General features: G+C 54.3%; 53 protein-coding genes (2 of these 53 running past the window's edge). 27 read left to right on the forward strand and 26 right to left on the reverse strand.

Annotated elements, in window-relative coordinates:
* Positions 1-106, reverse strand: the beginning of a protein-coding gene (locus tag ACT3RP_RS03870) for an ABC transporter substrate-binding protein (protein ID WP_483393281.1). Its footprint begins 1,088 nt before the window's first position; the window shows 106 of its 1,194 coding nt (coding positions 1-106); its start codon is at positions 104-106; its stop codon lies beyond the left edge, outside the window.
* A 450-nt stretch (positions 107-556) separates the two neighbouring features.
* Here ACT3RP_RS03870 and zigA point away from each other — a divergent pair, with 450 nt between their 5' ends.
* Entirely contained in the window at positions 557-1,783 is a 1,227-nt protein-coding gene (gene zigA, locus ACT3RP_RS03875) for a zinc metallochaperone GTPase ZigA (protein ID WP_483393282.1), read from the forward strand.
* Positions 1,784-1,852: 69 nt separating this feature from the next.
* Here zigA and ACT3RP_RS03880 read toward each other — a convergent pair whose 3' ends face one another.
* From ACT3RP_RS03880 to ACT3RP_RS03905, 6 genes are all read right to left on the reverse strand, one after another.
* Positions 1,853-3,166, reverse strand: a complete 1,314-nt coding sequence (locus ACT3RP_RS03880; protein WP_483393283.1) for a TRAP transporter large permease — start codon at positions 3,164-3,166, stop codon at positions 1,853-1,855.
* The gene (locus ACT3RP_RS03885; protein WP_096282109.1) at positions 3,166-3,672 is read right to left on the reverse strand and encodes a TRAP transporter small permease; all 507 of its coding nucleotides are present in this window, start codon (positions 3,670-3,672) and stop codon (positions 3,166-3,168) included. Before ACT3RP_RS03885 ends, ACT3RP_RS03880 begins: the two co-directional genes overlap by 1 nt.
* A 65-nt stretch (positions 3,673-3,737) precedes the next feature.
* Positions 3,738-4,736, reverse strand: a complete 999-nt coding sequence (gene dctP, locus ACT3RP_RS03890) for a TRAP transporter substrate-binding protein DctP (protein WP_483393284.1) — start codon at positions 4,734-4,736, stop codon at positions 3,738-3,740.
* A gap of 233 nt (positions 4,737-4,969) precedes the next feature.
* A complete protein-coding gene (leuD, locus tag ACT3RP_RS03895) occupies positions 4,970-5,608 on the reverse strand; it encodes a 3-isopropylmalate dehydratase small subunit (protein WP_483393285.1) in 639 nt (212 codons plus the stop codon).
* Entirely contained in the window at positions 5,608-7,047 is a 1,440-nt protein-coding gene (gene leuC / locus ACT3RP_RS03900; protein WP_483393286.1) for a 3-isopropylmalate dehydratase large subunit, read from the reverse strand. The genes leuD and leuC overlap by 1 nt, the downstream gene beginning before the upstream one ends.
* Before the next feature lie 144 nt (positions 7,048-7,191).
* Entirely contained in the window at positions 7,192-7,998 is an 807-nt protein-coding gene (locus tag ACT3RP_RS03905; protein WP_441683902.1) for a GntR family transcriptional regulator, read from the reverse strand.
* 226 nt (positions 7,999-8,224) lie between these two features.
* On the opposite strand from ACT3RP_RS03905, the gene ACT3RP_RS03910 reads away from it, so the two are divergent.
* Genes ACT3RP_RS03910 through ACT3RP_RS03930 form a run of 5 tightly spaced genes read left to right on the forward strand, consistent with a single transcriptional unit; the run spans position 8,225 to position 13,191 of the window.
* Positions 8,225-9,142: an isocitrate lyase/PEP mutase family protein gene (locus ACT3RP_RS03910; protein ID WP_483393287.1), complete on the forward strand. Its 918-nt coding sequence runs from the start codon at positions 8,225-8,227 to the stop codon at positions 9,140-9,142.
* A gap of 26 nt (positions 9,143-9,168) precedes the next feature.
* Positions 9,169-9,837, forward strand: coding sequence for an isochorismatase family protein (locus ACT3RP_RS03915; RefSeq protein WP_096282115.1), 669 nt, complete (start codon positions 9,169-9,171; stop codon positions 9,835-9,837).
* A 12-nt stretch (positions 9,838-9,849) separates the two neighbouring features.
* Positions 9,850-10,803, forward strand: coding sequence for a polysaccharide deacetylase family protein (locus ACT3RP_RS03920; RefSeq protein ID WP_483393288.1), 954 nt, complete (start codon positions 9,850-9,852; stop codon positions 10,801-10,803).
* Positions 10,804-10,807: 4 nt separating this feature from the next.
* Positions 10,808-11,770, forward strand: coding sequence for a polysaccharide deacetylase family protein (locus tag ACT3RP_RS03925; protein WP_483393289.1), 963 nt, complete (start codon positions 10,808-10,810; stop codon positions 11,768-11,770).
* Entirely contained in the window at positions 11,770-13,191 is a 1,422-nt protein-coding gene (locus tag ACT3RP_RS03930; RefSeq protein WP_483393290.1) for an FAD-dependent oxidoreductase, read from the forward strand. Before ACT3RP_RS03925 ends, ACT3RP_RS03930 begins: the two co-directional genes overlap by 1 nt.
* A 101-nt stretch (positions 13,192-13,292) precedes the next feature.
* On the opposite strand, the gene ACT3RP_RS03935 is transcribed toward ACT3RP_RS03930, so the two are convergent.
* Complete coding sequence (locus ACT3RP_RS03935; protein WP_483393291.1) at positions 13,293-14,216, reverse strand: LysR substrate-binding domain-containing protein; 924 nt, start codon at positions 14,214-14,216, stop codon at positions 13,293-13,295.
* A 153-nt stretch (positions 14,217-14,369) separates the two neighbouring features.
* Here ACT3RP_RS03935 and ACT3RP_RS03940 point away from each other — a divergent pair, with 153 nt between their 5' ends.
* Together ACT3RP_RS03940 and ACT3RP_RS03945 are read left to right on the forward strand one after the other, a co-directional pair.
* A complete protein-coding gene (locus ACT3RP_RS03940; RefSeq protein WP_483393292.1) occupies positions 14,370-15,551 on the forward strand; it encodes a M20 aminoacylase family protein in 1,182 nt (393 codons plus the stop codon).
* 71 nt (positions 15,552-15,622) lie between these two features.
* Complete coding sequence (locus ACT3RP_RS03945) at positions 15,623-17,137, forward strand: AbgT family transporter (RefSeq protein ID WP_483393293.1); 1,515 nt, start codon at positions 15,623-15,625, stop codon at positions 17,135-17,137.
* A gap of 7 nt (positions 17,138-17,144) precedes the next feature.
* On the opposite strand, the gene ACT3RP_RS03950 is transcribed toward ACT3RP_RS03945, so the two are convergent.
* The 3 genes from ACT3RP_RS03950 to ACT3RP_RS03960 all read right to left on the reverse strand — a co-directional run bounded on the left by ACT3RP_RS03950 (position 17,145) and on the right by ACT3RP_RS03960 (position 21,139).
* On the reverse strand, positions 17,145-19,160 hold the full coding sequence (locus ACT3RP_RS03950; RefSeq protein WP_483393294.1) for a RecQ family ATP-dependent DNA helicase: 2,016 nt from the start codon (positions 19,158-19,160) through the stop codon (positions 17,145-17,147).
* A gap of 116 nt (positions 19,161-19,276) precedes the next feature.
* Complete coding sequence (locus ACT3RP_RS03955) at positions 19,277-20,185, reverse strand: MBL fold metallo-hydrolase (protein ID WP_483393295.1); 909 nt, start codon at positions 20,183-20,185, stop codon at positions 19,277-19,279.
* Positions 20,186-20,467: 282 nt separating this feature from the next.
* Positions 20,468-21,139, reverse strand: a complete 672-nt coding sequence (locus ACT3RP_RS03960; protein WP_483393296.1) for a GntR family transcriptional regulator — start codon at positions 21,137-21,139, stop codon at positions 20,468-20,470.
* Positions 21,140-21,298: 159 nt separating this feature from the next.
* Here ACT3RP_RS03960 and ACT3RP_RS03965 point away from each other — a divergent pair, with 159 nt between their 5' ends.
* From ACT3RP_RS03965 to ACT3RP_RS03985, 5 genes are read left to right on the forward strand one after another with little or no spacing between them, the layout of a single operon-like run.
* Positions 21,299-22,294 (forward strand): hydroxyacid dehydrogenase, encoded by a 996-nt coding sequence (locus ACT3RP_RS03965; RefSeq protein ID WP_483393297.1) that lies wholly within the window; start codon positions 21,299-21,301, stop codon positions 22,292-22,294.
* A gap of 2 nt (positions 22,295-22,296) precedes the next feature.
* Positions 22,297-22,977 (forward strand): RraA family protein, encoded by a 681-nt coding sequence (locus tag ACT3RP_RS03970; protein WP_483393298.1) that lies wholly within the window; start codon positions 22,297-22,299, stop codon positions 22,975-22,977.
* Positions 22,978-23,022: 45 nt separating this feature from the next.
* Positions 23,023-23,994 carry a Bug family tripartite tricarboxylate transporter substrate binding protein gene (locus ACT3RP_RS03975; RefSeq protein ID WP_483393299.1) on the forward strand — a complete coding sequence of 324 codons (972 nt, stop codon included), beginning with the start codon at positions 23,023-23,025 and terminating at the stop codon, positions 23,992-23,994.
* Between the two features lie 4 nt (positions 23,995-23,998).
* Positions 23,999-24,439, forward strand: a complete 441-nt coding sequence (locus ACT3RP_RS03980; protein ID WP_483393300.1) for a tripartite tricarboxylate transporter TctB family protein — start codon at positions 23,999-24,001, stop codon at positions 24,437-24,439.
* Positions 24,440-24,451: 12 nt separating this feature from the next.
* Positions 24,452-25,957: a tripartite tricarboxylate transporter permease gene (locus tag ACT3RP_RS03985; protein WP_483393301.1), complete on the forward strand. Its 1,506-nt coding sequence runs from the start codon at positions 24,452-24,454 to the stop codon at positions 25,955-25,957.
* Positions 25,958-26,084: 127 nt separating this feature from the next.
* On the opposite strand, the gene ACT3RP_RS03990 is transcribed toward ACT3RP_RS03985, so the two are convergent.
* From ACT3RP_RS03990 to ACT3RP_RS04000, 3 genes are read right to left on the reverse strand one after another with little or no spacing between them, the layout of a single operon-like run.
* Positions 26,085-26,303, reverse strand: coding sequence for a DUF1653 domain-containing protein (locus ACT3RP_RS03990; RefSeq protein ID WP_483393302.1), 219 nt, complete (start codon positions 26,301-26,303; stop codon positions 26,085-26,087).
* The gene (gene tcdA, locus ACT3RP_RS03995) at positions 26,300-27,139 is read right to left on the reverse strand and encodes a tRNA cyclic N6-threonylcarbamoyladenosine(37) synthase TcdA (RefSeq protein WP_483393359.1); all 840 of its coding nucleotides are present in this window, start codon (positions 27,137-27,139) and stop codon (positions 26,300-26,302) included. Before tcdA ends, ACT3RP_RS03990 begins: the two co-directional genes overlap by 4 nt.
* 11 nt (positions 27,140-27,150) lie before the next feature.
* The gene (locus ACT3RP_RS04000; protein ID WP_096282123.1) at positions 27,151-27,924 is read right to left on the reverse strand and encodes a pseudouridine synthase; all 774 of its coding nucleotides are present in this window, start codon (positions 27,922-27,924) and stop codon (positions 27,151-27,153) included.
* 406 nt (positions 27,925-28,330) lie between these two features.
* Here ACT3RP_RS04000 and sodC point away from each other — a divergent pair, with 406 nt between their 5' ends.
* From sodC to ACT3RP_RS04030, 6 genes are all read left to right on the forward strand, one after another.
* Entirely contained in the window at positions 28,331-28,867 is a 537-nt protein-coding gene (gene sodC, locus ACT3RP_RS04005; protein WP_441683920.1) for a superoxide dismutase [Cu-Zn] SodC, read from the forward strand.
* Between the two features lie 212 nt (positions 28,868-29,079).
* Positions 29,080-30,549, forward strand: coding sequence for a carbon starvation CstA family protein (locus ACT3RP_RS04010; protein WP_096282125.1), 1,470 nt, complete (start codon positions 29,080-29,082; stop codon positions 30,547-30,549).
* Positions 30,550-30,747: 198 nt separating this feature from the next.
* Entirely contained in the window at positions 30,748-31,578 is an 831-nt protein-coding gene (locus tag ACT3RP_RS04015; RefSeq protein WP_483393303.1) for an ATP-binding cassette domain-containing protein, read from the forward strand.
* A complete protein-coding gene (locus ACT3RP_RS04020) occupies positions 31,579-32,472 on the forward strand; it encodes an ABC transporter ATP-binding protein (RefSeq protein WP_483393304.1) in 894 nt (297 codons plus the stop codon).
* 122 nt (positions 32,473-32,594) lie between these two features.
* Entirely contained in the window at positions 32,595-34,109 is a 1,515-nt protein-coding gene (locus ACT3RP_RS04025; protein WP_483393305.1) for an ABC transporter substrate-binding protein, read from the forward strand.
* A gap of 13 nt (positions 34,110-34,122) precedes the next feature.
* The gene (locus ACT3RP_RS04030) at positions 34,123-35,886 is read left to right on the forward strand and encodes an ABC transporter permease subunit (protein WP_483393306.1); all 1,764 of its coding nucleotides are present in this window, start codon (positions 34,123-34,125) and stop codon (positions 35,884-35,886) included.
* Positions 35,887-36,100: 214 nt separating this feature from the next.
* Here ACT3RP_RS04030 and ACT3RP_RS04035 read toward each other — a convergent pair whose 3' ends face one another.
* From ACT3RP_RS04035 to lptF, 10 genes are all read right to left on the reverse strand, one after another.
* Positions 36,101-37,048 carry a 2-hydroxyacid dehydrogenase gene (locus tag ACT3RP_RS04035; protein ID WP_483393307.1) on the reverse strand — a complete coding sequence of 316 codons (948 nt, stop codon included), beginning with the start codon at positions 37,046-37,048 and terminating at the stop codon, positions 36,101-36,103.
* A gap of 60 nt (positions 37,049-37,108) precedes the next feature.
* Positions 37,109-37,804 carry a GntR family transcriptional regulator gene (locus tag ACT3RP_RS04040; protein ID WP_483393308.1) on the reverse strand — a complete coding sequence of 232 codons (696 nt, stop codon included), beginning with the start codon at positions 37,802-37,804 and terminating at the stop codon, positions 37,109-37,111.
* Positions 37,801-39,294 carry a tripartite tricarboxylate transporter permease gene (locus ACT3RP_RS04045; protein WP_483393309.1) on the reverse strand — a complete coding sequence of 498 codons (1,494 nt, stop codon included), beginning with the start codon at positions 39,292-39,294 and terminating at the stop codon, positions 37,801-37,803. The genes ACT3RP_RS04040 and ACT3RP_RS04045 overlap by 4 nt, the downstream gene beginning before the upstream one ends.
* On the reverse strand, positions 39,288-39,779 hold the full coding sequence (locus ACT3RP_RS04050; protein ID WP_096282132.1) for a tripartite tricarboxylate transporter TctB family protein: 492 nt from the start codon (positions 39,777-39,779) through the stop codon (positions 39,288-39,290). The genes ACT3RP_RS04045 and ACT3RP_RS04050 overlap by 7 nt, the downstream gene beginning before the upstream one ends.
* Before the next feature lie 74 nt (positions 39,780-39,853).
* Complete coding sequence (locus tag ACT3RP_RS04055) at positions 39,854-40,828, reverse strand: Bug family tripartite tricarboxylate transporter substrate binding protein (protein WP_096282133.1); 975 nt, start codon at positions 40,826-40,828, stop codon at positions 39,854-39,856.
* A 394-nt stretch (positions 40,829-41,222) separates the two neighbouring features.
* Positions 41,223-41,705, reverse strand: coding sequence for a bacterioferritin (bfr, locus tag ACT3RP_RS04060; protein WP_096282134.1), 483 nt, complete (start codon positions 41,703-41,705; stop codon positions 41,223-41,225).
* A gap of 204 nt (positions 41,706-41,909) precedes the next feature.
* The gene (locus ACT3RP_RS04065; RefSeq protein ID WP_096282135.1) at positions 41,910-42,116 is read right to left on the reverse strand and encodes a (2Fe-2S)-binding protein; all 207 of its coding nucleotides are present in this window, start codon (positions 42,114-42,116) and stop codon (positions 41,910-41,912) included.
* Between the two features lie 192 nt (positions 42,117-42,308).
* The gene (locus tag ACT3RP_RS04070; RefSeq protein WP_096282136.1) at positions 42,309-42,782 is read right to left on the reverse strand and encodes an RDD family protein; all 474 of its coding nucleotides are present in this window, start codon (positions 42,780-42,782) and stop codon (positions 42,309-42,311) included.
* A 4-nt stretch (positions 42,783-42,786) separates the two neighbouring features.
* Positions 42,787-43,851, reverse strand: coding sequence for an LPS export ABC transporter permease LptG (lptG, locus tag ACT3RP_RS04075; protein WP_096282437.1), 1,065 nt, complete (start codon positions 43,849-43,851; stop codon positions 42,787-42,789).
* 11 nt (positions 43,852-43,862) lie between these two features.
* A complete protein-coding gene (lptF, locus tag ACT3RP_RS04080; protein WP_096282137.1) occupies positions 43,863-44,942 on the reverse strand; it encodes an LPS export ABC transporter permease LptF in 1,080 nt (359 codons plus the stop codon).
* A gap of 146 nt (positions 44,943-45,088) precedes the next feature.
* Between lptF and ACT3RP_RS04085 the strand changes: the two genes are divergently transcribed.
* The 3 genes from ACT3RP_RS04085 to ACT3RP_RS04095 all read left to right on the forward strand — a co-directional run bounded on the left by ACT3RP_RS04085 (position 45,089) and on the right by ACT3RP_RS04095 (position 48,418).
* Complete coding sequence (locus ACT3RP_RS04085; RefSeq protein ID WP_483393310.1) at positions 45,089-46,609, forward strand: leucyl aminopeptidase; 1,521 nt, start codon at positions 45,089-45,091, stop codon at positions 46,607-46,609.
* A 161-nt stretch (positions 46,610-46,770) separates the two neighbouring features.
* Positions 46,771-47,898 (forward strand): branched-chain amino acid aminotransferase, encoded by a 1,128-nt coding sequence (locus tag ACT3RP_RS04090; RefSeq protein WP_483393311.1) that lies wholly within the window; start codon positions 46,771-46,773, stop codon positions 47,896-47,898.
* 88 nt (positions 47,899-47,986) lie between these two features.
* Complete coding sequence (locus ACT3RP_RS04095; RefSeq protein ID WP_096282140.1) at positions 47,987-48,418, forward strand: DNA polymerase III subunit chi; 432 nt, start codon at positions 47,987-47,989, stop codon at positions 48,416-48,418.
* An 87-nt stretch (positions 48,419-48,505) separates the two neighbouring features.
* On the opposite strand, the gene ACT3RP_RS04100 is transcribed toward ACT3RP_RS04095, so the two are convergent.
* Positions 48,506-48,961, reverse strand: a complete 456-nt coding sequence (locus ACT3RP_RS04100; RefSeq protein WP_483393312.1) for a Spy/CpxP family protein refolding chaperone — start codon at positions 48,959-48,961, stop codon at positions 48,506-48,508.
* A gap of 170 nt (positions 48,962-49,131) precedes the next feature.
* On the opposite strand from ACT3RP_RS04100, the gene ACT3RP_RS04105 reads away from it, so the two are divergent.
* Both ACT3RP_RS04105 and ACT3RP_RS04110 read left to right on the forward strand, forming a co-directional pair.
* Positions 49,132-50,292 carry an MFS transporter gene (locus tag ACT3RP_RS04105; RefSeq protein ID WP_483393313.1) on the forward strand — a complete coding sequence of 387 codons (1,161 nt, stop codon included), beginning with the start codon at positions 49,132-49,134 and terminating at the stop codon, positions 50,290-50,292.
* A gap of 61 nt (positions 50,293-50,353) precedes the next feature.
* A complete protein-coding gene (locus tag ACT3RP_RS04110) occupies positions 50,354-53,200 on the forward strand; it encodes a valine--tRNA ligase (protein ID WP_096282143.1) in 2,847 nt (948 codons plus the stop codon).
* 114 nt (positions 53,201-53,314) lie between these two features.
* On the opposite strand, the gene ACT3RP_RS04115 is transcribed toward ACT3RP_RS04110, so the two are convergent.
* Entirely contained in the window at positions 53,315-54,625 is a 1,311-nt protein-coding gene (locus tag ACT3RP_RS04115; protein ID WP_441683941.1) for a serine hydrolase domain-containing protein, read from the reverse strand.
* A gap of 135 nt (positions 54,626-54,760) precedes the next feature.
* On the opposite strand from ACT3RP_RS04115, the gene ACT3RP_RS04120 reads away from it, so the two are divergent.
* The 3 genes in view from ACT3RP_RS04120 to ACT3RP_RS04130 are tightly spaced (at most 56 nt apart) and all read left to right on the forward strand, a layout consistent with a single transcriptional unit that may run on beyond the window.
* Complete coding sequence (locus ACT3RP_RS04120) at positions 54,761-55,804, forward strand: aminoglycoside phosphotransferase family protein (protein WP_483393314.1); 1,044 nt, start codon at positions 54,761-54,763, stop codon at positions 55,802-55,804.
* Positions 55,805-55,860: 56 nt separating this feature from the next.
* Complete coding sequence (locus ACT3RP_RS04125) at positions 55,861-57,078, forward strand: ABC transporter substrate-binding protein (RefSeq protein WP_483393315.1); 1,218 nt, start codon at positions 55,861-55,863, stop codon at positions 57,076-57,078.
* Positions 57,079-57,081: 3 nt separating this feature from the next.
* Positions 57,082-57,478 carry the 5' end (the start) of an ABC transporter permease gene (locus ACT3RP_RS04130; protein WP_483393316.1) on the forward strand. The gene runs 1,283 nt beyond the window's last position, so only the first 397 of its 1,680 coding nucleotides appear in the window; its start codon is at positions 57,082-57,084; its stop codon lies off the right edge, out of view.

Here is a 57,478-nt window from a genome sequence, read left to right on the forward strand (position 1 = left end):
TAATCCTTAACTCATTTGCCGATGCTGGCGTCATTACTAATGCCGTAGTTACCCACATGACGACCAGTATGTGCTTCAAGTATTTATTCTGCATTCCCCAGTGCATACCCGCCCCCTTACAACAGCCGCTATCTATTTAATTGTTATAAGGCATCATATTGACCCCTACTGACTTTTTAATAAACAGCTATGGAACTTTGTTTGGGCTTAACCACATCGCCTCATTAAACAGATGCTTACTTTTTTAATCGCTCTCTATATTGGATTGCCGATCGCCAGGAATGGCAATACAACAACGTATGAACGCAATACATTGAGTAATGAAGGCAATGGACTACAAGCGTTAGGAAATACTTACACCAAACGTTAACTGCCTCTAAATCCAGGCAGAGTAATGCACTGCCCCAATGGCTAGAGCCTACCTCACGGTGTTAATTGCGGCAGTAGTACAGTTTCAATATCACCATCTTTAGAAATGAGAATGTGACGTCGATGACATCATGAATTTATTGTTATATTATCACATAACATAAACACGTTTAGAGGTGATCTAGCAATGGCTGCGTTCTCCCCCTTACCCGTCACCGTGCTCTCCGGCTTTCTGGGCGCTGGTAAAACCACCGTGCTCAACCATATTTTGGCCAACCGTGAAGGCCGCCGCGTGGCGGTGATCGTCAACGATATGAGCGAGGTGAATATCGATGCGGCCTTAGTGCGCGGCGGCCCTGGTGAATCAACGTTAGATGGTGAGGTCGCGCTTAACCGTTCAGAAGAGCGCTTGGTAGAAATGAGCAACGGCTGCATTTGCTGCACTCTTCGCGAAGATCTTCTTGAAGAAGTCAGCCAGCTGGCAAGGGAAGGCAGATTTGATTACCTAGTCATCGAGTCAACCGGTGTTTCCGAGCCGCTGCCCGTGGCGGAAACCTTTACTTTTGAAGATGAAAGCGGCCAGAGCCTTTCCCATGTTGCGCGGCTGGATACGCTGGTCACCGTGGTCGATGGCGCTAATTTCCTTGAGCAGTATCGCGAAGCGCAAAGCCTGGCTGACGCTGGCGAAAGCCTGGGCGAAGAAGACGAGCGCAACGTCGCGGACTTACTCGTCGATCAAATCGAGTTCTGCGATGTGCTGCTGATCAGCAAGACCGACCTGATTAGCGATCGAGAGCTGGAAGCCTTAAAGGCCATACTACGTTCGTTAAACCCTGATGCCGAGCTAGTGCCCATCACGCAAGGCAGCGTAGCGCTCGACAAAGTTCTCAACACCGGAAAATTCAACTTTGAGCGCGCTCAGCGGGCACCCGGCTGGCTAAAAGAAATGCGCGGCGAGCACGTGCCTGAAACCGAAGAATACGGGATTGGCAGCTTTGCCTATCACGCCCGCCGCCCTTTCCATCCTCAGAAATTCCACGACCTGCTCAACCAAGGGTGGTTCGGCAAAGGGCTATTACGCTCGAAAGGCTTTTTCTGGCTAGCCACCCGCCCTCAGGCCGCAGGTCAGTGGAGCCAGGCAGGCGGCATCGCTCACCACGGCCCCGCCGGCATGTTTTGGAAAGCCATACCGGAAGCCAACTGGCCGGAAGATCCTGAAACGCGGCACTTCATTATGGAAAAGTGGCAGGAGCCGTTTGGCGATATGCGCCAGGAGCTAGTATTTATCGGCCAGAATCTGAATCAAACCCAAATGCGTGAAGCGCTGGATGCCTGTCTACTAAGCGAGGCCGAACTGCTGCAAGGCATGGCGGCATGGAAGCAGCTGCCCGATCCTTTTCCCGCCTGGGAGTAAGTCACTGTCGTCAGATAGGCATAAAAAAGAGAGGCCGACGCCTCTCTTTTTTCATTAACCGTAACGCCGTTACTGCAGCATGCTGGGCAACCAGGTCGCCAGGCTGGGGAACACAATCAGCAAGGCCACTAGCAGCATCGAACACAGGATGTAAGGAATAGCGGCCGAGTAAATCTCACTCATGGTTGTGCCGGGAGGTGCCACCCCTTTCATAACAAACAGCAGCAGTCCTAAAGGCGGCGTTGAGAAGCTGATTTCCAGTGCCAGCAGGACAATGATCCCGAACCACACCAGATCAAATCCTAACGCCTGTGCTAATGGGAAGAAGATCGGCACCGTTAGCATCATGATGGAAATCTGCTCCATAAACGTGCCCAGCACCAGCAGCACCGCAAACATTGCCAACAGCATCAATATCGGTGACAGGTCAAAACCGGTTGCCCAGCCTATCAACCCGCCGGAAGCGCCGGAAAAGCCCAGCAGCTGGCTAAAGGTAGCCGAGCCAAACACGATTAAATAAGCCATCAGCGTGACCTTCAGCGCGCCGGTCACCGAAAGCTTAAACGCCTCCCAGGTCATGCAGCGGAAGATAAACGCCAAAATAATCACACCCAACGCGCCAAAGGCGGCGGCCTCTGAGGGCGTGGCAAAACCGATCAACATCAACGCCACAATGATGACCATAACGCTAAGCATGGGCAAAATATCGGTAACGATAAGACGGAGTTTAGCTTTAAGCGAAACCGGTTCCAGCTCATAGGCCGGTGCAGCTTCTGGGTCCAGCTTGGTTTGGATAAAGATGGTGGCGATATAAAACCCCGCCAGCGTCAGTCCCGGCAGAATGCCGGCAATCAGCAGCGCGCCAATATCCACTTTCGCTAGCGTCGCCAGCAGCACCGCCAGCGCAGAGGGCGGAATAATAATCGCCAGGCCGCCGGTGCCAAGGATGGGGCCAATCGCCATTTTCTTCTTATAGCCGCGCCGCTCCATTTCGGGCACCAGCAGCGACCCCATCAGCGCAGTGGAGCCCATCGAAGAGCCGCTCAGCGTGGAAAATGCCGTTCCACCCACCACCGTCACATAAGACAAACGCCCGGGCAGCTTACCCATTAGCTGGTCAACGGCATTGAACATCTTCATACCCAGCCCGGTGCGAAAAAATAGCTCCCCCATCAACAGGAACAGCGGAATAGGCACCAGATTAAAGCTGGAAAGCGCGCCAAAACCGTTGTTGAGCATCTGCAAAATGCCGGTTTGGCCGCCCATAAAGTGCCACGCACCAATCACGTTGGCGGCCAAAAACGCTAGGGCGATAGGGGTGCCAATCGCCATAAAGATAAGAATCAGCGAGAGCAGAAACGCGAGCGCAAAGTACCATTCCATTATTCTTTAATCCCCGCTTCGCCGCTGTGAAGAATTTCATGGCCCACTACAAAGCGGCCAAACTCGATCGCCATTAAGGTAAAGCTGATCGGAAACACAATGGTCAGCATCCATTTCGGCACAAAGAAGGCCCGCACGTCATAGTCGGTGCGTTCAATATTGAGCAGTAATAAATCCAACCCTTTCCACGCCAGTACGCCACACACCACGACACACAGCAGCGACACGCCTCGGCTAAGAATATTAAGCACGGGCAGCGGCAGCACAGAGGTCAGCAGCTCAATATGTACGTGCCCTTTTTGGCGCACCAGCCAGGGCGCACCCAGCAGGGTGAGATAAAACATGGCGTATTCGGTGGAAAGGAAAAACCACGCCGAGGGCTGCAGGCCCAAATTTCGAATAACCACCGAGAGCACCACTGCCACCATCAGCCAGACCAGCATGATAGCGGCCAGCAAAGCCATGCCATTAAGTAGCAGCAAGTAGCCGCGTTGTGCGTAGCGCATAAGAGACCCTGAAAAAGAATCACACAAAAGGGGCGCTTGATCGCTCAACGCCCCCCTTTACGTTTTTATAAGTCGTTAAACTTCTCGATCAGCTCGTCATAGTGCCCAAGACCAGAAGGATGACGCTCCATCTGACGACGCATACGCTCCCACGTCGATTCACGGGCAGCCTCTGAAAAGCGCTGTGCGGCCTCACCTTCTAGCGTCACGACCTGCATGCCGTCTGCTTCAAGCTTAGCCTGCTGCTCTTGGGCTAAGTCGGCCAGCTTCTCGGCGCTTTCGCGCTCATGCTCAATGGCAACTTCCTGAAGGATTTGCTGTGACTCTTCGCTGAGCTGGTTCCACTTATCCAGATTAACGATCACGCCCATATCGGTAGAAAAGAAGGCAGGATCAATGCGGTAGTTAAGAAAGCGATCCCAGTTGAGATCTTTCAGGCCAATTTGGGTCCAGCCGGTAGCGTTCACCACACTGCGCTCAAGGGCGGCGTATACGTCGGTGGTCGGCAAGCTGATCGGCTGTGCACCCAGATAATCTTGGAAGAAGGCGTCATATACCGGGTTGCTGCGCAGGCGCAGGCCCGAAACGCTCAGATTACCTGCTTCATCAATGCTAGGCTCTTCAATCGTATAGAAGTTGTAGCTGACGCCGCTGTCGAACCAGCCTAGGTAGTAGGTGCCCATCTTTTCCTGATGGATTTCATTGAGCAGGTCGATACCGCCATTTTCACGCGCATAGATAGCGTTGGTATTTGACGCCACCATGGCATCGCGCTCAGGCACGGTACCGGCATAAAAGCTTGCCGCGGTATAGGCCATATCCACTACGCCGTTGCGCACGGCATCGGGCTGCTCGGAAAGGCCGATTACCTCAGGGCCGCCGCGCACGTTGATTTTCACAACGCCTTCACCGCGCTCATTCACCTTATCGACAAACTCGAGGAAACTTTGGGTATAAATCAGCGAAGGAGGAAACGCGTGTACCGCATTAATCTGATCTACTGCCAGCGCTTGCCCTGACGCTAAGGCCGTGAGCAAGCCTAGGGTTATGGTTACTTTTTTCATCGTTCTCTCCTGCACAAGGTAGTCTGCTTTTATAGCGGTTGTTATGTCTGATCTACTGTTCATAAACGCTGTCGGATGTTCATAAACCTATGTTCATAAAACTATGTTTATAAAACCGTGTTTATAAAACCGTGCTCATGAACCGTTGGTGCAAGCGTGCGTGCTGTTTTTATAGATATGGCCGTTGTAACGATGGCTAAGATGACGGCTTGAGCCGCTATCTTTTACTAACGCTATCCTTTACTAATCAGTGATGCGCTCGGCGGCGTCGCGATTACCCACGGAAACTGCTTAACGTAATCGCTCGAAAATTGCGTAATGGCTTCTGCATGCTGGCGAGTCATATCAATATCATCCCACCCATTGAGCAACTTGGTCCGCCACACGGGGCTAATTGAAAAACTAACCTCTACCTCGGCAACGCGGATGATCTGTTTCTCCAGGTCGACGTTGATGGCGGCTGGTGTATCGCCCAACGCTGATAACAGGCGCTCGGCGTCATCTTCTTCCACAACGGCGGGCAGCAAGCCATTATTAACGGCGTTGGATGAAAAGATATCGCCAAAGCTCGGCGCTATTACGCAGCGGAATCCGTAATCCACCAGGGCATACACTGCGGCCTCCCGGGACGAGCCCGCACCGAAGTTACGGCGGCTCACCATCACCTGGGCATCACCGGCGTGAGGGCGATGTAAAATAAATTCAGGGTCGGGGTTATCGCGTTCATCGTGACGAATGTCATAAAGCAAAAACTGCCCATAGCCGACGCTGCGCGGCTCTTTCATAAAGCGCGCAGGAATCAGTTGATCGGTATCCACGTTAGCGGCAGCCAGGGCAACACCAAGAGTGTCTAATACGGTAATCGGTTGCATTAATACGCTCCTGAAGCCTGAACGTTTGAACCAGTGCCAGCCGGCAGCGCACGTATATCGGCTAGCCGCCCACTGACCGCCGCGGCGGCCACCATCGCAGGCGACATCAAATGCGTGCGCGCACCAGGCCCCTGGCGGCCTTTAAAGTTGCGGTTGGTCGTGGAGGCGCAGCGCTCACCGCTGGCCACCAAATCACCGTTCATACCCACGCACATGGAACAGCCCGAATGGCGCCATTCAAGCCCAGCATCGATAAAAATTCGGTCTAACCCTTCAGCTTCAGCCTGGATTTTGACTAGCGTTGAGCCCGGCGACACCATGCCCGGCACGAGGCTTTTATGGCCGGCGAGAACCGCCGCCGCTGCGCGCAGGTCTTCAATACGTGCATTGGTGCATGAGCCAATAAAGATTCGATCAATCGTGATATCAGTCAGCTTTTGCCCTGGCGTTAACCCCATGTAGGCTAAGCTTTCGCGAGCTTGGCGTGCTTTTGCCGGGTCGCTAAGCTGTTCAGGATCCGGCACCGAGTGATCAATTGGCAGCGCCTCTTCGGGCGAAACGCCCCAGGTGACGGTCGGTGCGATGTCATCGGCGTGTAGCGTTACTTCAAGATCAAAGTGAGCATCTGGGTCGCTATAAAGCGTTGACCAATAAGCGCAGGCCTGGTCGAAAGTGTCGCCTTGTGGGCACCACGGACGATCGCGCAGATAGTCGAATGTCGTTTGGTCCGGAGCAATCATGCCGCAGCGGCCACCGCCCTCAATGGAAAGGTTGCACAGCGTCAGACGCGCTTCCATTGAAAGCGAGCGGATCGCTTCGCCTGCATACTCAATGGCATAGCCGCGTGCGCCGTCAGCGCCCAGGCGCGCAATCCAGGTCAGCGCGATATCTTTGGCGGTGATGCCCTCGGCTAATTGACCTTCAACGGTAATCCGCATCACCTTGGGCTTACTTTGCCACAGGGTTTGCGTCGCCAGTACATGGGCCACTTCCGAGGCGCCAATACCAAACGCGATGCTGCCAAAGGCGCCATGGGTGGCGGTATGGCTGTCACCGCAGACCATCACCATGCCCGGCTGGGTAAGCCCTTGCTCGGGGCCCAGCACGTGCACAATCCCTTGGCGCGGGTCATCCAGGCCGAACAGCGTCACCCCATGCTGCTGAGTATTGTGAGACAGCTGCTCAATCATTGAGCGCACTTTGGGATCGGCAACCCCGGCCAGATCGCGAGCCAGCGTTGGCACATAGTGATCCGCAATACCAAAGGTTAAATCGGGCCGCGCAACGGGTAGCTGGCGCTCAGCGAGCTTATTGAAGGCGTGAAAGGAGCCCTCATGAACAAAGTGGCGGTCGATCCACAGCAGGCTTTGACCGCTTTCACTGCAGTACACCTCGTGGGCGCGCCAAACTTTGTCAAACAGCGTTGTTGGGGTACTCATTATCGTCGCTCGTTGCCTCGGCCTTCGTTGGACTTATCTTAACCACCCCAATACAACTAGCGCAATTCAATAACACCGGTCAAATGTATTTTTTACAATTTTAAATCTGTATTAATTTTAATACATTAAAATTAAACCGCTTCTTTACTCATCTTTTCCGCCCGTTGGCATCCCTCCCACCTTTGGCTCCCAGTAGCGAGAGTTATCGTCACCGTTACGCTCTAGATCAATCTGGAAGCGATAGCGATCCGGACGATACAGCGCATCCAAGTGCTCCACACCCTGCCCCTGCTCATCGTAAACCACGCGGGTGAGCGCGATCAGCGGCGAGCCCACGGCTACGTCCAGCGCCTCTGCGACTTCGTGGCTGGCCAGCGTCGCGGAAATAGACTGGGAAGCGTGGTCAACCTTCACCCCGCTGCGCTCTAACAGCACAAACAGTGGCGTATGGGCTAAATCCATTTCGTTGTAGTGCAGGGCAATAGCTTCTGGCACATGGGTCACCAGGTGCGAAAACGGCTTGCCGTCAACCATGCGCACACGTACCGAGCGCTGTACTTTGCCGCTCTGCGCCATACCCAGGCGTTCACGCACCGTCTCAGGCGGCAGCACATAGGCAAACTCCAGCAGCCGCACTTGGGAGGCCTGGCTCATCTTGACCATGTTGGGCATCAGGTTAGACACGCTGGCGGTCATCACCGTGGCATCCAGCGGCTGCTCCAACACCACCGTACCCACCCCCGCCTTACGCTCGACTAATCCCATTGCCTGAAGCGCCTCCATCGCTCGCCGCACGGTTACCCGCGAAACGCCATGCTGCTCGGCCAGCTTGTTTTCACCAGGCAACTTACTGCCCGCGGACAGCCGACCGCTCAAAATTGCGTCTTTCAACAGCAGGTAAATTCGGTGTGATTTAGTGCCGCCCACCGCAGAGGGTTGTGCCTCACTCATCCACGCCTCTCCTCAGTATATTGTTCAAAAAAATCATATTAGGCTTGACGCAGGGATAATAATAGACATAAAAATGTATTATATATAATACATATCAAAAGATGATCAGTAACACCTTTTCGGTCGTTTGAACGCTATTATTACAGAATCTGCGACCGTAAGTATCGCTAGCCATGTGATCTTAAATAGGCCGAGCTGACGCTTATCCAACAACCACGAGACCGCTATGACACGCCAACCCAGCTCTTCAAGTCAGGCTCCACAACAAGCTTCACGCCAACCAGCTAAGCTTAAACAGCAGCTGCAAGATACCCCGATTGTGGTCGCCCCTGGCGTGTTTGATGCGCTCGGCGCGTCTCTCGCCGAGCAGGCAGGCTTCGAGAGCGTTTATCTCTCTGGCGCCAGCCTGGCCTATACCCAGCTGGGACGCCCGGATATTGGCCTGCTCAGCATTACCGAAATTTGCGCGGCGATGTCGCATATCCGCGAACGGACCAATCTGTCGGTAGTGGTCGATTGTGATACCGGCTTTGGCAACGCTATGAACGTCATGCGTAGCGTACGCTTGCTGGAGCGCTCGGGCGCCAATGCCATTCAGCTTGAGGATCAAACGTACCCGAAACGCTGCGGCCACTTGCGCGGTAAAACGCTGGTCTCCAAAAGCGAAATGGTCGGTAAATTGCATGCAGCATTAGATGCCCGTGACAGCGATAGCACGCTGATCATCGGGCGTACCGATGCGCTGGGCGTAGAAGGTACCGACAGCGCCATTGAACGCGCTCAGGCCTATTATGAAGCGGGCGTCGATATGCTATTTATCGAAGGCATCCGCAGCGATGAAGACATCAGCAAGATCATGGCGCAGTTCAAAGGCAAAGTGCCGATTATGGCCAATATGGTGGAAGGCGGAGATACGCCGCTGCAGAACGCTCAGGCACTCGAAGCACTCGGCTTTTCGCTGGTGATTTTCCCTGGCGCATTAGTCCGGGCCATTACGCACATGGCTAGCCGCTTCTTCGCCACGCTTAAACAGGATGGCACTACCGATGCTTTCCGCGACCAAATGCTCGATTTCAAACAGCTTAACGATTATTTAGGCACCGAGGCGATGCTCGAACTTGGCCAGCAATACGATAATTGCTAAACGCTAGTAATTAACAGGAAACGACGATGCAGACCACCGACAAAACGGCGAAAGAAATTTTTAACGACGTCATGGCCAACCCGCAGCGAGTGCCGTTTGGCTTTGGTAACAAAGCGGTACTGGTGAACGTCGATCCGCAAAAAGCCTACACCCGCACGGACCTGTTCAAAACCGCTTACGAAACCGACCCCAAGCAGCTGGAATACACTAACCAGCTTGCCAACGGCTTCCGGGCACGGGGTTGGCCGGTGGTCTGGACCCACGTCGCGTTTTTGGATTCTGCTGACGATGCGGGCGTGTGGGGCACACGTACCGACACGCCGGATTCGCTGCAGAATATCAAATACGATTCTGAGCGCGCCGAGTTTGACGAGCGCTGCGAGATCGACCGCAGCCGCGACGTGATCTACACCAAACGCATGCCGTCGGCCTTTTTCGAAACGCCGCTGCAGTCACTGCTAGTGTGGCATCAAGTTGATACCGTGATTATCACCGGCGGATCCACCTCTGGCTGTATTCGTGCCACAGCGGTGGAAAGCTTATCGCGGGGCTATCGCACCATCGTGCCAATGGAGTGCGTATCCGATAAACACGAAAGCTACCACTACGCCAACCTGACCGACCTGCACCTTAAATATGCCGACGTACTGCCCGTCGCTGAGGTATTAGCGTGGCTGGAAGGTAATGAGCAATAAGAGGAGCCGGTTATGAAAGAGTCATTAGGCGTTTACGATTACTGGGCCTACGACCAGCGACCCAAAATCGAGTGGCCGGGAGGCGCCAAGGTGGCCTTCTGGGTAGCCCCTAATATTGAATATTACGAGCTTGATCCGCCACTGAATCCGCAGCGTAATCCTTGGCCACACCCGCATCCATCGGTGCCGGGCTACAGTATTCGCGATTACGGCAACCGGGTGGGCCATCAGCGCCAAATGGCGCTGCTTGAGAAATACGGCATTCGCGGCTCGGTGTCACTTTCCGTGGCGCTATGTGATCACCATCCTGAAATTATCCAGATGTGCAAAGAGCGTGACTGGGAGTTCTTCAGCCACGGCATTTACAACACCCGCTACACCTACGGCCTCAGCGAAGACCAAGAGCGGGCAATGATCCGCGACAGTATGGAAACGATTCATCGCCATACCGGCCAGGCCTGCGCAGGGTATCTGGCACCGGCACTCTCCCACTCAGAGCGCACCCTGGATCTATTTGCCGAAGTGGGCGAAGAGCTATTCGGCGACAAAGGAGGGGTTTACACCTGTGATCTATTTCACGACGACCAGCCGACGCCGGTCAGCGTTCGCTCCGGCAAGCGGTTTATCTCCATGCCCTACTCGCTGGAGATGAACGACACCATCGTCTATGCGGTGAATAAAGTAGAGCCGCGCCAGTATGCCACCATGCTCAAGCGCCACTTTGATCGCTTGTACGCCGAGGGCGCGGAGTCCGGCACGGTGATGTGCATTCCCACCCACAACTACCAAGTGAGTTGCCCGCACCGAATCAAGGCGTTTGAAGAGGCGCTTGAATACATCACCGGCCATCCGGATGTGTGGGTTGCCACCGGGCGCGAGATTGCCGATTACTATCTAGCCAATTATTACGACGCCGCCCTCGACAGCATGAAGGCCCAGGCCGCCACCGCACGCAAACAGGGGTAACGCTATGGCGCTTAACGACGACTATCTCGACTACCCTCTACGCCGCCACGGCTACGATCACGAGCACTATGCGTGGTCGATGCTGAGCGACCGCGCGCCGGTCACGTGGCCCGAGGGCAAAACCCTCGCGGTGTGGATCAATATTTCACTGCAGTTCTACCCGTTAAATCAACGCGGCAAGCCGTTCAAAGTCCCCAACGGCATGACCATGCCCTACCCGGACCTACGCCATTTTTCACTGCGCGATTACGGCAACCGCGTGGGGATCTACCGCGTACTCAAGGCGCTGGCAGCGCACAACATCACACCGACTTTTGCGATGAATGCGCAGCTAGCCGAGCAGACGCCCTATTTAGTGCAGCGCCTCAAAGAGCACGGCGGTGAATTTATTGCCCACGGCTGGAACATGGATCACCTGCACTACGGCGGCTTACCGATTGAAGAAGAGGCCGAGCTGGTCAAGCGCTCGGTTGAGACGCTCCAGCGTGTGACCGGCCAACCTGTACGCGGCTGGCTGAGCCCTGCCAAGCATCAGAGCTTCAACACGCTCGACCTGCTGGCAGAAAACGGCATTGAGTACTGCGCCGACTGGGTCAACGACGATATGCCCTATGCTTGTCACCAGCAGCCTGGCCATAACAGCGCGGGCAGCTTGACCATGATGCCGCTGGCCACCGAAATCGAAGACCAGTTTGTGATGAGCCAGAACCTGCACTCAGAAGATGCCTGGGTGACACAGGTCAAAGATGCGTTTGATTTCCTGCTGGAAGAATCTCAGCAGCAGGGTGGGCGCTTATTTGCCCTCAATCTTCACCCTTGGCTTGTTGGCCAACCCCACCGCATTGCCTGTTTAGAAGAAGTGCTGGCGCATATCAGTGGGCATTCAGCGGTGTGGCAAGCACCGGCGGGCGACATTCTCGATGCGTTTAACGCCGCTCAATGCCATGCAAAGGGAGCAACCCGCTGATGGCGATCCTTCCTTACGCCCACGATACGTTTGACGCCCACCTGCCGCTGGTCATTATTGGTGCAGGCGCCTGCGGCCTAGTCGCAGCGCTAGCGGCGCAAGAGGCAGGCGTGGAGCTGATGGTATTGGAGCGCGACCCGCTCCCACGTGGCAGCACCGCGATGTCATCAGGCTTTATTCCCGCTGCTAATACGCACTTTCAGCACGAACTCGGGGTAAGCGACTCGCCTGACATGATGGCGGAGGATATCCAGAAGAAGAACGGCTTCGAGGCAGACCCCGCCATTGTCGAGCTGCTCGCCCACCAATCCGGCCCCACCATCGAGTGGCTAGCCGACCAGCACCGCATACCGTTCGAGCTGGTAGAAGGTTTTCTCTACCCCGGCCATCGCCAGCTACGGATGCACGCCACGCCAAGGCGCACAGGCGAAGAGCTGATGGGTGCTCTGCTCAACGCCAGCGAGGCGGCGGGCATTGATATTGTTACCCAGGCACGCGTGGTCGATCTGTACGTTGATAGCACTCAACGGGTGCGCGGCGTAACGTTAGAACGCCCAGACGGCAGTCGTGAAAGCATCGGCTGCGACGCGTTAATCTTGGCCTGCAATGGCTATGGCGGGAATGTGGAGCTCGTGGAGCGCTACCTTCCGACGCTCAAGAATGCGCTTTACTACGGCCATGAAGGCAACCAGGGCGACGCACTGCTGTGGGGCCAGGCGATGGACGCCAGCACCAAAGACCTAGGCGCTTGCCAGGGGCATGGATCGCTGGCAACGCCCCATCAGATTTTGATTAGCTGGGCACTCATGATGCAGGGTGGTATCCAGGTTAATCTAAACGGAGAGCGCTTCTCCAATGAGCACGGCGGCTACTCCGAACAGGCCGCTAAGGTCTTGGCGCAGCCCGAGAAAATGGCCTGGAACCTGTTTGATGCGCGCATTGACGAATCTGCCCAGGCCTTCGAGGACTATCGCAACGCGCTTGAAAGCGGCGCAGTAAGACGCTTTGCAAGCCTGAAAGAGCTGGCGGAAGATCTCAAGCTGCCCCTCGATGCGCTCCAAGCGACGTTTGCTGACATGCATCAACTGGCAGAACAGCAAACCTCTGATAGGTTTGGCCGCCGCTTTGAGCCTGCCAACTTGCTCAAGCCACCCTACTACACCATCCGCGTCACCGGGGCGCTGTTTCATACTCAAGGGGGGTTAGAGGTAAACCGTCAAGCCCGCGTACTCAATACCCAAGGCCAAGCGCTTCCCAACCTATTCGCCGCCGGCGGTGCCGCGCGCGGTGTTTCAGGTTCAAACGACAGCGGTTACCTTTCCGGCAACGGGCTGCTTAGTGCGGTGGTACTGGGTGCAGTGGCGGGTAAAAGTGCCGCTGAATTGCTGCATTTAAAGCTAAGCTCGGCGGTACTGCCCTAGCAAGTCACGCTAAGCGCCCTAATCGCTTACGCCACTGGCGTCATTGAGGGTAAGCGTGAGGCCTCTAGGCTTCACGCCTTGGGCGTGGAAAAGGCCGCTTGCTAACCCACTGTCTTAAGGCTCTCAAAGATTTTCTGCTCAATTAACGCGATCAATTCAACATTGATGCTGTTGATGGCGGGCTCAAGGTCTTTCTCCAGTGGCAAAATAATTTGAAAGTCGTAACGAATATCAAACGCGAGCGGGCGAACCACCACGCCCGCTCGCTTTGCATCACAAGCCGACACAGCATTTAACACCGCAAGCCCCATACCGTTCGCCACTAGCCGGATCGCTATATCTCCTAGCGAGACTGTCCATATTTTTTTGGGCGAAACGGCATATTTCGTCAAGCACTGAGTGATCCGGTTACGGCTTTGCTCATTGGGCTCTCCACAAATCAGCGTTTCATTGGCGAAATCTTCAATATTGATAAGCGCTTTAGCTTCCAGCGGATGCCCTGGCGGAATAAGGCACATTCCAGGGAGAGAGTACTGAAAGCTCTGGTAGCGCGGATCGATTCGAGGATCGGTGGTGATGCCAAAATCGAAGCGCTGGGCCACCATTTCCTCCGCTATCTGGCCGGATCGGTAGGAGTAAATACTAATCTCAAGATCGGGAAACTGCTCGGCAAGAAGCGCCGCGGCATCTGGCACCAAACTCATGGCAAAAGATGGCATGCTAACCACTCTTAACTGACCTGCCGCCCTCTCCTTCAGCCGCTCGGCAAACTGTCGCAAATGTTGTAAGCCAATATAAACGCGCTCCACCTCATCATAAAACAACGTGCCTCGCCGGGTCGGCAGTAGGCGATTATTGTGGCGTTCGAACAAATCAAATCCGAGCCTCGCCTCCAGCTGTTTTATCAAACGGCTAATCGCCGGTTGTGAAATCAGCATCTTACTGGCTGCCTCTGTGGCGCTACTGGTTTTCATAATCCACATGAAGGCTTCTATCTGGCTGTCCGTAAATCCTCGATGAGCCATAACATTACGACATCCTTCGATAAGAAAAAATCAATATATCTAACTTAAAAGCTAGCATACAGTTAAAGATAGCTAAGAAAATTCACCTAAATACTAAAAGCATAATATTTAGCTATAGCTTAATTGCTACCACTTCAACTTTAAGGACTACCTATGATCGATGAAATTGCGGCGAACAACGCACAATTCACAGCTTGGCGACAGGATATTCACCAGCATCCGGAACTAGGTTTTGAAGAGCAGCGTACCGCTAAGTTAGTAGCGGATAAGCTCACAGAGTGGGGATTTGACGAGGTTCATACCGGCATTGCTAAAACCGGGGTCGTCGGCATACTGCGCGGTAAAACGCCCGCCTCTCGCACCATCGGGCTACGCGCTGATATGGACGCCCTCGCTATGACAGAAAACAATCAGTTCGCTCATGCGTCTCTTAACCAGGGCAAAATGCACGGCTGCGGCCACGACGGTCATACCACCATGCTGTTAGCCGCCGCATGGTACTTAGCTAAACATCGCAACTTCTCCGGCACAGTACACTTTATTTTTCAGCCTGCAGAAGAAGGCTTAGCCGGCGCTAAGGTGATGATAGATGATGGTTTGTTTGAACGCTTCCCCTGTGATCGCGTTTACGGCATCCACAATATGCCGGGCATTCCTGAAGGCGAATTCTGGCTTCGCGAAGGCCCCCTGCTGGCAAGTTCAGACCGCTTCACCATTGACGTTCATGGCAAAGGCGGCCATGCGGCAATGCCACAGCATGTCGTTGACCCGATGTTGATCGTGAGCGCAATTATCAGCGGCGCACAGTCTATCGTTAGCCGCAATACTGCCCCTCTCGACTCCGCCGTGCTGTCCTTTACCGACCTGCATGCCGGTTCGGGTACGTTCAACGTCATTCCTGATACTGCCACCATGAAGGGCTGCATTCGCTCCTTTAACGACGTTGTACGTGAGCATGCGATTCAACGACTGGAACAACTGGTTGCCAGTACTGCGCAAGCTTACGGCGCCACCGCAACGCTAACCGTTCACCCTGGCAGCTACCCGGCCACGGTTAACGACTCGCAAGCCACCCAGCTAGCCACCGATGTAGCTCGTGCCGTGGTAGGCGATACCAAAGTGACTCCTCATTGTTTGCCAATTTCTGGCAGCGAGGACTTTTCCTTCATGCTGCAAGCCGTTCCGGGTTGCTATGTATTTCTGGGCAATGGCATTGAAGGCGAAACCGGTGGCGTGAGTGTTCACAACCCCAGCTACGACTTTAACGACAGCATTATCCCAGTGGGCGCCTCTTATTTTGTTCAGCTAATAAAGCGTGAACTTCCCTCTCACTAAGCACTTCAAAAAAAACACTTCAAAAACACCCTTGAAGCAACAGCACTTCCAGATATAACGCGGAGAACAACATGGAAGCGGACAAACTCTCAACGTCCGGTGGCAACACCGGATTAATGCATCGTATTGCTCGGATAGCCGATGCATTGCCCCACCCTTTTATTATGTTTTTTATACTCTTTGTCGTCACGCTAGGCCTGTCGGCAGTAATGAGCATGTGGGTAGAGCCTGTGCGCCACCCTGCCACCGACGAGCTCGTTCAGGTGCGTTCACTGCTTAGCTGGGACGGGCTAAGGTTTATGGTGACTGGGGCAGTCACTAACTTCACCAGCTTCCGTCCGCTAGGGTTAGTGTTGGTCATGGTATTGGCGCTGGGATTGATTCAGAAAACCGGCCTCGCCGATGCCACTATCCGACGTATGCTGAGTAATGTATCTCCACGCTTCATTACCCCGGCGGTAGTCGTTACCTCTATCATCGCCAACCTAGTATCAGATGCAGCGATTTTCCTGATTCCCCCCTTGGCGGCCATCATGTTTAAAACCGTTGGCAGGAACCCAATCGCTGGCATTATGGTGGCGTTTATTGCTGTTTTTGCCGGTTTTAGCGCTAATTTCTTTATTGCGGGTACGGACCTGCTGCTTTCCGGCATCTCGACGGAAGTCGTTCAAAGCGTTCGCCCCGGCTACGAAGTCAGCGTGGTGTCCAACTGGTTCTTTATGTGTGCCTCAGTGCCGCTTATCACCCTTATTATCACCGTCATGAACGACAAGTATGTCGAACCTATGCTGGCACGCTTTCACGATCAAAGTGAAGATGAAGACACAAGCCACGGCGTACAGTTAGCCGACACCGAACGGCGCGCGCTGCGCTATACCGGTATAGCGGCATTGGCCTATATCGCGATTATCCTGCTGCTGATTTTGCCAGCGAGTTCCGGACTTCGCAGCGCTGAAGGGGGCCTGTTGCCTTCGCCTTTTATGAGTGGTTTGGTGCCTATCATCGTACTGTTCTTTAGCCTCTGCGGCATTGTGTATGGCGTTTCAGTTGGCAAGATAAAACAATCCAGCGATGTGCCGCGCTTAATGGAGGCTGCGATGCGCGATATGTGTGGATTTATTGTCATCGTCTTTATGGTGGCGCAGTTTATTGCCATCTTTAACTGGTCAAACTTGGCGATTGTAAGCGCAGTGAATGGCGCTGATTGGCTGTTGCAAATCAATATGCCTGCGCCGCTGGCTTTAGCGTGCTTCATCCTTCTGGCCGCTGTTGTGAATCTATTTCTTTACAGCGGCTCGGCGCAGTGGGCACTGATGGCTCCGATTTTTCTACCCATGCTGATGCTGTTGGGCCTTGAGCCAGAAGCCATCCAAGCGGCTTACCGGATAGCGGATTCATCGACAAACGTGATTTCACCCATCAACCCCTATCTGCCGTTAGTGCTGGCGGTCATTCACCTTTACAACAAGTCGTTTACCCTCGGCCATCTACTGACCATGGCCATGCCGTACTCCCTCGCTGTGTTAATCGGTTGGAGCAGCCTGTTCTTTATTTGGTACTGGTTGGGATTACCGTTCGGGCTTTAATCGGTCTTTATTGTCCCAGCACCGCTTCTGCCCACGCGCGCACTTCTCCGTAGGCACGCTGCTCAAAGACCGCGAAGCCGTTAAGACTTCGCGCTTTGAGCGGTGTAAAAATCGGCATGGTTAGCCCGCACAGAAAGTGCGCCAGCCGCTGTGCATTTGGCGGTTGGCCAAACTGTTCGGCGTGTCGCTCAATGAAGGGCACAGCGTAGCGCGTGAAGTCGTTGTCAGACAGCGCGGGCTGCGGCGATGAGGTCGGTAGGCGCACAGGGTTGCCGTAGCATACCGAACAGTGCCCGCAGCGATCCTGCTTTGTGTTTGCTGACCCATTAAATGTGCTGTCTCCAAAAGTGCTATCTCCAAAATGCTCGGCCAGCCGTCGGGTTAAGCAGCTTTCCGATTCAAATAGCGCCAGCATTGAATGCAGCCGCTCAATCTCTGCGCGTTCTCGCGTTAGGCATTCGTCATACAGCTGGCGGGCCAATGCTTCAATCGCAATTTCTGGCTGGCAAATCTCATACACATCGGTCATCCGCTTGCCTTCCAGCGTCAGCCAACCTTTGTCCTGGAAGTACTCAAGAGCCGTAATGACCCGTGCGCGCGAGGCGTCAATCTGCTGCGCCTGCCCCGCGCTGTGCAGGCGTTCAAAATCGACCGTGCCCCATGTCCGCGCCACAGGAACATTGTCGATAATAAGCCGCACAAAAGCCGCGCGTTCGCCCCCAAAGCGGCTAGCCAGAGCATCCGGCTCACGGTGGTAGCGAAGCCGATAGTCGGCTAAGAAAGCAAAGCGCGGCGCAATAATGCCGTGCATTTCTAGCCGCACCAGCAGCGTTTTCAGCGGTAATAAGCGGATATTGGTATCACGAGAAAGCGTATTAAGCAGCACTTCCCACTGACGGTCTGGCGAGCTTCCAGCCGCCACAATCTCTTCCAGCAAACAGTAGATACCGGCATATTCAGGGGTATCACCGTAAACGAAGTTTTCTAGCACTCGCAAGCCATCGCGCCCGGCCATGGTCAGGCAGGTGGAGGGCTGGCCGTCGCGGCCCGCCCGGCCAATTTCTTGGCTGTAATTTTCAATCGATTTGGGTAAATCAAAGTGCACCACGTTGCGAATATTGCCCTTATCGATCCCCATACCAAAAGCAATCGTGGCGACGATACAGGGCGATTCGCCGCCCATAAACTGGCGCTGAATCTCATCGCGACGCTGTGAATCCAGCCCTGCATGATAGGCCTGCGCAGCAATGCCCTGGGCCGCCAGCGCTTTCGCCACGCGCTCGGCAGTCTGTTGAAGGGTGACGTAAATGATCGTTGGCGCTTCGCTGCCCGGCTGCATCTGTGGCTTCAGCCAGCTAACCAACTGGTGCTCACGGTCTTGCAGGGCAGGTGCTACCAGCAGTTCAAGATTGGGTCGATAAAAGCCGGTGGTAATGACGTTTTCTGGCGCGATGGAGAACTTCTCGCGCATATCGGCAATCACCGTGGGCGTCGCGGTAGCGGTCAGCAGCAGCACCTGGGGAATGGCAAAGTCGCGCTGATAATCCGGCAGTTTGAGATAGTCCGGCCGAAAGTTATGCCCCCACTCAGACAGGCAGTGGGCTTCATCAACCACTAACAGCGAGATCTGAACCTGGCGCAAAAAGTGCCGAAAGCGCTCATTTTTAAGCCGCTCTACCGAGATCATGAGGATTTTTAACTCACCGCTTTTAGCGCGCTCCATTATATCGCGCGCAGTCTCGCGGTCTTGAGTGGAATCAATGCTGGCCGCTGCCACGCCGTGGCGCGTTAGAAACGCCAGCTGATCCTGCATGAGAGCCAGCAGCGGCGATACCACCAGGGTTAAGTGCGGCAAGTGCAGCGCCGGCAGCTGATAGCAAAGCGACTTGCCCGCACCGGTGGCGAAAATCGCCGCGGTAGAGTGTCCCTCCAGTACGCGTGACACCACCGCCTGCTGGCCGCCTCGAAAGTCGTCAAACCCAAATACGGCTTTCAGAGTTTGTTGCGGAGATCGTGAGGTCATGCATCTTCCTAAAGTGGAGTGACGTCTTGTAGTAACACGCTACCGGGTTCAAGACGTTTTCACCAACGAAAGACACGACTCTAAAAATAATAAGTACCCATGCAGTGTCGCTAACGCTAGCCCCACTTCGTGCCATCTAGGGCATCCAAGGGGATTTTAAGATAGCGCTTGCCGTTGGCCTCAGGCTCCGGCAAACGACCACCCAAGGTATTCACCTGCAGCGCGTGCAGAATAAGCTTCGGCATTGGCAGTTCACTATCACGCTTATGACGCAAAGCAATGTAGTCGTCGGCGCTTTTGCCCACTACGTGTGGGTTATGCGCGCGCTGCTCCGCGACACTGCTTTCCCATTCAGGGTCGCGCTCGCCCGGCATATAATCGTGGCCGGTGAAAAGGCGCGTTTTACTGGGCAGTGCAAGAATTTGCTGAATAGAGCCCCACAACGACTCTGCATCACCGCCGGGAAAGTCAGCCCGCGCAGTACCGAAATCAGGCTGAAACAGGGTGTCGTGAACAAACGCGGCATCGCCAATCACGTAAGTAATCGACGCCAGCGTATGGCCTGGAGAATGCAGTACTTTGGCGCTTAGCTCGCCGATGTGAAACGTGTCGCCTTCAGCAAATAGCGTGTCCCACTGGCGGCCATCGGTAGGCATTTCAGGCCAGTGATAGATGTCCTTCCACATCGCCTGCACGCTGGTAATATGCTGACCAATGGCCGTCGGCGCGCCGGTTTTGTGTTTTAAATACTGCGCGGCAGAAAAGTGGTCGGCGTGAGGGTGAGTATCTAAAATCCATGCGACCGTGAGCTGCTGCTCTTCTATATAGGCTAACAACGCGTCAGCACAGAAAGTCGCTGTCGCGCCAGATTTCTCATCAAAATCCAACACCGGGTCAATAATCGCGCACTGCCGGGTGGCCGGATCGCTCACGATGTATTGAACGCTAAAAGTACGGGGATCAAAGAAACCAGCCACATCGGGTGTGCCTGCACCTGTGCTTTGAGAAAGTGCAAAGGTCTTCATGCTTATCTCCTAAATGCGTGTACCAATGCGCGGTGAAACCTAGCGTTCGCGCAAAAATATTCGTTATAAACATATCCAATTATGGAATATAAGCAATAGCACGTATAAAAATGCCGCCTACCTGACGTCAGGTGGCGGCGACAAAATAGCGGACTTAGAGAATTGAACTCACGCAAACTAAAACGCTTTTTCCAGCGCAAAGCGTGGATTAGGTTACCGCTTCGGTACATGTGGTACTTAATCTTCCGCCTAATCATGCCGCTACAAGAGAATATGCCACGTTCATGTGTCATCCTCTGCGATTAGCAATCGAGTGCGCTGCCAGCGCCCTCTTCGAATATGGCGAAGCATTGCCTGTTCCGCACCGGCGGTATCGCCATTGCACATGGCTTGAAAAATCGCCTCATGATCAGAAAGTGACCAGCTCTCATAGTCATATCTACCGTGTGTCGATCCGCGAATCATGCTGGCTGAATTGAGCAGCACTTCTGCATTACGTTGCACATAGCGGTTACCCGAAAGCTGATAGATAGCTCCGTGAAACCGGTCGTTAACGCCAAGGAAAGACGCTTCGCTGGCAATCCCCGTACGCTGTTCCTCAAGTATTGCCTCAATCTTCATAAGGTCTGGCGTGCGTGCCTTTTTTGTCGCAAGCCGAGCAGCTAACCCTTCTACCGCCTCCCTCATATCGTATATCTCTTCGACTTTAGCGAGATCTATCTCCGCGACAACGATGCGTCCCCCTGGCGAAGTGCTCAGTAATCCATCAGACAATAATTGTCGGAATGCTTCGCGTACTGGGGTGCGGCTCATATCAAACCTGTCACATATTTCCTTTTCTCCTAAGCGCTTACCCGCTGGAATTTCGCCAGAGCGCAGTAAGTCTCTTAGCTGAATGTACGCCTGCTCTCCCAGCGACAAATCTATATCTTGTTGTTCGCTATCAATACTCATTCAACCTCCATTACGTACGCTTTGTTGTTTCGATGGATGGCACACACACATCACAACCACTACCTAAGTTGAATACAAAACAAACAATTTTAAAAATAAAGTATACAAAATATTCATTTTTATCAAAAATGTATTCAAAAATACCCATAAGGAGCTAATTTGAACCATTCAAGTATACGGAAAAAAGTACTAATTACTCGTACAAGGATCGATACCACGGCCATTGAGCTGCTGAACTCCCATGGATTCGAATGTATTTTTTCACCACCCTATGCTCCCCCTGCGGAAGTGGCGGCACGCCTAAAAGAGACCGGAGCCCAAGCATTGATGGTATCTCAAGGGCGAATGACAGCCGAAGTTATCGGCGCTAGTGCCGAACTATCCATCATCGTTAAGCATGGTAGCGGTGTGAATAATATAAATCTGCAGGCGGCTGAGTCATTAGACATTCCGGTTTATCGCGGCCTTGGCGCCAATGCTCGTGCCGTTGCTGAACAAGCTATTACGCTTGCGCTGGCACTATGGAAATCAATCCCTCGGCTCGACTATGCAACTCGAACAGGCAACTGGCTCAAAGGCGAATTCGTGGGTAACGATATACGCGGCGCCACAATTGGTCTCGTCGGATTCGGTGCTATTGGTCGTGAAGTTGCCAATATTGCCTCTGCTCTCGGAATGAACATCCAGGTTTTTGACCCTCTGATGACTGAAGCCCCTCACGGTATAACGGTTAAAGACGATATTGAGGCCTTACTAAAAAGCTCTGACATCATATCGTTGCACTGCCCTCTAACGTCTGGCACCCGAAACTTGATTGATGAAAAGCGTCTGCAACTTATGCAAAACAATTCTGTTCTAGTCAATACGGCTCGAGGAGGTATTGTCGATGAGCAAGCCCTATCGAAGGCTCTTCATGAAGGCACTATAGCGGGTGCTGCCCTAGATAGTTTTGTCGTCGAGCCACCGGATCCCAACTCATCACTTTGGAAGTCTCCCAACCTGATAGCCACTCCGCATACCGCAGGCTTAACGCCAGGTGCTGAACAAGTCATGGCCGTCACGGCTGCTCAACATATTATCAACCATTTCGCTGGAAACCCGATTGATAAACGCTTTCTTGCCACGCATGCCGCCCTTGGCGGCCTGGAGGAATGATCATGATTGAAGGATTTCGTATACGTACTCAGTGGCAACGTGCGGCCAAGGTAGACGTCGAGCGAGCTCGCGGGATTGCTGTCTCGAATATTTCTGATGTGATGTCTCGTCAATCAGGCTCCCCAGCGTCTATTCGACCATTTCATAGTGGCGGGCCGCTCTCAGGGCCCGCACTTACCGTGCGCTGTCGTCCTGGCGATAACTTAATGTTGCATAAAGCACTACAGATGGTGCAACCCGGCGATGTGATTGTCGTGGATGCAGAAGGTGCTCTCGATAACGCCATTATGGGAGAGCTAATGCTGGCTAGAGCCGTTCAAGCCAAGGCTGCCGGAGTAGTCATTTATGGTGCTATCCGTGACACCAGCGAAATTGCCGCCCAGAACGTGCCTGTTTTTGCAGCCGGTGTCAGCCACCGTGGTCCCTATAAAGACGGCCCTGGCGAGATTGGCTACGCCATTTCTCTGGGAAGCATGGTCATTGAGCCCGGTGACTTGATTGTGGGCGATGCCGACGGGGTACTGGCGATACCGAGGGCAACAGCCAGTGATGTTCTTGACCGCGCAGAAAAGAAGCATGCGGCAGAGATGAAGCAGCTGCAGCAAACACTGAAAGATGAGTACGACAGCACATGGATAGATGCCTCCTTAGCAGCGGGCGGCTGCTACATTTCCGATCACTAAGTGTAGTAACTCAGCATTATTGAGCATGACCAATGGAGACAAACAATGAAAACAACACGTAGATCTGTACTCGGTACCGGCTTGGCTACTTTCCTTCTTTTAACAGGATTATCTTTATCTGCAGCAGCACAGGATTTTCCTACTCGCAGCATTGAGTTTATCGCAGGCTACGGCCCAGGGGGCGGTCATGACACTATGATGCGTTCAATGGCAACTATTATCCGCCAGCTTGACCTGAGTGAACCCGCCATTGCGGTCGTCAATAAGCCTGGTGGATCAGGGGCCTCTTCAATGGGTTATTTGAATACACATAAAGAAGATGGCCACTACCTGATGGCAGCAACATCTTCCTTTATCACGACACCATTATCAGTCAACGTGGGCCTCAGCCATGAGGACTTCACTCCAATCGCTCGACTGGGCATCGACCCGACCATACTGGTTGTCGGTGCTAGATCGTCAATCACTAACTTGGACGATATCAAGAATGCTGACCGGATGCTCAATGTTGCAGGCGGAGGCACCGGTGGTATTGAACATATTGCAACGCTAATGGTTAGCGATGCTTTAGGCGCTAATCTTAATTACATTCCGTTCCAAGGCGACGGGGAAGTCACCACGGCACTACTCTCTGGTCAGATTGACTTCGCCATGATCAACCCAGGTGCAGTGACAGACTTTATTTCTTCTGGTCGTCTAAAAGCCCTGGCCATCACAACAGAAGAACGAACTGAGCTTTTCCCTGACATACCGACCTTTACTGAAGAAGGTTATGACGTAGTGGCCTATGTATTCCGCGGGCTCGTTGCACCTCAGGGTATCAGTGATGAAGCTAAAGTATGGCTAAGCAACTTGGTTGCACAAGTACAAGCGACCCCTGAATGGAAAACTCAGTACCTTGATCCGAACTCGATCATTCCGGATTATCAGGATTCTGACGAGTTCGCGACCTATCTCGAAGAAACCGAAACGCTTTACGAGACAATGTTGGCTCGTCTAGGGCTCATTGGAGAATAATGTCATGCGCGCTGAACAGTTACTGTTAATCGGCCTCACGCTGCTCGGCGCCGCCTTTGTGCTGGGCGGACAGAGCCTTACTTTCCGTGCAAATATTGGCTTTGGCCCAGGCTTTATCCCAGTGCTTGCAGGAGTCAGCCTAGCCCTGTCTTGCGTACTTCAACTGATGCGGCGCCCTCAGGGCGCGGCATCAGCTCTCAACAAGGAAAAAGTAGCTGATCAACCTCCTAATTACAGGGCCCTGTTGATCACACTCGCTATTCTGGTGTTAGGCACTACAGCCATGGAGCTTGGCTCCGTATTGTTGCCCGTCTTTTTGATCATTGCACTACTCTCCCGGTTGGTCGCAGGGCACAACCTCATTCGCACCATCATAGTTGCCACAACGACCATTACCGCCATTTATTTAATATTTTCGGTTTGGCTTGGGCTACCGGTGAACTAAGGAAGGGTGACTATGTTAGAACTAACAGATTTACTTAATGCATTTAGCTTGGTTGCCACACCTGAAAACCTCTTATTAATATTTTTTGCCGGATTGATAGGAACCGTTGTTGGCGCTCTCCCTGGGTTAGGCCCCTCTGCTGGCATTGCCCTCATGATGCCACTAACCTTTGGTATGGATCCTGTGGCCGGCCTCTCTCTATTAACCGGTACTTATCTTGGAACGATGTACGGTGGCCGATTAACCTCCATATTAATCAATACACCGGGTGATGCGCCGGCCATTATTACCGCATTAGATGGCTACCCAATGATGCAGTCAGGGCGCGGTGGATTAGCGCTTGGGTTGTCGGCAATCGCCTCCTTTGTAGGCGGCTGTTTTGGCTTAGCCATGTTAATTTTTTTCGCCCCTATTATCGCAGAGTATGCCATTTTTCTTGGCCCGCCAGAATATTTCCTAATGATGTTGCTTGGCCTCAGCATGATTGTTGTGCTGGCTGGCAGTGATCCTCTTAAGGCCCTTATCGCGACGCTGTTAGGGGTTTTGCTAAGTACGGTTGGCAGTGACTATGTTTCCGGAGAAGTGCGCTATGCAGTAGTACCTGAACTAATCGACGGCATGGACTTCGTGGCGGTCATTATCGGTCTGTTTGGTATTGGTGAAGTACTGCTAAATATCGAAAAGCGCGTAGTATTAAATATGGGTAAGCCACGCTTTCGTATGAGTGAGTTCATACCTGGGCGAAGTGAACTTCGGGAGGCGAGTGCGCCAATCATGCGCGGCTCTATCTTAGGCACAGCCATTGGCGTGTTGCCTGGTGCTGGTGCCACTATTGCCACCTTTATGACCTATATAGCCGAGAAAAAGCTGTCGAAAAAACCTGAAGAGTTCGGCAAAGGATCTATTGCCGGCCTTGCCGCACCGGAAGCAGCAAACAATGCTGCCGTACCCGGCGCATTGATTCCCCTGCTTACACTAGGCATCCCAGGCTCAGGTGGCACGGCTATTATGCTTGGTGCACTAATCATGTTCGGCCTAAACCCTGGCCCGCTTTTGATGGTTCAATCAGCCGATATTGTCTGGGGAACTATCGCCAGTCTGATTATCGCCAACGTGTTCTTGCTCGGCTCCAATGTTCTGTTAATACCTCTGTTCGTTAATGCACTACGCCTCATTCAACGCCACCTTACCGCGATAGTTGTCGCATTTTGCTTAGTGGGTGCATTTGCCATTAACTACAGCGTATTCGAAATATGGATCGTGTTGATCTTTGGTGTGATTGGCTACCTAATGAAAAAGGCAGACTATCCTGCAGGACCCTTTATTCTTGCTTTAGTGCTTAGTCCGCTGGCCGAAAACTACTTCCGGCAATCGATCATGATCGGACAAGGATCATGGAGCATATTTGTCTCCAGACCTCTAACAACGACCTTTACTGTCTGCATTATTGCGGTAATTATTCTGGGTCTAATCAAGCCATTCCTTTCACGGCGTAGCGTTCTCAAAGCACAGCCGTAATTCCGACGAGGGCGCTCCATGACTAACTCGTTGTGGAGCAACTCACTCAATCAGCATTTATAACGACTCCTCTCTTCAAATACGCCAGCCATGAACGTCGTTTGAGCGGAGAGATAGGAATCTATTTTCAAAACGCTTTTTCCAACGCAAAGCGTGGCTGCGTGTGGCCTTCTTTAGTGACGGTTTCAGTGAACATTTCAAGCGGGCGCACCCACAGGCCGTAGTCGCCGTAAAGAGCGCGGTAAACCACCTGCCACTCTTCGCTTTCGCTATGCTGGGCGGTGCCGAGCACTTCGTAAAGGCTGCCTTTATAATGGCGATAGATGCCGGGAACGGGAGCGGTCATGGTGATTCCTTATGGGCGGCATGGGCTTTTTTAGCGAGGCGTTCGAGCACTTTTGAGGCGGCGACAAAGCCAAAGGTGCCGGTCAAAAAGGTGGCGGCGCCAAAGCCTGACGCGCAATCTAAGCGCGTAGCTTCGCCACTGCCGGGCTTTTGCAGGCATACCTCACCGTCACCGCTGGGATACACCAATTGCTCGTCGGAGTAGACACACTCTACCGAGAAGCGCCGCTTGGGGTTGCGGGAGAAACCGTAGTCACGGCGCAGTCGTGAACGCACTTTAGATAACAGCGGGTCGTGCTCGGTGCGGGTAAGGTCAGCGACCTGAATGCGCGTTGGGTCGGTTTGCCCGCCGGCGGCGCCGGTCACGGTAATCGGAATCTTGCGGCGCTTGCACCAGGCGATGAGCGCGGCCTTGGCGATCACGCTGTCGATGGCATCTACCACATGGTCGGCGTCATCCGGGATACGCTCGGCGAGATTGGTGGGCGTTACAAAAGCGCTGTCGGCAACGATCTCGATCTCAGGCGCAATCAGACGGCACCGGCTTGCCAGCACCTCCACTTTAGGCTGGCCAATGGTGCCATCCAGCGCGTGGATTTGGCGGTTAACGTTGGAAACACACACATCGTCTAGGTCGATCAACGTAAGCTTGCCAATCCCGGAGCGCGCCAGTGCCTCAACGGCCCAGCTGCCCACCCCGCCGACACCCACCACCACCACGTGAGCATGACGAAACACGTCAACAGCGCGCTGGCCGTAAAGGCGACGAATCCCGCCAAAGCGAGCGTCGTAATCGGCAGAGGCTGGCAGGTTGGTAGCTGAAATCGCGGAGAACATAGAGGGATCACTCATAGCGCTTGGAGGGCGGAAAGCGGTGTGTGAGGTGGCGTACGCACACTATCCAGCGGTAAGTGTCCGGCCCAGCCAAGGTGATTAAACAGCGCGACCATGGTGTCGTCCACGGCGCAGCTTAACTGTACGCGTTTATCCAACATCGGATGATCGAAGGCTAAATAAGTGGCGGCTAGCAGTAAACGTGGTGCGCCCAGCTGCTCGGCAAAAAAACGATTGTGGACACTTTTGCCATGTTTGGCATCGCCAATAATGGGATAGCCTCGTCGCGAAAGATGGCGGCGAATCTGATGGCGACGTCCGGTCAGCGGCCTCGCCTCCACCAGCGAGTAACGCGCCACCGAATAGCGGTCGACCTGAACAGGCAGTTCGACACTATCCAGGCGGCGAATATCAGTCATCGCGGGCATTGCGGGCATTTCCGCCTTAGGCCGCGTGCCGTCCTCTTCCCGCAGCGGATAGTCTAAACGCTCGCTTTCAGGGGCATTGCCACGTACCACGGCGAGGTAACGTTTCTCGACCTGGCGCTCACTAAAGGCCTCGCTGAGCAGCCCCGCCACTGCGGATGAAAGCGCAAATACAATCACGCCTGAGGTAGGGCGATCCAACCGGTGAACGGGATACACCCGCTTGCCAAGCTGGTCGCGCAACCGCTGGAGCAGGAACTCTGTTTCGCCACGCGCTAGCGCCGAGCGGTGCACTAAAAGCCCCGATGGCTTATGCACCGCAACGAGATACTCATCCTGATAGAGGATAGTGAGTGGCGTCATAACGCTCCCCGGTAAAAGCTAGCGACAAAAACGGTCTAGAACGGTTATCTAAGAACTATTTACACAAACTATTTACACAAACTGTTTACACAAACTGCTTATAAAAATAGGGCGCCATTGTCGCGGCTTGGCAGCGAGATGTCATCCGCTTGATACGATAAACCTTTTAGCCATTTATAGTTATGTTATATGATTACATAAATGATCAATAAGGAGTTCCTGATGAAACGCTCTTCTGTGGCATGGCTGGCTAGCTGAGCACAGGCTGAGCCATCGCCTGGCAGACATCAGGTAACGGCCCTGAGTAGCGCTTTACATCGTTCGTTGGCATAGTGGTGGTGTGGCAGCTACCTTAAATGGGCAACGCTGTCACAGCGTTTCCATGGATTAGGAAGGAGAAATTACTATGCGCTATATAGCTTCGCTTACCGGCATTGCCGCCTCATTACTGCTCGCAAGTACAGCGGCGCAGGCTAACGAAACGCTTGACGTTGAGATGCATAAAGTCAGCGTTGACGGTGTTGAAGAGTCGATTGGCACCGTTTCACTCGAAAGCACCGAGCACGGTTTATTGCTAACCCCGTCACTCACGGATATGGAGCCCGGTGTTTACGGTTTCCACGTTCACCAGAACGCCAACTGCGATCCTGCCGAGAATGACGACGGCGAAATGACCGCGGCGCAAGCCGCCGGCGGCCACTATGACCCGGAAGAAACGGATACCCACCTAGGCCCCTACGGCGAAGGCCATTTGGGTGACCTACCGGTGCTAACGGTCAATGAGGATGGCGAAGCCAACCTCCCCGTGCTGGCACCGCGCCTAAGCATGGAAGATATGCCGGGCCGTAGCATAATGATCCACGCAGGCGGCGATACCTATAAGGATGAGCCCCACCTTGGCGGTGGCGGCGCTCGCATGGCCTGCGGTGTCGTTGAGTCTTAAGACAAGCGTTCACTTCGGCATCAAAAACGGGCAGCCACTGGCTGCCCGTTTTATTGACGGTTTATCGAAAATCACCAACTAAAGTCTAGCTGTGATCTACGGGCCTTATCTGTACATTCATCCCGGTTTAAACGCACCTGCTGGTGTGCCAGCGTGCTAGTAAGCGTCTTGCCGACTCCGGCTAATCCCTCTAACTGCTCTAGGTACCTTAGATGATCACCTTTATTGTATCGATCCTGCTGCTAATTGCAGGCTACTTTACCTACGGGAAGTTCGTTGAGCGCGTGTTCGTGACCGACCGCAAACGACGCACACCAGCCTTCACCATGCGCGATGACATCGACTACGTGCCGATGAATACCACGCGTAACTCACTCATTCAGCTATTAAACATTGCCGGCGTAGGGCCGATTTTTGGACCGATTCTTGGCGCGCTTTACGGCCCGGTTGCCTTTGTATGGATTGTGGTCGGCTGCATCTTTGCCGGTGCCGTGCACGATTATCTAACCGGCATGATCTCAATTCGTAACCACGGTGCTCACTTACCACAGCTAGCGGGCAAATTTCTCGGCAAAGCGATGAAGCACGTCGTTAATGCTTTTGCCATTTTGCTACTGCTGCTGGTCGGCACGGTCTTTGTCACCTCTCCCGCTGCGCTGCTGGCGAATATGACCTCACTGTCGATGACGCTGATTATCGTGGCCATCTTTATTTACTACTTAATCGCGACACTGCTGCCGATCGATAAAGTCATCGGCCGTATTTATCCTTACTTTGGTGCGCTACTGCTGTTCAGTGCGGCCGGTATCGGCATTGGCTTGATTGTCACCGGCGCGCCCATTCCTGAGCTATCTTTCGAGAACATGCATCCTGAAGCAGCTCCTATCTTCCCGCTGCTGTTTTTAACGATCTCCTGTGGTGCACTTTCCGGCTTTCATGCTACTCAAACACCGATCATTTCGCGCACCACGCAAAACGAAACGAATGGACGCAAAATTTTCTACGGCATGATGATCACTGAAGGCGTGATCGCGATGATTTGGGCCGCCGCCGCTATGAGCCTGTTCTACGGCGACCAAACGCTGTCCGACGTACTTGCCGCCGGTGGCCCTGCCGCTGTCGTTAGCGAAGTTTCTACCACCATGCTCGGCGCTGTAGGCGGTACGCTGGCCATACTCGGCGTTATCGTGCTGCCGATCACCTCTGGTGACACCGCTTTCCGCAGCGCGCGGATGATTATCGCCGACTACGTTAAAGTCGATCAAAAGCCGATGATTAAGCGCATTCTGGTGGCCCTACCGCTGTTTGTTGTCTCCTATGCACTAACGCATATGGACTTCACGCTGCTATGGCGCTACTTCTCCTGGGCGAACCAAACCACCGCAGTTATTGCCCTGTGGGTAGGCACCATGTACTTAGTGCTGTCGCGTAAGCCCCATTTGATCACCTCGATTCCGGCCACCTTTATGACCATGGCGACCTTCACCTACCTAGCCTACGCGCCGATTGGCTTTGGCCTGCCGCTAAATACCAGCTACTTTGTGGCGGCGTTAGGAACATTGCTCTGCATTGCGCTATTTATGAAACGTGTTCGTCGCTTAAGCCGCACCACGTTTGCGGTTGATGAGCCAGCAGAGAAATTTGGTACGGGTGACGAAGGTTTCGCTACCGCCACAAAATAACTGCCTATAGATAGACGGCAAACAGCCGACTAATAACGATTAAGCGCTGATTTTTCAGCGCTTTTTTTATGTCTTCCTACGGTCCATTTGGCACTGCCCTATAATCTTTTGTATCGAGACTAATATTGCCGCAGCAACAAGAAATGATATACCATAACAATAACTAATAGCTTAGCCGCTTTACTAGAGATGTTATCAATGTGCAGCGATCCTGTTTTATCCGTGCGTGACCTGCGCATTCAAATTGGCCGACACCCGGTGGTTGATGGCCTCTCGTTTGACGTATTACCTAGCGAGCGTGTTTGCCTGCTAGGCGCATCCGGGTCGGGTAAATCGTTCACTGCTAAAGCGGTGCTGGGTCTCTTACCTCCCAACGCCCAGGTGCAGGGCAGCATCCGCATTCAGGGCCGAGAGGTTATTCAAACGCCCGCCGCGCGGCGTCGAAAAGATACTCGGGTGTCGATGGTATTTCAGGATTCGCTCTCGGCGCTCAACCCCTTGGTCTCGGTAGGCTCTCAATTACGTGAGCCGTTTTCGCGCCATCATTGCCTATCGCGCAAAGCTGCCGATCAAGCCGCCGTGGCCCTGCTGGGGGCCATGGGCTTGGATGACCCTCAGCGGTTGATCAAGCGAACCCCAGCTGAGCTTTCCGGCGGCCAGCGCCAGCGTGTCTGCATTGCGCTGGCGATGGCCTGTAAAACCTCGCTGATGGTCACCGATGAGCCCACCACCGCGCTAGATGTGGTCACCCAGGCCCAGGTACTGCGGGCGTTACGTGAACATACGGACACCGCACATAGCGCGCTGCTATTTATTACCCACGACCTTCACGCTGCAGCGCAGCTTTGCAAGCGAGCCGTAATTATTGAGCGTGGTGTCATGATTGAAAGCGGCGCGCTGGACACTTTGATTACAGCTCCTCAGCATCGTTTCACTCAGGAACTGGTAGCCGCCGCCCACAGCGTACATCCGACCGAACTAACGAATGCGGCCGAGCTAATGCCCGTTGACTACTTAAAGAGTGCCTAGATGCAGCGCGCAACCCCCTTTAATGGCCGAGTCGTTTTAAATGACCTTGCGGTGGTGAGCGAAAAAACTGCTTTCCTCTCGGCACGTGGGCTCAATAAGAGCGTTTCACTGCCTCGCGAGGTGTTCTGGCGGGCATGCAAGCGCAAGCAGTTAATGAGCGATATCGACCTGGCGCTTTATCCCGGCGAACGCGTGGGGTTGGTGGGCCTATCCGGCTCGGGTAAAACCACGTTATTGCGCTCACTTTTAGCAATTGAAGCCCCCGATACCGGCTCGGTTACCTGTCAGCAGAAAGCTGTACGCCCCGCCTCTACGGCCAAGCTCAGGTGGTACCGTCAAGCGGTTCAATATATCCCTCAGGACCCGGCTTCCTCGCTTGACCTGCGGATGAGCGTTCGCGCCTTGGTCGCCGAGCCGCTAATTAGACTCAAGGTTGATTGCGATCCGGTTGAACGCGCTTGCGAAGCGTTAGAGCAGGTTGGTCTGGATGCGCATTTTCTGGATCGCAAGCCTCATGAGTTGTCTGGCGGCCAGGCTCAGCGAGTAGCGATTGCCCGCGCCATTGCTACTCGCCCGCGCTTTTTATTGGCCGATGAGCCGCTCAGCGGCCTCGACCTGCCGGTTCGCACCCAGGTTATCAACGTACTCAAACAGCTTTGCGATGAGAACGGGACTGGGCTGTTGATGGTGTCGCATGACTTATCAGTCGTTGCCAAGCTGTGCCAGCGCACGCTGGTGATGGATGACGGCAGCATTGTTGAAGACCGCCCCACCGCTGAGCTATGGCGTAACCCTCGCCATCCGGTCACGCGGGACTTGATTAATGCCGTCTCCCAACTGCCTACCTGTGCTTATCCAGACTGCAACGCCGCTGAGGTAGAAGCACTCTTATAAACGTGCGAGGTAAACCGCCAGAGACTTTTTAACCCCATTCGCCCGGCACAGCGCTTAGGCATTGACCTAGCGCGTTTGGGCAATCGCTTGCCTGTTAGCCACTTTACTTAGGAGAGTTTTCAATGTTACGCCGCCCGCTTCGTCTTTCCCTACCCTTTGCCCTGGCTGCTCCTTTACTGCTTGCCGGTTGTTTTGAAGAACAGCGCGACACCATCTCATCGGATGTTGGCCAGCGTATTAATGTGGCCATGCTTCAGCCACCCCGCTCGGGGTTAACGCCGCTATCCGACGATGCGTTTAAGCTGTCGCGCTGGAGCAATGCAGAAACCCTGATTCGCCTGGATGCCAACAGCGACCCCCAGCCATTTCTGGCCACCGAGTGGCAACAACTTGACCCGAAAACCTGGCGGTTTCTCATTCGCGACGGCGTAGCATTTCACGATGGCACAGCGCTAACAGCCAATGCCGTGGTGAATTCGCTCACCGCAGCCACTCAGGCAACCCCGAAGCCGCGCATTCTAGACGGGGTCACTATGACCATCGAAACCGATGGCGATAATGCGGTGATTGTGCACACAGAAGAAGACGATCCGCTGATTCCTAACCGGCTTTCCAGCCCACAGCTGGCGATTTTAGCCGCCAAAGCCTACGGGGATGATGGCCGGGTCAATCCTATCGAAGCAGGCACTGGCCCGTTCGTTTTGAAAGAGATCAACGGTACCACCAGCGCCAAGCTTGACCGCTTTGAGGGTTACTGGGGCGAGCCTGCGGCAGCGGCCGGTATTGATGCCGACTACGTGCCCGATGGTACCGCGCGGGCAGCGTCATTAAGAACCGGCGTGGCGGATGTGGTTGAAGCTATCCCGGTATCGCAGGCCGCTCTTCTCGACCCTGAGCGTGTTCATGAAGTGCCTATGCCGCGTACCAATACGCTCTATCTCAACACTCAGTCTGGCCCGCTGGCTGACCCGGCTCTGCGCGCGGCGATACGTGAAGCGATTGATCGCCCGTCGATTGTAAACACCGTCTATGAAGGCCGTGCCGATATTGCCGAGGGCTTGCTAGGCCCGGCGCTTGCCTGGGCGAGCGGTATTCGCACGCCGATAGAGGATCTTACAGCGCCCACCGCGCCGAACGGTACCGAGATTACCCTAGCCACCTTTACCGACCGCGCAGAGCTTCCCGAAGTCGCCGTTCTGCTGGAACAGCAGCTAACCCGCGCCGGCTTTAACGTTCGCCAGGAAGTGCGTGAGTACACGCATATCGAAGCAGACGCACTGGCGGGTGAATTCGATGCGTTTATTCTCTCTCGGGCGACGGTACTCGACTCCGGCGATCCGGTGGCCTACATGTTTAGCGACTTCGCCTGCGCGGGCTCTTTTAATATCGCCCAACTGTGCGACCCAGCCGTAGATGAGGCGCTAGCCACCGCTGCCGTTCTGCCCACTGGCGAAGCACGACGCCAAGCGATTATCGATGCAGAAACGGCCATTTTGCGTACCGATGCGGCGATTCCCATGCTGCATGAGCGCGTTATTCAGGGCGAATCGGCACGCGTTGCCAATGCCGAACGCGATCCGCGCGAGCGTATGCTGATCACCGAAAAAACCATGTTCAACAACGATAGCGAGTCCTAAGGGCACATCACGAATGACGACCGCGATACCGTTGCGCTTGTGGCGCCGCCTGCGCATTGAACCCTTTATCCCGCTGATCTCGCGCCTGGTAACATTGGCGGGCGTGGTGGTTCTGGTCGGGCTGCTGCCGTGGCTATCAGGACGGGACCCTGCGCTGAGTATTCTGCGAGCGCGTTCTGCCGAACAAGAGGCAACGCCCGAAGCTTTGGCAGCCATTCGTGCCCAGCTTGGCCTTGAGCTTGGCCCGCTTGAACAGCTGCAAAGCTGGCTGATAGGGTTAATGCGTGGCGATGCGGGCAACTCCTGGATATCTGGCGCGCCCGTACTGCCGGGCATGTTAAAAAGCGCGCAGGTATCGGTCACGTTAATGGCGTTTGGCATGCTGGTAGCAGTTATCACGGCCACTCTTATTTGCGTGCCGGTGGTTCGTCGCGGCCTTAACGGCCGGGTCAGCCGCTCATCCGGCGCGGTTGGCGCAACGCTGACAGCTCTGCCTGAGTTTTTGCTCGCGTCCATACTGCTGGTCATTTTTGCCGCCTGGCTCAACTGGCTGCCACCTTACGGCTGGCGCGGTTTAAGCTATGCCGTACTGCCTGCCTTGGCGCTAGGCTTACCGGCAGGCGGCTTGCTGGGTCGGCTGTTTAGCGATGGTCTGGCGGCGACGTTTACCGAGCGCTGGGTGGCCACCTGGAGCGTGGCGGGTTTTTCACGCAGCCGGATTACCTTGGCAACACTGCGACGAACCCTACCTAGCCTTATGCCTCAGGTGGGCATGGTGATGGTAGGCTTAACCGGTGGTGCGATTGCCGTCGAGCAGGTGTTTTCTATTCCAGGGCTTGGTCGGGCAACGCTGGGAGCAGCAGCGGCGCAGGACATGCCTGCGCTTCAAACCGGGATTCTTATTCTACTGGTGATTGCGATTGTGCTGGGCAGCTTGGCCAACATTGGCCGCGCGCTGCTGCTAGGGCGTGCGTTTCGGCTGGGCGCACTGCCGGTGGCGCATAGCGAGCGACATGCCCAGCGAGGGGCATGGGTAGTACCCTCGGTGGCCATCGCCCTGCTATGTGTGCTGGTGGTTGCAGGGATGACACGTGACCCGTTTAGCTCATTGTTTATGCGTCTTGAGCCGCCAAGCTGGGCACTGCCACTAGGCGCGGACGGAACGGGACGGGATATTCTGGCACGCGTTGCTCACGGGGCGCTTTCCACCATGGGGATGGCCGTTGCCGTTGTCTGCTTGTCGCTGGTGCTCGGGCTTCTCATGGGCTTGGCGCCAAGGCTTGCAACCGGTCCGATTGAAATCACCAAGGCTACTCCGCCCACGATTGCGGGGCTTATCGTGGCGGGGCTGGCAGGGCCTAGCGCCAGCGGCGCCATTATTGCCGTAACAGCGGTTGCCTGGGCACCGCTGGCGGCCCATACGGCAGCGCTGGTTGCCGAAGTCAAAGCCCAACCCCACGTGCGGATTACGCCTATTTTAGGCGTCGGCCATTTTCGCTTGATGAGCCGTTATGTGTTGCCAGCAGTACTTGGCCCGGTGTTTCGCCATGCCATGCTGCGCTTACCAGGAGTGGCGCTCGCCCTTGCGGCATTGGGCTTTCTGGGCCTTGGCCCACGCCCGCCGTCACCTGAGTGGGGGCTAATACTGGCCGAAGGCATGCCCTATATCGAGCGTGGGCCCTGGACGGTGCTTATCCCTGCGCTGGCGCTGATTCTGCTTTCCATCCTCGCCGTATCGCTTTCAAGCATTGTCGGCGTCAGGAAAGTATCACGTTGACTATATGGAGCAACCATCAGTGGAATTAGCCTGTAATCCCGTTTTTCTTTTAGCACGTTTTATATAACAATCTGGATTGCTGTAAATAGCAGGCTATTCGATACAAAAACAGGCGCCTCCTGCATCCTATGACTAGCCCACGCTCGAGCGAATGCTCCGTTGTTGTGCTGCTGTTGTTATTACCGTTGGTAGGTAATTAGCGCAATTTTGCATATCAATTAACAGCCGTTATTAGCTCATTACCTTCTGTGAAGGCAAGAATATTGGCGTACTGCAAGTCCCCCATGGATTCGCGCGTATTAATAGTACCCGAACCTTGATGGGGCTGAAGCAAGACATTTTCTTGATCGCACAACCGCGGATCTACATGCGGCTCAGTTGCAAAGACATCAAGCGCAGCACCCGCTAAAAATCCGCCTTGCAGACGCTGAATTAGCGCATCCTCATCAATCACCGTGCCTCTGGAAACATTGATCACAACGGCATCGCTAGGTAATGCACTGAGTACCTCAGCCGATACGAAATGGCGAGTTTCATCTCCACCCACTAGCGTTACAAACAGAACATCCACCGAGCGTGCTAGATCGATGGCATCGGCATGATAAACCCAATCAGAAGGTACTTGTTTGGCCTGACGTGATTGGTAATGCACGGTGGTTTTGAACGCTACCATGCGGTCAGCAATTTCCTTACCTATCCGCCCCATTCCTAATATGCCAACACGCAGACCGCTGGTATGTGCATTCAGCGGAAATGAGCCAATACGCGCCCAGTCTCCGCTGCGCACCCAGCGATCACCAGCAATAAGGCGACGCTTGAGGGCCAAATACATTCCGACGGCCAAATCAGCGACATCATCATTTAGCACGTTGGGCGTATTAGTCACCGTGATACCGCGGCTCGTAGCCGCGTCGATATCGATATCGTCGTAACCCACACCAAAGTTGGCAATCAGACGCAAGCTGGGAAGCGCATCCATTTCAGCAGCACCAAAAGGTGAGTGACCATGACAGGCAACTGCAGCACAGGCCTGCCGCTCGTCGCTAGCGAGACTCATCAACTGCTGCGGAGTATCAACAGAGCACGTGATAAAACGAGTTTCTAACCGTTCACGCTGTTGGGGAGAATAAGCACCTACTAGGATTATATTAGATCGGGGCATATATACAGTTTCATCCTTCTGAATAAGCATTAACGGGCACTGGCAGCAACAATGATTCGATCACTTGTTAGCTCGATCAAGTAACCCTTCTCGTTCGATAGCAAGGGTCTGCTCGCGCGTACGCCGGTGCAGCACGCCTAGCGCGGCTAATGCCGTATCCGCATCGGCCTCAGCGATTGCCCGCATGATTTCCACGTGGGGAGGTCCCGTATCAGCTAGGCCCAAATCCGCGAACTGTGACAAGAAAAAGCCAATTCGGCGCGATACCGCATGCAATGGCATGATGGTCTTAGCAGCAACAGCGTGCCTGGCTGCTTCACACACTCGTTCGTTGAAACGCTTATCAATCTGTGAGAAAGCTACGTTATCGGCACTTTTTAAGGCCTTTTCGGCCTGGTCGGCCATACGCAGGAACTCTTGCCGTTGGCTATCGCTAGCCAGTTGGCTCGCGCGCCTGATAAGCAACCCTTCAACATGCTGGCGAACGTCTAAAGCCTCAAGAGCTGTCGTCGTATCAATCGGCTGGATAAAAATCCCCTGCCTGGGCAGAACGCTAAGCAAATAGTCTTGCTTAAGTCTTAATAGCGCTTCCCGAATGGGTGTTCGACCCATATCGAGCCGCTCGCAGAGTGCCTGCTCCGTCAGAATCTCTCCCGGTACTAGGGTCAATGTAACGATCATCTCTTCGATGATCGTATAGGCCTCCTCTGCACGCGAGAAAAGCGTTGATATAGTAGAACCGTAAGATCCGCTCATGTTGATTTAACTCTGCCTGTATTGCGACGTAGAAGCGCTAGCAAGGGAGGAACCACCCAGATAGCGATAGTGATTACTGCTAGAGCCAAGGCGATAGGGCGACTGAAGAAGACCAGCATATCGCCATTTGATTTTACCAATGTATTAAGAAAATTCTCTTCAACGATGGGAGCCAATACGACGCCGAGAATCGCTGGCGCAAGCGGAAAACCATTTTCTTCCATGAAAAAGCCAAGTATACCGGCGCACAGCATTGTCACGACGGCAAACACCGTATTCTCCACCGCGAACGCACCGATAATGCAAGCCGCGATGATTAAGGGCATTAAAATCGTTCGCGGCACGGCTAGAATGTGCCTGAAAATACGGATCGCAAGATAGCCAAACGGTACAATCAGAATATTGGCGAGTAAGAAGGCAAGAAATACTGCGGTGATAAGATCACCTTGCGTCAGAAAAACGGTAGGCCCTGGGTTAAGCCCTTTCATATAAAGGACGCCTATAATCACAGCTGTCAGGCTGTCACCAGGAATACCAAACACTGTGGCCGGGACGAGAGCTCCACCAATCGACGCATTATTGGCAGCACTGGCTGATGCTATGCCATCGACGATTCCAGTGCCGAATTTTTCCGGGTGACGGGATTGTTTCTTCGTGCTGGCATAAGCGATATAAGAGGCAATGTCAGCTCCAGCCCCCGGAATAGCGCCGACCAGAGTCCCAATGCCGCAACCCTGCAGTATCTGAAACCCCATGCGCTTAATCTCAGACAGCACTCCCCGAAAAACATCATCTAACTTGCCTACCGGTGCAAGCTCATCGCCCTTTGGCGACAGCGCAAATCGAAAGACTTCTGATAAGGCAAATAAACCGATGAGCACCGGTATAAAGCCTAGCCCGCCGGAGAGATATTCCGTGCCGAAGGCGAAACGAGGCTGTCCAGATACCGGGTCAAGGCCTACCATTGCAATCAACAAACCAAGGCTTAAGGAAACAACTCCCTTAGCGGTTGAGCCCTGAGAGACGGCAATCGCTGCGGTCAGACCCATGCAAGCCAGCCAGAAATACTCAACTGAGCTAAACTGTAGGGCTAAATTCCCTAATGAGGGCGCTGCAAAAATCAATACGATGCTGCCGAATATCCCACCTATTGACGAGCATACTAAGCCTGTTCCCAGAGCGAGCCCTGCCTGCCCCTTCTGAGTCATTCTGTAGGATTCATCAACATAAGCTGCGGAAGCTGGTGTTCCAGGAATACGTAACAGTGCGCCGGGAATATCTCCCGAAAAAATACCCATAGCGCAGAGAGTGACAACGCCTGCTAGCGCGGGCACAGGATCCAAGAAGTAACTGACGGGAACCATTAGGGCGACCGCCATCGCAGCGGAAAACCCGGGAATAGCACCAATCACGAGCCCATAAAGAGCGCACGCGAGCATGACACCAAGTGTTGTGGGCGTGAACAATAACGCTAGAGCATTCATTACCATGTCAGAGTCCCCGCGAATGGTGTTAACAGGCCCCAAGGCAACTGCACCGACATTAACTGATAAAAAAAGCTATGGAAGGCGATGCTACCAATAACAGCAATGCCCAGATCTCGACCAAGACGGCGGTGGAAATAAAACAATAATGAAAAAAGCACCAGCGGCATCGTTACCAAAAAACCCAGAATTTTGACGGTAAAGATATAAAAAAGAATAACGGCAATCACAAAGCCAATGGTTAATAGCGATTTCCATACATCCTGATCACTATCGATGCGCACCCAAGTAGCTATCTTGCCTTGGCTGGAAACAATCCGCTTCGCCAGTACAGACAACCCACATATAACAAGCACAATACCGATCAAGGTAGGAAAGAAGCCCGGCCCATAATCGATAAACTGCAGTGTCGGTAACTGTTGAGCAAAAAAAATGACCATGCTGCCGAAGCAGATAATGAGTAGCCCACTGATACTGTCGTCGAATTTCAAAGCGATGACTCCAAGTACGACTGTCTGAACTGCGGCGGCACTTAGGCATGCCGCCGGCGAATGACAAGCAAGAATCAGTTGCTTTTGACTAAACCGATGGTTTCGATGAGCTCGCGTACCGAGGCCTGTTGCTCGTTCATAAAATCGCTGAACGTAAGGGCATCACGCCACTGAATACCAAAACCGCGATCAGTCATCTGTTGGCGCCATTGATCGTCGTTCACGATTTCATGCATAGCGCTTTCAAGCCGCTCGACGATCTCATCAGGTAACCCTTGGGGAGCCACTAGTCCACGCCAGGCTCCCAGCTGCAAGCCTATGTCGGTAGCTTCGGCCAGCGTAGGAACGTCAGGGAAAGCTTCCAGCCTTTCATCACCCATCACTACTAGCGATTTGATGCGCCCCGCCTGTATCAAGGGACTAGCCTCAGGCAGAGAAGAAGGAACAATATCGACACCGCCAGCAGCAAGATCCTGCAATGCAGCGGCAGCCCCTTGACCTGATACAAAACGCACCTTTGATACGTCAACACCGTACTGATCCATCATTGTTGCAACAGCCATGGGCCAGGAGCCCCCGCACCCACCACCGCAGGCAATAACATAATCCTCTGGAGACTGCTGAATATCATCCAAAGCCTGCTCGATATTCTCCCAAGGACTGTCGTCGCGAACCTGGAAGCCAGCCGGATCAAAGTTGAACTGTGCAATAGCAGTAAAGTCTGCTGCATCAAAGTCGGCCTGCCCCATCGCCGCGTAATGGGCGAAATTATAAAGAACCCCCAGCGTATAGCCGTCGGGATCAGCATTTTTGATTGAGGAAAGACCTATTACACCTCCCCCTTGCCCCTGATTAATTACATTGAAGGGTTGGCCGAAATATTCCTGAAGCCTTTCAGCCAACATTCGCCCGGTCTGATCGGTACCGCCGCCAGCACCCGAAGGAACGACAATATTGACAGGTCGTTCCGGCCATTGAGCCAACGCCAGAGAGGGAATAAGGCCAGCAATAAGTAGCGCCGATGCTGTTAGAAAGGTTGTTTTGCGCATAGTCACACTCCTTTGATATATCACGATATATAAAGCTTTTTAAATGCACTATGTCAAAGCAATGAAGCTTAAACTTTAGTCTTTGAAGCAAGTTTCAGTCGTGAAAAAAACATCCATTAAACGGAACAAGCAATTGATTTAGTTAACTATTAATATTATAAATGTGATGGAAGTTTTTTGAAGAATGGCGGCAAATGCTTTGCGGCAGGAATAATATGTAGAGGCTCTATAGCTTCATGGTTATTTTCAGAGAGCGGAAAGTCAGGCAAGACTCTGGCGACTAGCTCATAACTCGCGAGTCGCCTAATAGAAAACGGGCAGCCCATGGGCTGCCCGTTTTGCTTTGCGCATTAACGTGAAACGATCACTTAATACGGTAATACTGCCAGCGTATTTATTCTTCGCCAGCCATCTGCATTTGGCGCTGCAGGTAGTTCTGGATACCCACCTGTTCGATCAATTTCAGCTCAGTTTCGATGTGGTCGATGTGACCTTCTTCATCGGCGAGCAGGTCGCGCAGCATATCGCGAGTAACGTAGTCTTTTACGCTTTCACAGTAGGTGATGGCTTCAATGTAATCGTTGCGGCCATCGTGCTCGATTTTTAGATCGCTTTCGAGCATCTCTTTAACGTTTTCACCAATGTGCAGCTTGCCCAGGTCTTGCAGGTTGGGAATGCCTTCTAGGAATAGGATGCGCTCGATGATCTTGTCAGCGTGCTGCATCTCTTCGATGGATTCTTCGTACTCCCACTTGGCCAGTGCTTTCAGGCCCCAATCTTTGTACATTTTGGAATGCAAAAAATACTGATTAATCGCGACGAGTTCGTTACCAAGCGCCTTGTTGAGATGCTCAAGAACTTTAGTATCACCTTTCATAATGTCACCTTTTCAACGGTAATGCTGATGGTTAAGCCAGTGTTTAAGTGGCCTTTAAATAATGCGATCAAGCAGTTACGTTAGAGAAGGAGTATAGACGCACATAGCTACACTCCCAGCTTTCCTGAGAGTATAGATAAGGTGTTTAAAAGTTCAAGAAAATCATACATTTGCAAACGATAACTCTAACAAGAGTGATTCGCGTCACACGGCGTAAGCAAGTCCCATATCGGCTTCTTGACGCGCTTCTTGTACGGCATCGCGGGTAATAGATTTGGCATAGCACGCGCACTTACCGCACTGCGTTGCGCAGCCGGTTGCTTCGCGTACTTCCCGCCAGCTGCGCGCACCGTCGCTTACCTGCTGACGAATCTGATGATCGGTTACTCCCTTGCACACACAAACGTACATGGTGACACCTCATATAAGCTATGAGATGAATGTAAATGATTCGTATACATCTTATCAAGTAGAAATGACTGCTTTTTGGGAGGCATTCGTCTTAACACACAGCTGCCGCTCGATAACATATTGGCGCCGCGACATTTTTTGCAGGCAATAATTTTCGCCTAATTATTATTTTTCGGCGCAAATTCGACCGCGTTAGCCTTTTGGCAGTACGACGGTTTGCGTTTTAGACACAATATCTGGCCAGCTACGTCGTTGTGGGTCGAACAGCACCCACAGATAGCCTAACCCAAGCGTCAGCAGCGATAGCCACGCAACGCCGCAGCGAATGAGGCACTGCGTCACGCTCAGTGAATAGCCCTCTCGCGTTTGCACACGCAGCCGCCATGCCTGCATTCCCAGAGTCATGCCGCCGCGCGTCCAGGAGAAAACAAAAAACAGGCTGACAAACACGACCAGCATGATTCGCAGGCTCCAAACATCGCAGGCAGTGGCGCCAATGTCTTCAGGCGACTGGCCCAGCATATAGCGGAAAAACATTAGGTGAACCACCGTCACTGCAATCCAGATTGCCGTAACCAAAAAGCCGTCGTAGAGCATGGCGCCTAAGCGGCGGCCTAGGCCTGCTGGCCACGCATCACCCAACTGAGTAAAGCGTCGCGTGCGCATCTTGCTAACCGTTGCGGCGTAAGAAATAGATCCCGACCCCGGCACACACAAGCGTCGGCACTAAGACGGCCCACACGGGTGAGAATCCGAAAATCGTTGATGCAGGCGCCAGTAGGTCTTGCACATATTTAAAGCTGAGGCCGGTAATTACCCCGTAAAACACGCGGGTACCCGCGGCCACGGTGCGCAGCGGGCCAAACACGAACGAGGCCGCAATCAGCACTAATGAGCCCATGGTGAGTGGCATTAGCATTTTCTGCCAAAAATACAGCAGTGCCTGATCATTTTGCAGGCCTTGATCAGCGAGAAACTTCGCGTAGTACCAAAGCTCACTGGGCGCCTGGCTTTCTATATCGCGCAGCAAGCGCTCAAGCTGCGTGGGGGTAAAGGACGTTTCCCACCCCATGCTTGCGGCCTGGTCGGACTCAGTGTGATTATCGAAGATGCGCGTCGTAGAGACGTTTTCCAAACGCCAGGCGCCGTCTTCCCAAAGCGCGCGCTGGGCATAGGTGGCTTCCACTAGCTGCCGGTCATCAAAGCGGTAGCGGGTTAAATCAAGCACCACATCATCAGCACGGATCGCCCCGAAGCGGTAGACGCTGTCGCCCTCAATCTGCCAGCCACTGCGGCTAGTCAGCATCGTGCCTTCGCCCTGAATCTTTTCTAAGCGCCACGCCTCAGCGTGTTGTTCGGTGCGCGGGCTGACGTATTCAGCCACCAGCAACACCACGACGATCACCAGCAGCACAGGCTTCATCACGCCCCACACAATACGTGCGAGGGAGCGCCCAGAGGCGCGCATAACGGTGAGCTCGTTATTAGAGGCCATGCTGCCCAAGCCAATTAACGCGCCAATTAACACTGCCACCGGGGCATATTGATAGAAGCGCCACGGCGTACGCATCAGCAAGTAAAACAGCGCATCAAGGGCAGTATAGCCAGCCTGGACGTCGCCTAAGTTATCGATATAGGCAATCGTAATATCCAAGCCCAACAGCACGAACTGAACCACAACAATAGCCGCCAGCACGTTGCGGGCGATATAGCGGTCCAGGCGGTCAACCATCAGCAGATTCACCATCAGCGCATTCCCTTACGTTGCGAGTGCCACAGCAGCAGCAGGCCCAATCCTAAAAACAGCCCATGTACCGGCCATACACCCAGCGTGGCGGACCACGTTTCACTGCCGATGGCGTCGACCACCGCAAGTAAAAGGCTCAGATACGCGACGTATAAAAATACCGCCGGTAGCAGCTTGCCAAAACGCCCCTGACGGGGATTAACACGGGAAAGCGGCTGCGCCATTAGGGCTAATATAAACACCATTAGCGGGAGCCCTGCACGCCACTGCCACTGTGCCTGTGCACGCGGGCTTGGATCATTCCATAGCGCTGGCGTAGTGGCATACTCCAGGGAATCCAGCGACTGCCGATTACTGTTTAGCCCTAAACGCAGCGTATAGCGATCAAAGGTGAGCCGTTCAGCGCTTTGCTGCCCGGGGGTGACGCCATAGCGCTCGCCTCTATCTAGCACCAGAAAACGGCTGCCCGTATCGATCCGGGTTTCCTGATAGCCAGAGGCGGCACGGGTAATATAGTCGTGGGTATTTTCATCGCCGGGCTGATTCTGCTCGTGCACCAATACATCCTGCATCTCAGTGCCATCACTGGTAAAGCTGCCTATGTACGCGGTGCGGCCGCCACCAAACTCCTGAAAGCGCCCCGGTGCGAGCACAGACACATCCAAACGGCTGCGCTGCTCCTCCAGTACGGTTTCCGTTTGCAGCGCGCCATAGGGTGTCAGCCATAGGCTGCACATGCCTACCAGCACCGCGACAACACTGGCCGGCAGCAGCGTTACTTTCAACAATCGCGTCGGGCTCATACCGCAGGCGACCATGACAGTGATCTCACTGTTCATGTAGAGCTGCCCGTAAGCCAGCAAAATGCCTAGAAAAAACGACAGCGGCAGTATCAGTTCCATAAAGCCAGGCAGGTGAAACATCATCAGGCTGCCTAAAATAGTGACGGGAAAGTCACCCTCCGCCGCATCTGCGAAATAACGGATAAAACGGCTGCCCATGATCACCAACAGCAGAATGCCGGCAACCGCCGCCATGGTGAGTAACACTTCGCGAGTTAAATACCGAAATAAAATCAACGCGCTCTCCGGCTAGTCGTGCAGGATGCCATGCAATACCCGCATGGCTTGGGTACACTAATGAAACTATTCTCAGTGCCTTTTCAAAATCAAAAGCAACGAGGCATTATCCCGAATCCCTCGATGCTTGTCTTGTTGGAGACGTCATGGAATTTTCCGTTCAAACTGCTAATCCGGCTAAAACCGAAACCGCCTGTCTCTTAGTGCCGGTTTTTAAAGGTAGTGACCTACTGCCCAGCGTCGCCAAACTGGACGACGCTAGCGAGCGTCTGATCGGCCAATTGATGGAGCGCGGCGACTTTGATGCCTCGCTAGGCAGCGTACTCATGATACCGTTTGCGCCAGGCCTCGGGGCACAGCGGCTGTTATTGGTCGGCTTGGGCGAACGCGAAAAATGCCAGGAAGCGGCCTACATTAAGGCGCTGGATGCCGCCATGGCCGCGCTGGTGAAACTGCCCATTGATGAAGCCAGCGTCATTTTTAATGATATACCTTTAACCGACCGCGACGCGGCCTGGAAAGCTCGTAAAGTATTAGAAGCCGCTGAGCGGGCTATTTATCGCTTCGATCAGTTCAAATCGACGCCTGCGCCAGCCCCCAGTCTTACCAAACTCACACTCGTCATTAGTGACGCCAGCACGCAGCCTATCGTTCAGCAAGGTGCTCTAGTAGGCAACGCAATTGGCCAAGGCATCAACTACACCCGCACGCTAGGTAATCTGCCTGCCAACATCTGCACCCCCAGCTACCTAGCCGAGCAGGCGCAGCAGCTAGGCCGCGAGTCAAACGGTGCGCTGGACGTTGAGATTCTCGATGAAGAGGCGCTCGAAGCACTGGGCGCACGCTCATTACTGTCCGTAGGTCGCGGTAGCAAAGAGCCAACCCGCCTGATCGTAATGAAATATACCGGTGCTGAAAACGCTGAAGACGCGCCCCATGTGCTGGTCGGAAAAGGCATTACCTTCGACACCGGCGGCATTTCGCTCAAGCCTGGTGAAGGCATGGACGAAATGAAATTCGATATGTGCGGCGCCGCCAGCGTCTTCGGGACCGTCAAAGCGGTACTGGCGATTAAGCCAAAGCTCAACCTAGTCTTTATCGTTGCCGCCGCGGAAAACATGCCCGACGGCCATGCCACCAAGCCTGGCGATATTATCAAGACGATGAAAGGCTTGACCGTTGAAGTGCTCAACACTGATGCAGAAGGCCGCTTGGTGCTATGCGATGCGCTGACCTATGCCGAGCGCTTTACGCCGGCAAGCGTGGTGGATATCGCCACCCTCACTGGCGCGGTGATTATTGGCCTGGGCCACCACGCCACCGGTCTGCTTTCCAACGACGACGATTTGGCACTCGACTTATTAGATGCAGGTGAAGCCGCGTGGGACCGCGCGTGGCATTTACCGCTGTGGGACGAGTACCAGGAGCAGCTAGACTCTAACTTTGCCGATCTTGCCAATATTGGCGGTCGTCCAGCGGGCACGATCACCGCAGCGTGCTTTTTGTCACGTTTTGCCGATCACTTCCCCTGGGCACACCTAGATATCGCAGGCACCGCGTGGCATTCCGGCAAGCAAAAAGGCGCAACGGGTCGCCCTGTTGGCCTATTAACCCAGTACTTGCTTGATCGTGAAACCGACACTCAGGTCGAAAATAGTGACGCTTAACGCCTCGTTCATGCGTGAAACGGTTGCCTTTCTGCGCCGCAACCGTTAAACCTGGATATATCAAGCAGCACCGAGCCGAGGCTCGGTGCTGCTGTATCGAATTCACCATCGTATCCAACCGTGCCCAACCCTGGGCGTGGTTCTAGCGGAGACAAATAGCCGTGCCCACTGCAAGCTTTGAAACGAGTTTTGAAACCCTGCCATCCAATCAGCCGATGGCAGATGATATTCGTGGCAATATCCTAAGTAACCCAGGTTTTGGCAAGTATTTCACTGACCACATGGCCCACGTTCGCTGGACCCAAGACGCCGACTGGCACGGCCATCAGGTGCGTCCGTATGGCCCGTTGATGCTAGATCCTGCAGCGTCAGTGCTGCACTACGGCCAGGAAATTTTTGAAGGCATTAAAGCCTATCGCCATGCTGACGGTTCGATCTGGACGTTTCGCCCTGAGAAAAACGCCGAGCGTTTTCGCCGCAGCGCGCGTCGTTTGGCACTCCCAGAACTCTCCGATGAAGACTTCATTGGTTCGCTAAAAGCGCTGCTGGCCCAAGATCATGCTTGGGTCCCCACGCCCGCCAGCACCTCCGACGAGTGCAGCCTTTACCTACGCCCCTTTATGATCGCTTCTGAAGCGTTTTTAGGCGTTCGCCCGTCTCAAGAGGTCGATTACTACGTGATCGCTTCACCAGCGGCGGCCTACTTTAAAGGCGGCGTTGCGCCGGTATCGATCTGGCTTTCCTCGAACTACAAGCGCGCGGCCGCAGGCGGCACTGGCTTTGCCAAGTGTGGCGGTAACTACGCGGCGTCCTTAGCTGCGCAGAAAGAAGCTGAAGCTCATCAGTGTGGCCAGGTTGCGTTTCTAGATGCTGCTGAAAACAAGTGGGTTGAAGAGCTGGGTGGTATGAACCTGTTCTTCGTGTTTAAAGATGGCCGTTTGGTAACGCCACGTTTAACCGACACTATTTTGGAAGGCGTGACCCGCAACTCGATACTGACGCTGGCCAAAGAGGAAGGCTTAACGCCAGAAGAGCGCCCGATCAGCATTGATGAGTGGCGCGAAGGCGCGGCGTCGGGTGAGATCATCGAAGTCTTTGCCTGCGGTACCGCCGCAGTGATCACCCCGGTGGGCGAGCTGGTTTCCGAAAACGAGCGTATTCGCCTCAAATCTGCCATTGAAGGCGCTGGTGACAGCAACGAAGTCGCTATGCGCATTCGTAGCAAGCTGCTCGATCTGCAGTATGGCCGTAGTGAAGATACGCACGGCTGGCTAACTAAGCTGGTTTAACGCCGAAGCGCTTCTTCTCGCCGCCGCATTCTTTGCGGCGGCGTCGTTTGGAGCCGCTTACTCTAGACCCGACTTATCTGGAATCGCTATGGCGCGCATTGATTTTTACATCCTGCCCGACACGACCCTAGAAGCCCGTTTGCAGTTTGCCTGTAAGCTCGCCGAGACCATCTGGCGTAAGGGCTATCAGCTGCATTTGCACTGCGAGGACAAAGCGCTCGCTGAGCAGGCCGACAGCGCGCTGTGGAATTTTCGCCCCGATGCCTACCTGCCCCACGCGTTGGAAGGTAGCGAAATGGCCGCCAGCGTGCCCATTACGCTTGGCTGGCAACAGCTTCCGGTACCTGCGCAAGAGACTGCGCTGCTTAACCTGCACCCCGACATTCCCGACGGCGTAGAAAACTACGCGCGGATCGCCGAGATCATCAATCAACACCAACAAGTGCTGGTCGCCAAACGCGCCTGCTGGCAGCGCTATAAAGAGCTCGGCCATGAAGTCGTGCCGCATAAATTGGGGTAATGGCTGAACGGCACCCATAAACACGTGACCCCGCACTTGGCGGGGTCATCAGCAGAACCAGGCAATCTCTGTCAGTACGTCGTCGCCTTAGCCTCCCTGTTGCTGCATCTGCTCCTGCATCTGTTGCATTTGCTCCTGCTGCTGAGCCATGGCCTCATCCAGTTGATCGCGCTGCTCCTGAGTGAAAACGCCTTCGATCTGAGACTGTATGATAATGCTATCCGCGGTCATCTCGGCCGTTAGGTCACCAAGACGCTCTGCATCCGCCCGAATGGCAGCTTCGTCGTAATCAGGCTGAACGTGCTCACTGAGTTGCTGTTGCAACTGCTGGGCTTCCTGCTCATTGGCACCAACGTCGTCTTGCATCTGGGTCAAAAGGTTGCTGAGTTCTTCCTTCTGCCCATCATTCAGATCCACCATTTCGTCGAGTTGGTTAACCTGATCATCGACACTGGGGGCACCACTACCCATTTGCTGAGCCATAGCGGGCACACTGAACACCAGGGCGGCGACTGCTGGAACGAAAAGTTTAGCTAACTGCATAAAAACTCCAATTGCGTACAAAATGAATTTCCTCCCCGGCACAATCCTGGCGGGTCTTGCGGTACTCTCGCTCTCCGACAATGCTGTTTTCAAAAAATTCGTCGCAATGAAAAATTGTTGATTACCATTAGGGGCCTTGCCGCGCCCGTTACACTATTGGAGACTCAAACGTGCTCACGCGCTACCCCTTGGCCGTTATTGTCATCGCCCAGCTATTTGGCACCTCGCTGTGGTTCAGCGTTAACGGCGTTGGCCTGGCGCTCCAGGAGGCCGTAGGCCTGAGCGAAAGTGATCTGGGCCTATTAACCATCGCCGTTCAAGCCGGCTTTATTACCGGCACCCTGCTAATGGCCACCACAGGCTTGGCCGATCGTGTCCGCGCCAGCCACCTGTTTGCGATTTCAGCGGTGCTGGGCGCATTGATCAATGCCGCCTTTATTGGCGTCGCCGAGAGCGTGACGCTCGCCGCAGTGGCGCGCTTTGCCACCGGGCTTTGCCTAGCGGGTATCTATCCGCTCGGCATGAAGCTAGTCGTGAGCTGGACGCCAAGCCATGCTGGGGCGGCGTTAGGCTGGCTAGTCGGCATGCTGACCCTAGGCATTGCGTCCCCGCACCTGCTGCGCGGTTTAACGCTGCACCTTCCCTGGCAGTGGCCGCTGCTGCTGGCGTCACTGCTGGCACTGGTCGCCGCGCTGATGATTGCTCGCTTGGGTGTTGGCCCTCACCTACCGGCCACCGCCAAAAGCGGCCAGCCGTGGGCGGGGTTAGCGGCGTTCAAACAGCCCCGCTTTCGCGCCGCTGCGCTGGGCTATTTCGGCCACTGTTGGGAGCTGTACGCGCTTTGGGCACTGGTGCCGTTTTTAGTCGCCCGGGAGCTAGAGCGCCTAGGCGCCGCCAGCAGTGCCCAGCCCTGGCTGAGCTTTGCCGTTATTGCCTTGGGGCTACCCGGCTGTGTGCTGGCGGGTAAATGGAGCCGTCATATCGGCAGCGACCGAGTGGCCTGTATCGCATTGGCGATTTCTGGCGCGCTGTGTTTGATATACCCGCTGCTTGGCAGCGCCCCGCCCTGGCTGCTTTTAGCGCTGCTATGCATATGGGGGGTTAGCGTGATTGCCGACTCTGCCCAGTTTTCAGCATTGGCCAGCGCGGCCGCGCCGCCTGAACGTTTAGGGGCGGCGCTGGCGATGATGAATGCCATTGGCTTCGGGATTACTATTCCCTCCATTGCGCTGGTCACCGCACTGTGGTCAAGCCAGTCGCTAGCGGTCATTTGGTGGCTGCTGCCAGGCCCGATTCTTGGACTCATCGCGATGCGCACCCGAAGCACCTGACGAGCCAGCACCTCTCGCGCTATACTTGTGCACATTTTTTGCCAGCCGTGAGCCGACTCCCATGGAAAAGACCTACCAACCCGAGCAGATCGAAACCCGCTGGTACGAACGCTGGGAAGCCGACAACCGTTTCGCCCCTTCCGGTAAGGGCGCGCCTTTTTCGATCATGATCCCCCCGCCTAACGTCACCGGCAGCCTGCACATGGGCCACGCGTTCCAGGACACCATTATGGATACCCTGACGCGCTGGAAGCGGATGCAGGGTAACAACACGCTGTGGCAGGTAGGCACCGACCACGCCGGTATCGCCACGCAAATGCTGGTGGAGCGTAAACTCGCCGCGGAAGAGGGCAAAACCCGCCACGACTTAGGCCGTGATGCGTTTATCGATAAAGTGTGGGAATGGAAGGAAGAGTCAGGCGGGCAGATTACCCGCCAGCTGCGCCGCATGGGCGCAAGCGTAGATTGGAGCCGTGAACGCTTCACCATGGACGACGGTTTCTACACAGCAGTACAAGAAGTATTTGTTCGTCTTCACGAAGAAAAGCTGATTTATCGTGGCAAGCGTTTGGTCAACTGGGACCCGACGCTGCACACCGCCATTTCTGATTTAGAAGTAGAAAACAAAGAGCAGCAAGGCAGCTTCTGGCATTTCCGCTACCCGCTGGCAGACGGTGTGCAAACCGCTGATGGCAAAAACTACGTGGTAGTCGCCACCACCCGTCCTGAAACGCTGCTCGGTGATACCGGTGTAGCCGTGAACCCAGACGACGCCCGCTACGCCTCATTGATCGGCACCTTTATTGAGCTGCCGCTGGTTGGTCGGCGTATTCCGATAGTGGCCGACGAACACGCGGATATAGAAAAAGGCTCGGGCTGCGTCAAGATTACCCCCGCCCACGACTTTAACGATTACGAAGTCGGCAAACGGCATAACCACCTGCTGATTAACGTTTTCTCCAAAGATGCGGCGATCCTTGAACGCGCAGAAATCTTTGACCTGAAGGGTCAGCCTCATCCTGACGAAGATGCCAGCCTGCCTGCCAAGTACGCCGGCCTGGATCGCTTCGAAGCGCGTAAGCAAATCGTTGCGGACATGGATGCACTTGGCCTGCTGGAGCAGGTAGAAGCCGTTAACAACACCCTGCCCCATGGCGATCGCTCAGGTGACGTGATTGAACCGCTGCTCACCGACCAATGGTTTGTGGCAGTGGAATCTCTCGCCAAGCCTGCCATTGAAGCGGTGGAAAACGGCGATATTCAGTTCGTACCCAAGAACTACGAAAACATGTACTTCGCCTGGATGCGCGACCTGCAAGACTGGTGTATCTCCCGCCAGCTGTGGTGGGGACACCGCATTCCAGCGTGGTACGACACCGAAGGCAATATCTACGTTGGCCGCAGCGAAGAAGAAGCACGTGAGAAGCACGGCCTTGGTGCCGACGTGACGCTTACCCAAGACGAAGACGTGCTCGACACCTGGTTTAGCTCGGGCCTGTGGACCTTCGGCACTCTCGGCTGGCCAGAACAAACGCCTGAGCTTGAGACGTTTCATCCTTCCAGCGTGCTGGTCACCGGCTTTGACATCATCTTCTTCTGGGTTGCTCGGATGATCATGATGACCCTGAAGTTCACCAAGCAGGTGCCGTTCAAAACGGTGTATGTGCACGGTCTAGTGCGTGATGGTCAGGGTCAGAAAATGTCCAAATCCAAGGGCAACGTACTCGATCCCATCGATTTGATCGACGGCATCACCTTGGATGAACTGCTCGACAAGCGCACCGGCAATATGATGCAGCCGAAGCAGGCGAAGGCCATTGCCAAGGCAACTAAGGACGAATTTAAAGACGGCATCGAAGCTCACGGCACCGATGCGCTGCGTTTTACCTTCCTCTCCCAAGCCACCACAGGGCGCGATATCAAGTTTGATATGAACCGCTTGGATGGCTACCGCAATTTCTGCAATAAGCTGTGGAACGCCTCGCGCTATGTGCTGATGAATGCCGAAGGCGAAGATTGCGGGATAGACGGCAGTGACGTTAAGCTCTCTCTGGCCGACCGATGGATTATTTCGCAGCTGCAGAAGGTTGAGTCTCAGGTCACTAAAGCGATGGATGAATATCGTTTCGACCACGCCTCACAAGCGCTGTATGAATTTGTCTGGAACGAGTACTGCGACTGGTATCTGGAGCTTTCCAAACCGGTGATGTGGGACGAAAATGCCACTGCAGAAGCGAAAAGAGGCACCCGCCGCACGCTGGTGCGCGTACTCGAAACGATTCTGCGCCTCGCCCACCCGATGATGCCCTATATCACCGAAGAGATTTGGCAGCGCGTCGCGCCGCTGGCGGGCGTGTTTATGGGTGAAGGTGCGTCGATCATGCTGCAGTCTTGGCCGGAAACCGACGCAAGCAAAATCGACGATCAGGCAAGCCTGGATATCGAGTGGCTGAAAGGCGTCATCATTGCCGTGCGTAATATCCGCGCCGAGATGAACATCTCCCCCGGTAAACTACTCGACGTGATGCTCACCAAAGGCAAGCCCGAGGACATCGAACGTCTGGAAAGCAACCGTCACTTCCTGTCTAAACTCGCCAAGTTGGAAAGCGTTAGCTGGCTTGAAAACCCCAACGACGCACCGCTTTGCGCCACGCAGCTTGTGGGTGATATGGAAGTGCTGGTACCGATGGCAGACTTAATCGATAAAGATACCGAGCTGGCCCGCCTAGCCAAAGAGATCGAAAAGCAGGATAAATTCATCGACGGCATCGAGAAAAAGCTCGGCAACGACGGCTTTATCGCGAAGGCGCCGGTTGCCGTGGTCGACAAAGAGCGCTGCAAACTCGCGGAACTCCAAGCCACCAAGCAGTTGTTGGAAGAGCAAAAGGTGAAGATCGAGGCGTTGTAAGGCTATTCGGGCGCGCTGAAAACGCTAAGCCTAGTATTGAAAACGGCGCGCCCTCTTTGAATGGGCGCGCCGCTTTTTTGGCTTTAGTACTGAGTTACTTTAGCACTGAGTTGCTTACGGTGTTTCTTGCTGGTCATCCAAGTGCTCAACGATAGCGTCGAAAAACACCATGGGGTCAACGACCTCCTTACCCACGGGTTTGGGCTCGGCGGCGTTCTGGGCGATGACTATATTGTGGGCCGGATTGATGTAGACGTACTGGCCTTGAATGCCCACCGCAGAAAATGCCTGGTCTTCTCGAGACTGCGGAGTCCAGCCGGTCCACCACATGTAGCCGTAGTCTAAGTCATCGCCGCCTTCCAATGTTTTGGGCGTAGACGCCTCCTCCACCCACCCCTCAGGCAGTAAGCTCTCGCCATCGATGACACCGTCGTCGAGAATAAACTGGCCGAAGCGGGCATAGTCACGAAGCGTCGCACCAATACCGCTGCCGCCAATTTCTACGCCATCCGGCGACTCAAGCCACCAGGTCGCATCACTTTGCATGCCGTAGGGCTGCCACAGTTTCTCCGAAAGGTATTCCGCCAAGGGCCTGTCGATAGCGCCGCGGATAAACTCGGCAAGAATCTGCGTTTCACCAGTGCTGTAGTTGTTGATCGTGCCGGGCTCAGCGGCTCGTGGCAGCTCTGACATTACCTCCATGGCGCCACCCGGGGTCTGGGCGATCTGGGCACGCAACAATTCCCGGCGGTCCGAACTCACATCGGTATAGGTCTCGTTCCAGGCGACCCCCGATGACATCATAAGGATGTCGCGCAGACTGACGCCGTCATAGGCACTGCCTTCCAGTGCTGGCACGTAGTCCACCACCTGGGCATCGAGGCTCTCGATCAGGCCATCCTTGATTGCCATGCCCGCAAGCGTTGAGGAGATAGATTTGGCCACAGACATCGACATCCAACGCGTATTCTCATCGTTACCCCGTTGGTAAGTCTCATAAACGACGTCGCCATCTTTCATGACCAACAGACCTGCAACGCTGTTCAACGCCAGGTAGTCATAGAGATCATACGTTTTATCATCGCTCTCAACGGAGAGTCCCTCCAAAGAAGCATCAGAGGTCGGCAAAGGGCGAGGAGACTCTCCAGCGGCAATGGTCCGCGAAGGGAACAATCGATCGATATTACGAAACGTATTGACGGCCATATCCGGCGTTAAGTGGCCACTGTAGACGTCTTCCACGTCGCCAATGGGCTCTTCGGCGTGACGATACTCAGCGCCAATCGCGCCGTTGGAAAGTAGCAGGCAGATCGGCAAAACACCCAGCATGCACCAGCGCTTCCGACGTTCTATCGCCCTTTCTTGCAGAGCATTTCGGCAACTACGATTAATGGGCGTGAGCTGTACCCATGTGATATTCAGCATCTCGGTTCTCCTAGCATGTTGTATTTTGCGTCCTGCTATCGCAGCTTGACTACTTTTTCTTACCAACCGTGTAAGGTTAGTCTCAAAACTCTGACTTACTAGCATCGCTGATTCAGCAACGACACGGACTGCTTTATGCCGACACCTATCGAGGCGCGACTAGAGGCGCTGGCAAGCGAACTTAAGCGGGCAGGGATTTCGTACCGCGAGCTATCGCCGATGGCGGATACCGGGCTTGCTCACGATCACGTATGGGTTCACCGCAGCGATGGTGACGACTGGGTGGCACGACTGCCAAAGCAGAGCCAAATGAACCTGCCACCACAAGAAAACCTGGCCTACCAAGCCGCCTGTTATCAGCGCGCTAGCCCAGGTGGTCATATGCCAAGGTTTTATGGCACCTTGCCACCCAGCGATACCCTGCCACGCGGCGGGCTATTGGTCGAGGCTATCCGTGGTCGCTTAGCCCAACTGCCGGATGATCTACCCGCCATTGCGGATGCCTTGGCGAGCCTGCATCGCCAACCGCTGCCCAGTCTCGCGGCGCGAAAACCGCTGCTTGCGCCTGACGACCCGTGGCAAGCAATGGTCACTGAAGTGCGCCAGCAGGCTAACTGGCTGAGTGATGCCCAGCTTTCAAGCAAAGTCACGCAACGCATTCAGCAAGAACTGGATATGCTCTCGCCCCGCTTGCGCGATGCCACGCCTACGCTCATTAGCTTTGATACTCACCCTGGCAACTTTTTAATCCGTGACGATGGCCGCGCTGTCTTAGTGGATTTGGAAAAGTGCCGCTATGGTTTACCGGGCATTGATCTTGCGCATACCTCGCTTTATACCTCGACTACGTGGGATATCAATAGCCAAGCGGTACTGTCGCTGGGCGAGGTGATTACGTTTTACCGCCGCTGGCAAACCGCCATGGTCGAAACACCCAGTGCAGAGACCTTGGTCGCTTGTCGTCGCGCCACCTGGCTCTGGTCGCTGACATGGTGCACCAAATGGCGAGCCCAGCACTTAAACGCCAAGGATGCCCAACAGCGCGGTGAAGACTGGTCGGCGGAACTCACCGATGCGGCCGTCATTGAGCACGTCCGTGATCGCGTTGAGCATTATCTATCCTTACCCATTATTGACCATGTTCACAGCGAGCTGCAGTGCTTACAGGCCTCCCTGTAGCGCTTTACGCTTTTTCTATTGCCAATCCTAAAATATCAGTCCCCACGAGGTGTGCGATGCCGATGAACCGTAATTCCTTTCGTGCCACTATTGCCATGGCGATGATGCCCATGGCTGTTACTGCCATGGCCAACCCCGATCCCAACGATTGGCAAAGCGTAACGGCGCAAGCTGAAGGCCAAACCGTGTATTGGAATGCCTGGGGCGGCGAAGCACGTACCAATGCGTATATCGAGTGGGTGGCACAGCAAGTTGACGAGCTTTATGGCATCGACCTAGTTCACGTCAAGCTAGGCGATACGTCAGAATCGGTGTCACGGGTTTTAGCAGAGAAACAGGCGGGCAATGACGACGCAGGCAGCGTCGATATGATCTGGATTAACGGCGAGAACTTTGCCGCGATGAAAAGCAGCGACCTACTGTTCGGGCCTTGGGCGGACTCACTGCCCCACTACCCGCTTACCGACCCAGACAATACGCCTGCCGTGCGTTACGACTGGACGATTCCCGTCGACGGGCTAGAGTCCCCCTGGAGCAGCTCCCAGGTAGTGTTTTATTACGATACAGCGCTGGTAGAAGACCACCCTCACAACATGCCAGAGCTTCTGGACTGGGCTAAGCAACACCCTGGAGAGTTTACCTACCCACAGGTGCCTAACTTCCTGGGCAATGCGTTTATTACCCAGGCCCTGCTGGAGCTAGTCGACAACACAGATCTGTTCTATGAACCGATGCAAACAGACGACTTTGACCAGGCCACCGCACCTCTTTGGGCGTATCTAGACGAGCTTCATCCACAGTTATGGCGTTCGGGCAGGGCCTTCCCCTCTAATAGCGCCGATTTACGCGGCTTAATGGGCGACAGCGAAATTGGCATTGCCCTTTCGTTCAGCGCCACGGAAGCATCGGGCGCTATCGCCAACTATGAGCTTCCCGAAACGGTACGCAGCTATGTTCACGACAGCGGCATGATCGGCAATATGAGCTTTATGGCAATTCCTTATAACGCCGAGCACAAGGCGGGAGCCATGGTGGTGGCCAACTACCTGATGTCCCCCGAGGCTCAGGCGGAAAAACACGATCCTGAAGTGTGGGGCAGTGGCACTGTATTAGCGATGGAGCAGCTCACTGACGAAGAGCGCGCACTGTTTGATGATATTGACCTAGGCATTGCCACACTCCCGCCTAGCGAGCTTGGTGAAGTGCTCGGCCAGCCGCATCCCAGCTGGGTGGATGCCCTCGCTGACGCGTGGCAACAACGCTACGTGAACTAAGCCATGCTTTTTCTGGCGCCCTGGGTATTGATAAGCGCGCTGGTGGTGCCGTTAGCGGCGGGCCTTGCGATGGTCATCCTTCCGGCGTTTGGCTATTTGCCGGTACTGGGCGGTGAAACCTTTCACTTTGATGCCTGGCGGACTCTTTGGGCGTACCCAGGGCTTCACCGCTCAATACTGCTGAGCTATGCGAGTGGGCTGATCACCACCCTGGTAGCGCTTAGCGTCGTGGTACTGTTCCTGGCGGCCAACCGTGGCACTTGGTTAGACCGCAGCATTCGACGACTGGTCTCGCCGCTACTAGCGATTCCTCATGCGGCAGTGGCGTTTGGTTTAGCGTTTCTTATCGCTCCGTCTGGGCTGTTTGTACGATGGATATCGCCTGGGTTGACCGGCTGGG

Origin of the sequence: Halomonas sp. AOP5-B2-8 (assembly GCF_052376475.1) — a bacterium.
Taxonomy (GTDB): Bacteria; Pseudomonadota; Gammaproteobacteria; order Pseudomonadales; family Halomonadaceae; genus Vreelandella; species Vreelandella casei.

What these genes read in the sequence shown, in the direction of transcription:
- zigA (WP_483393282.1), top strand. Translation starts at nt 557, where the DNA reads ATGGCTGCGTTCTCCCCCTTACCCGTCACCGTGCTCTCCGGCTTTCTG.
- ACT3RP_RS03880 (WP_483393283.1), bottom strand. Translation starts at nt 3,166, where the DNA reads ATGGAATGGTACTTTGCGCTCGCGTTTCTGCTCTCGCTGATTCTTATC.
- ACT3RP_RS03885 (WP_096282109.1), bottom strand. Translation starts at nt 3,672, where the DNA reads ATGCGCTACGCACAACGCGGCTACTTGCTGCTACTTAATGGCATGGCT.
- dctP (WP_483393284.1), bottom strand. Translation starts at nt 4,736, where the DNA reads ATGAAAAAAGTAACCATAACCCTAGGCTTGCTCACGGCCTTAGCGTCA.
- leuD (WP_483393285.1), bottom strand. Translation starts at nt 5,608, where the DNA reads ATGCAACCGATTACCGTATTAGACACTCTTGGTGTTGCCCTGGCTGCC.
- leuC (WP_483393286.1), bottom strand. Translation starts at nt 7,047, where the DNA reads ATGAGTACCCCAACAACGCTGTTTGACAAAGTTTGGCGCGCCCACGAG.
- ACT3RP_RS03905 (WP_441683902.1), bottom strand. Translation starts at nt 7,998, where the DNA reads ATGAGTGAGGCACAACCCTCTGCGGTGGGCGGCACTAAATCACACCGA.
- ACT3RP_RS03910 (WP_483393287.1), top strand. Translation starts at nt 8,225, where the DNA reads ATGACACGCCAACCCAGCTCTTCAAGTCAGGCTCCACAACAAGCTTCA.
- ACT3RP_RS03915 (WP_096282115.1), top strand. Translation starts at nt 9,169, where the DNA reads ATGCAGACCACCGACAAAACGGCGAAAGAAATTTTTAACGACGTCATG.
- ACT3RP_RS03920 (WP_483393288.1), top strand. Translation starts at nt 9,850, where the DNA reads ATGAAAGAGTCATTAGGCGTTTACGATTACTGGGCCTACGACCAGCGA.
- ACT3RP_RS03925 (WP_483393289.1), top strand. Translation starts at nt 10,808, where the DNA reads ATGGCGCTTAACGACGACTATCTCGACTACCCTCTACGCCGCCACGGC.
- ACT3RP_RS03930 (WP_483393290.1), top strand. Translation starts at nt 11,770, where the DNA reads ATGGCGATCCTTCCTTACGCCCACGATACGTTTGACGCCCACCTGCCG.
- ACT3RP_RS03935 (WP_483393291.1), bottom strand. Translation starts at nt 14,216, where the DNA reads ATGGCTCATCGAGGATTTACGGACAGCCAGATAGAAGCCTTCATGTGG.
- ACT3RP_RS03940 (WP_483393292.1), top strand. Translation starts at nt 14,370, where the DNA reads ATGATCGATGAAATTGCGGCGAACAACGCACAATTCACAGCTTGGCGA.
- ACT3RP_RS03945 (WP_483393293.1), top strand. Translation starts at nt 15,623, where the DNA reads ATGGAAGCGGACAAACTCTCAACGTCCGGTGGCAACACCGGATTAATG.
- ACT3RP_RS03950 (WP_483393294.1), bottom strand. Translation starts at nt 19,160, where the DNA reads ATGACCTCACGATCTCCGCAACAAACTCTGAAAGCCGTATTTGGGTTT.
- ACT3RP_RS03955 (WP_483393295.1), bottom strand. Translation starts at nt 20,185, where the DNA reads ATGAAGACCTTTGCACTTTCTCAAAGCACAGGTGCAGGCACACCCGAT.
- ACT3RP_RS03960 (WP_483393296.1), bottom strand. Translation starts at nt 21,139, where the DNA reads ATGAGTATTGATAGCGAACAACAAGATATAGATTTGTCGCTGGGAGAG.
- ACT3RP_RS03970 (WP_483393298.1), top strand. Translation starts at nt 22,297, where the DNA reads ATGATTGAAGGATTTCGTATACGTACTCAGTGGCAACGTGCGGCCAAG.
- ACT3RP_RS03975 (WP_483393299.1), top strand. Translation starts at nt 23,023, where the DNA reads ATGAAAACAACACGTAGATCTGTACTCGGTACCGGCTTGGCTACTTTC.
- ACT3RP_RS03980 (WP_483393300.1), top strand. Translation starts at nt 23,999, where the DNA reads ATGCGCGCTGAACAGTTACTGTTAATCGGCCTCACGCTGCTCGGCGCC.
- ACT3RP_RS03985 (WP_483393301.1), top strand. Translation starts at nt 24,452, where the DNA reads ATGTTAGAACTAACAGATTTACTTAATGCATTTAGCTTGGTTGCCACA.
- ACT3RP_RS03990 (WP_483393302.1), bottom strand. Translation starts at nt 26,303, where the DNA reads ATGACCGCTCCCGTTCCCGGCATCTATCGCCATTATAAAGGCAGCCTT.
- tcdA (WP_483393359.1), bottom strand. Translation starts at nt 27,139, where the DNA reads ATGTTCTCCGCGATTTCAGCTACCAACCTGCCAGCCTCTGCCGATTAC.
- ACT3RP_RS04000 (WP_096282123.1), bottom strand. Translation starts at nt 27,924, where the DNA reads ATGACGCCACTCACTATCCTCTATCAGGATGAGTATCTCGTTGCGGTG.
- sodC (WP_441683920.1), top strand. Translation starts at nt 28,331, where the DNA reads ATGCGCTATATAGCTTCGCTTACCGGCATTGCCGCCTCATTACTGCTC.
- ACT3RP_RS04010 (WP_096282125.1), top strand. Translation starts at nt 29,080, where the DNA reads ATGATCACCTTTATTGTATCGATCCTGCTGCTAATTGCAGGCTACTTT.
- ACT3RP_RS04015 (WP_483393303.1), top strand. Translation starts at nt 30,748, where the DNA reads ATGTGCAGCGATCCTGTTTTATCCGTGCGTGACCTGCGCATTCAAATT.
- ACT3RP_RS04020 (WP_483393304.1), top strand. Translation starts at nt 31,579, where the DNA reads ATGCAGCGCGCAACCCCCTTTAATGGCCGAGTCGTTTTAAATGACCTT.
- ACT3RP_RS04025 (WP_483393305.1), top strand. Translation starts at nt 32,595, where the DNA reads ATGTTACGCCGCCCGCTTCGTCTTTCCCTACCCTTTGCCCTGGCTGCT.
- ACT3RP_RS04030 (WP_483393306.1), top strand. Translation starts at nt 34,123, where the DNA reads ATGACGACCGCGATACCGTTGCGCTTGTGGCGCCGCCTGCGCATTGAA.
- ACT3RP_RS04035 (WP_483393307.1), bottom strand. Translation starts at nt 37,048, where the DNA reads ATGCCCCGATCTAATATAATCCTAGTAGGTGCTTATTCTCCCCAACAG.
- ACT3RP_RS04040 (WP_483393308.1), bottom strand. Translation starts at nt 37,804, where the DNA reads ATGAGCGGATCTTACGGTTCTACTATATCAACGCTTTTCTCGCGTGCA.
- ACT3RP_RS04045 (WP_483393309.1), bottom strand. Translation starts at nt 39,294, where the DNA reads ATGGTAATGAATGCTCTAGCGTTATTGTTCACGCCCACAACACTTGGT.
- ACT3RP_RS04055 (WP_096282133.1), bottom strand. Translation starts at nt 40,828, where the DNA reads ATGCGCAAAACAACCTTTCTAACAGCATCGGCGCTACTTATTGCTGGC.
- bfr (WP_096282134.1), bottom strand. Translation starts at nt 41,705, where the DNA reads ATGAAAGGTGATACTAAAGTTCTTGAGCATCTCAACAAGGCGCTTGGT.
- ACT3RP_RS04065 (WP_096282135.1), bottom strand. Translation starts at nt 42,116, where the DNA reads ATGTACGTTTGTGTGTGCAAGGGAGTAACCGATCATCAGATTCGTCAG.
- ACT3RP_RS04070 (WP_096282136.1), bottom strand. Translation starts at nt 42,782, where the DNA reads ATGCGCACGCGACGCTTTACTCAGTTGGGTGATGCGTGGCCAGCAGGC.
- ACT3RP_RS04085 (WP_483393310.1), top strand. Translation starts at nt 45,089, where the DNA reads ATGGAATTTTCCGTTCAAACTGCTAATCCGGCTAAAACCGAAACCGCC.
- ACT3RP_RS04095 (WP_096282140.1), top strand. Translation starts at nt 47,987, where the DNA reads ATGGCGCGCATTGATTTTTACATCCTGCCCGACACGACCCTAGAAGCC.
- ACT3RP_RS04100 (WP_483393312.1), bottom strand. Translation starts at nt 48,961, where the DNA reads ATGCAGTTAGCTAAACTTTTCGTTCCAGCAGTCGCCGCCCTGGTGTTC.
- ACT3RP_RS04110 (WP_096282143.1), top strand. Translation starts at nt 50,354, where the DNA reads ATGGAAAAGACCTACCAACCCGAGCAGATCGAAACCCGCTGGTACGAA.
- ACT3RP_RS04115 (WP_441683941.1), bottom strand. Translation starts at nt 54,625, where the DNA reads ATGCTGAATATCACATGGGTACAGCTCACGCCCATTAATCGTAGTTGC.
- ACT3RP_RS04120 (WP_483393314.1), top strand. Translation starts at nt 54,761, where the DNA reads ATGCCGACACCTATCGAGGCGCGACTAGAGGCGCTGGCAAGCGAACTT.
- ACT3RP_RS04125 (WP_483393315.1), top strand. Translation starts at nt 55,861, where the DNA reads ATGCCGATGAACCGTAATTCCTTTCGTGCCACTATTGCCATGGCGATG.